47 protein-coding genes, 1 pseudogene and 1 riboswitch are annotated in these 57193 nt (G+C 72.7%); of the genes and pseudogenes, 27 read left to right on the top strand and 21 right to left on the bottom strand.

Annotation, left to right across the window (positions count from 1 at the left end):
- The 4 genes and pseudogenes from AB8A24_RS28380 to AB8A24_RS28395 form a co-directional block, all read left to right on the top strand.
- Positions 1–810: pseudogene (locus AB8A24_RS28380) on the top strand (ABC transporter ATP-binding protein); the annotation flags it as partial.
- Between the two features lie 191 nt (positions 811–1001).
- Entirely contained in the window at positions 1002–1889 is an 888-nt protein-coding gene (locus AB8A24_RS28385; RefSeq protein ID WP_328961359.1) for a FadR/GntR family transcriptional regulator, read from the top strand.
- A gap of 367 nt (positions 1890–2256) precedes the next feature.
- The gene (locus tag AB8A24_RS28390) at positions 2257–3834 is read left to right on the top strand and encodes an RNA polymerase sigma factor (RefSeq protein ID WP_369477962.1); all 1578 of its coding nucleotides are present in this window, start codon (positions 2257–2259) and stop codon (positions 3832–3834) included.
- A gap of 137 nt (positions 3835–3971) precedes the next feature.
- Positions 3972–4898, top strand: a complete 927-nt coding sequence (locus AB8A24_RS28395; protein ID WP_369477963.1) for a serine protease — start codon at positions 3972–3974, stop codon at positions 4896–4898.
- A gap of 109 nt (positions 4899–5007) precedes the next feature.
- Here AB8A24_RS28395 and AB8A24_RS28400 read toward each other — a convergent pair whose 3' ends face one another.
- The gene (locus AB8A24_RS28400; protein ID WP_030016583.1) at positions 5008–5241 is read right to left on the bottom strand and encodes a hypothetical protein; all 234 of its coding nucleotides are present in this window, start codon (positions 5239–5241) and stop codon (positions 5008–5010) included.
- A gap of 449 nt (positions 5242–5690) precedes the next feature.
- On the opposite strand from AB8A24_RS28400, the gene AB8A24_RS28405 reads away from it, so the two are divergent.
- From AB8A24_RS28405 to AB8A24_RS28415, 3 genes are all read left to right on the top strand, one after another.
- Positions 5691–7811 carry a DNA topoisomerase IV subunit B gene (locus AB8A24_RS28405; protein ID WP_328961356.1) on the top strand — a complete coding sequence of 707 codons (2121 nt, stop codon included), beginning with the start codon at positions 5691–5693 and terminating at the stop codon, positions 7809–7811.
- A gap of 175 nt (positions 7812–7986) precedes the next feature.
- Positions 7987–8475 (top strand): DUF485 domain-containing protein, encoded by a 489-nt coding sequence (locus AB8A24_RS28410; RefSeq protein ID WP_328961355.1) that lies wholly within the window; start codon positions 7987–7989, stop codon positions 8473–8475.
- Positions 8472–10064, top strand: a complete 1593-nt coding sequence (locus AB8A24_RS28415) for a cation acetate symporter (RefSeq protein WP_266378828.1) — start codon at positions 8472–8474, stop codon at positions 10062–10064. The genes AB8A24_RS28410 and AB8A24_RS28415 overlap by 4 nt, the downstream gene beginning before the upstream one ends.
- Before the next feature lie 25 nt (positions 10065–10089).
- On the opposite strand, the gene AB8A24_RS28420 is transcribed toward AB8A24_RS28415, so the two are convergent.
- The 5 genes from AB8A24_RS28420 to AB8A24_RS28440 form a co-directional block, all read right to left on the bottom strand.
- On the bottom strand, positions 10090–10791 hold the full coding sequence (locus tag AB8A24_RS28420) for a response regulator (RefSeq protein WP_328961354.1): 702 nt from the start codon (positions 10789–10791) through the stop codon (positions 10090–10092).
- A complete protein-coding gene (locus AB8A24_RS28425) occupies positions 10788–12404 on the bottom strand; it encodes an ATP-binding protein (RefSeq protein ID WP_369477964.1) in 1617 nt (538 codons plus the stop codon). Before AB8A24_RS28425 ends, AB8A24_RS28420 begins: the two co-directional genes overlap by 4 nt.
- 72 nt (positions 12405–12476) lie before the next feature.
- Entirely contained in the window at positions 12477–12971 is a 495-nt protein-coding gene (locus AB8A24_RS28430) for a cupin domain-containing protein (protein WP_369477965.1), read from the bottom strand.
- Positions 12972–13015: 44 nt separating this feature from the next.
- Positions 13016–13438, bottom strand: a complete 423-nt coding sequence (locus AB8A24_RS28435; protein WP_328961351.1) for a DUF4267 domain-containing protein — start codon at positions 13436–13438, stop codon at positions 13016–13018.
- 51 nt (positions 13439–13489) lie between these two features.
- Complete coding sequence (locus AB8A24_RS28440) at positions 13490–14197, bottom strand: hemerythrin domain-containing protein (protein WP_328961350.1); 708 nt, start codon at positions 14195–14197, stop codon at positions 13490–13492.
- 127 nt (positions 14198–14324) lie between these two features.
- On the opposite strand from AB8A24_RS28440, the gene AB8A24_RS28445 reads away from it, so the two are divergent.
- Positions 14325–17660 (top strand): BTAD domain-containing putative transcriptional regulator, encoded by a 3336-nt coding sequence (locus AB8A24_RS28445; RefSeq protein ID WP_369477966.1) that lies wholly within the window; start codon positions 14325–14327, stop codon positions 17658–17660.
- Between the two features lie 100 nt (positions 17661–17760).
- Here AB8A24_RS28445 and AB8A24_RS28450 read toward each other — a convergent pair whose 3' ends face one another.
- Positions 17761–18996, bottom strand: a complete 1236-nt coding sequence (locus tag AB8A24_RS28450) for a citrate synthase (RefSeq protein ID WP_328961348.1) — start codon at positions 18994–18996, stop codon at positions 17761–17763.
- A gap of 65 nt (positions 18997–19061) precedes the next feature.
- Between AB8A24_RS28450 and AB8A24_RS28455 the strand changes: the two genes are divergently transcribed.
- Both AB8A24_RS28455 and AB8A24_RS28460 read left to right on the top strand, forming a co-directional pair.
- The gene (locus AB8A24_RS28455; RefSeq protein ID WP_328961347.1) at positions 19062–20228 is read left to right on the top strand and encodes a citrate synthase; all 1167 of its coding nucleotides are present in this window, start codon (positions 19062–19064) and stop codon (positions 20226–20228) included.
- A gap of 24 nt (positions 20229–20252) precedes the next feature.
- Positions 20253–21350 (top strand): GTP-binding protein, encoded by a 1098-nt coding sequence (locus AB8A24_RS28460; protein ID WP_328961346.1) that lies wholly within the window; start codon positions 20253–20255, stop codon positions 21348–21350.
- A gap of 212 nt (positions 21351–21562) precedes the next feature.
- Here the strand turns inward: AB8A24_RS28460 and AB8A24_RS28465 are convergent, their stop codons facing one another.
- Together AB8A24_RS28465 and AB8A24_RS28470 are read right to left on the bottom strand one after the other, a co-directional pair.
- Positions 21563–23644 carry a restriction endonuclease gene (locus tag AB8A24_RS28465; protein WP_369477967.1) on the bottom strand — a complete coding sequence of 694 codons (2082 nt, stop codon included), beginning with the start codon at positions 23642–23644 and terminating at the stop codon, positions 21563–21565.
- Positions 23645–23743: 99 nt separating this feature from the next.
- Complete coding sequence (locus tag AB8A24_RS28470) at positions 23744–26200, bottom strand: DNA topoisomerase IV subunit A (RefSeq protein ID WP_328961344.1); 2457 nt, start codon at positions 26198–26200, stop codon at positions 23744–23746.
- Positions 26201–26475: 275 nt separating this feature from the next.
- Here AB8A24_RS28470 and AB8A24_RS28475 point away from each other — a divergent pair, with 275 nt between their 5' ends.
- The 4 genes from AB8A24_RS28475 to AB8A24_RS28490 all read left to right on the top strand — a co-directional run bounded on the left by AB8A24_RS28475 (position 26476) and on the right by AB8A24_RS28490 (position 31282).
- Positions 26476–27828, top strand: coding sequence for a pitrilysin family protein (locus AB8A24_RS28475; protein WP_328961343.1), 1353 nt, complete (start codon positions 26476–26478; stop codon positions 27826–27828).
- A 20-nt stretch (positions 27829–27848) separates the two neighbouring features.
- Positions 27849–29216 carry a M16 family metallopeptidase gene (locus AB8A24_RS28480; protein ID WP_369477981.1) on the top strand — a complete coding sequence of 456 codons (1368 nt, stop codon included), beginning with the start codon at positions 27849–27851 and terminating at the stop codon, positions 29214–29216.
- A gap of 217 nt (positions 29217–29433) precedes the next feature.
- Positions 29434–29593: riboswitch (cyclic di-AMP (ydaO/yuaA leader) on the top strand.
- Between the two features lie 12 nt (positions 29594–29605).
- On the top strand, positions 29606–30409 hold the full coding sequence (locus AB8A24_RS28485; protein WP_328961342.1) for a M23 family metallopeptidase: 804 nt from the start codon (positions 29606–29608) through the stop codon (positions 30407–30409).
- Positions 30410–30604: 195 nt separating this feature from the next.
- Positions 30605–31282 carry a GntR family transcriptional regulator gene (locus tag AB8A24_RS28490; RefSeq protein WP_030713236.1) on the top strand — a complete coding sequence of 226 codons (678 nt, stop codon included), beginning with the start codon at positions 30605–30607 and terminating at the stop codon, positions 31280–31282.
- Positions 31283–31612: 330 nt separating this feature from the next.
- On the opposite strand, the gene AB8A24_RS28495 is transcribed toward AB8A24_RS28490, so the two are convergent.
- The gene (locus AB8A24_RS28495) at positions 31613–31894 is read right to left on the bottom strand and encodes an HPr family phosphocarrier protein (protein WP_030012489.1); all 282 of its coding nucleotides are present in this window, start codon (positions 31892–31894) and stop codon (positions 31613–31615) included.
- Between the two features lie 184 nt (positions 31895–32078).
- On the opposite strand from AB8A24_RS28495, the gene AB8A24_RS28500 reads away from it, so the two are divergent.
- The 4 genes from AB8A24_RS28500 to AB8A24_RS28515 all read left to right on the top strand — a co-directional run bounded on the left by AB8A24_RS28500 (position 32079) and on the right by AB8A24_RS28515 (position 37438).
- Positions 32079–34868 (top strand): GNAT family N-acetyltransferase, encoded by a 2790-nt coding sequence (locus AB8A24_RS28500; RefSeq protein ID WP_369477968.1) that lies wholly within the window; start codon positions 32079–32081, stop codon positions 34866–34868.
- A 50-nt stretch (positions 34869–34918) separates the two neighbouring features.
- A complete protein-coding gene (locus tag AB8A24_RS28505) occupies positions 34919–35518 on the top strand; it encodes a DUF5998 family protein (RefSeq protein WP_030713230.1) in 600 nt (199 codons plus the stop codon).
- Positions 35518–36720, top strand: a complete 1203-nt coding sequence (locus tag AB8A24_RS28510; protein ID WP_328961340.1) for a nucleotide pyrophosphatase/phosphodiesterase family protein — start codon at positions 35518–35520, stop codon at positions 36718–36720. Before AB8A24_RS28505 ends, AB8A24_RS28510 begins: the two co-directional genes overlap by 1 nt.
- Before the next feature lie 67 nt (positions 36721–36787).
- A complete protein-coding gene (locus AB8A24_RS28515) occupies positions 36788–37438 on the top strand; it encodes a thymidine kinase (protein ID WP_033217496.1) in 651 nt (216 codons plus the stop codon).
- Here the strand turns inward: AB8A24_RS28515 and AB8A24_RS28520 are convergent.
- Positions 37425–39170, bottom strand: a complete 1746-nt coding sequence (locus tag AB8A24_RS28520; protein ID WP_369477970.1) for an FAD-dependent monooxygenase — start codon at positions 39168–39170, stop codon at positions 37425–37427. The genes AB8A24_RS28515 and AB8A24_RS28520 overlap by 14 nt on opposite strands.
- A gap of 108 nt (positions 39171–39278) precedes the next feature.
- Between AB8A24_RS28520 and AB8A24_RS28525 the strand changes: the two genes are divergently transcribed.
- The 5 genes from AB8A24_RS28525 (at position 39279) to AB8A24_RS28545 (ending at position 43658) form a co-directional block, all read left to right on the top strand.
- Positions 39279–39992: a TetR/AcrR family transcriptional regulator C-terminal domain-containing protein gene (locus AB8A24_RS28525; protein ID WP_328961337.1), complete on the top strand. Its 714-nt coding sequence runs from the start codon at positions 39279–39281 to the stop codon at positions 39990–39992.
- Between the two features lie 229 nt (positions 39993–40221).
- Entirely contained in the window at positions 40222–40554 is a 333-nt protein-coding gene (locus AB8A24_RS28530; protein ID WP_369477971.1) for a hypothetical protein, read from the top strand.
- Positions 40555–40722: 168 nt separating this feature from the next.
- Entirely contained in the window at positions 40723–40875 is a 153-nt protein-coding gene (locus AB8A24_RS28535; protein ID WP_369477972.1) for a hypothetical protein, read from the top strand.
- Positions 40876–40994: 119 nt separating this feature from the next.
- Positions 40995–42476: a UDP-N-acetylmuramoyl-L-alanyl-D-glutamate--2,6-diaminopimelate ligase gene (locus AB8A24_RS28540; protein ID WP_369477973.1), complete on the top strand. Its 1482-nt coding sequence runs from the start codon at positions 40995–40997 to the stop codon at positions 42474–42476.
- 72 nt (positions 42477–42548) lie between these two features.
- A complete protein-coding gene (locus tag AB8A24_RS28545; protein WP_369477974.1) occupies positions 42549–43658 on the top strand; it encodes a M20 family metallopeptidase in 1110 nt (369 codons plus the stop codon).
- 61 nt (positions 43659–43719) lie between these two features.
- Here AB8A24_RS28545 and AB8A24_RS28550 read toward each other — a convergent pair whose 3' ends face one another.
- Together AB8A24_RS28550 and AB8A24_RS28555 are read right to left on the bottom strand one after the other, a co-directional pair.
- The gene (locus AB8A24_RS28550) at positions 43720–44019 is read right to left on the bottom strand and encodes a DUF3817 domain-containing protein (protein WP_328961332.1); all 300 of its coding nucleotides are present in this window, start codon (positions 44017–44019) and stop codon (positions 43720–43722) included.
- Position 44020: 1 nt separating this feature from the next.
- Complete coding sequence (locus AB8A24_RS28555; protein ID WP_369477975.1) at positions 44021–44500, bottom strand: hypothetical protein; 480 nt, start codon at positions 44498–44500, stop codon at positions 44021–44023.
- 235 nt (positions 44501–44735) lie between these two features.
- On the opposite strand from AB8A24_RS28555, the gene AB8A24_RS28560 reads away from it, so the two are divergent.
- On the top strand, positions 44736–45725 hold the full coding sequence (locus tag AB8A24_RS28560; RefSeq protein ID WP_369477976.1) for a GlxA family transcriptional regulator: 990 nt from the start codon (positions 44736–44738) through the stop codon (positions 45723–45725).
- 85 nt (positions 45726–45810) lie between these two features.
- On the opposite strand, the gene AB8A24_RS28565 is transcribed toward AB8A24_RS28560, so the two are convergent.
- From AB8A24_RS28565 to AB8A24_RS28590, 6 genes are read right to left on the bottom strand one after another with little or no spacing between them, the layout of a single operon-like run.
- The gene (locus AB8A24_RS28565; protein WP_369477977.1) at positions 45811–46824 is read right to left on the bottom strand and encodes a pyridoxal-phosphate dependent enzyme; all 1014 of its coding nucleotides are present in this window, start codon (positions 46822–46824) and stop codon (positions 45811–45813) included.
- A complete protein-coding gene (locus AB8A24_RS28570; RefSeq protein ID WP_328961328.1) occupies positions 46745–47767 on the bottom strand; it encodes a GHMP kinase in 1023 nt (340 codons plus the stop codon). The genes AB8A24_RS28565 and AB8A24_RS28570 overlap by 80 nt, the downstream gene beginning before the upstream one ends.
- Complete coding sequence (locus AB8A24_RS28575; protein WP_369477978.1) at positions 47764–48597, bottom strand: DUF364 domain-containing protein; 834 nt, start codon at positions 48595–48597, stop codon at positions 47764–47766. Before AB8A24_RS28575 ends, AB8A24_RS28570 begins: the two co-directional genes overlap by 4 nt.
- Positions 48594–49430 carry an ABC transporter ATP-binding protein gene (locus AB8A24_RS28580; protein ID WP_328961326.1) on the bottom strand — a complete coding sequence of 279 codons (837 nt, stop codon included), beginning with the start codon at positions 49428–49430 and terminating at the stop codon, positions 48594–48596. The genes AB8A24_RS28575 and AB8A24_RS28580 overlap by 4 nt, the downstream gene beginning before the upstream one ends.
- Positions 49427–50536 (bottom strand): iron ABC transporter permease, encoded by a 1110-nt coding sequence (locus tag AB8A24_RS28585; protein WP_328961325.1) that lies wholly within the window; start codon positions 50534–50536, stop codon positions 49427–49429. Before AB8A24_RS28585 ends, AB8A24_RS28580 begins: the two co-directional genes overlap by 4 nt.
- The gene (locus AB8A24_RS28590; RefSeq protein ID WP_328961324.1) at positions 50526–51560 is read right to left on the bottom strand and encodes an ABC transporter substrate-binding protein; all 1035 of its coding nucleotides are present in this window, start codon (positions 51558–51560) and stop codon (positions 50526–50528) included. The genes AB8A24_RS28585 and AB8A24_RS28590 overlap by 11 nt, the downstream gene beginning before the upstream one ends.
- Before the next feature lie 160 nt (positions 51561–51720).
- Between AB8A24_RS28590 and AB8A24_RS28595 the strand changes: the two genes are divergently transcribed.
- Positions 51721–53004, top strand: coding sequence for an MFS transporter (locus tag AB8A24_RS28595; RefSeq protein ID WP_328961323.1), 1284 nt, complete (start codon positions 51721–51723; stop codon positions 53002–53004).
- Between the two features lie 2 nt (positions 53005–53006).
- Here AB8A24_RS28595 and AB8A24_RS28600 read toward each other — a convergent pair whose 3' ends face one another.
- Positions 53007–53792 carry a VOC family protein gene (locus tag AB8A24_RS28600; protein WP_328961322.1) on the bottom strand — a complete coding sequence of 262 codons (786 nt, stop codon included), beginning with the start codon at positions 53790–53792 and terminating at the stop codon, positions 53007–53009.
- A 176-nt stretch (positions 53793–53968) separates the two neighbouring features.
- Between AB8A24_RS28600 and AB8A24_RS28605 the strand changes: the two genes are divergently transcribed.
- A complete protein-coding gene (locus AB8A24_RS28605) occupies positions 53969–54814 on the top strand; it encodes a sulfurtransferase (protein ID WP_369477979.1) in 846 nt (281 codons plus the stop codon).
- Between the two features lie 47 nt (positions 54815–54861).
- Here the strand turns inward: AB8A24_RS28605 and sepH are convergent, their stop codons facing one another.
- On the bottom strand, positions 54862–55890 hold the full coding sequence (gene sepH / locus AB8A24_RS28610) for a septation protein SepH (protein WP_328961320.1): 1029 nt from the start codon (positions 55888–55890) through the stop codon (positions 54862–54864).
- Positions 55891–56412: 522 nt separating this feature from the next.
- Here sepH and AB8A24_RS28615 point away from each other — a divergent pair.
- Positions 56413–57193, top strand: a 781-nt coding sequence (locus AB8A24_RS28615) for a hypothetical protein (protein ID WP_369477980.1), incomplete at its 3' end; no start/stop codon positions are given.

Raw genomic sequence — 57193 nt, forward strand, 5'->3', positions numbered from 1 at the left:
ATCCGCTCCGGGCGCCCGGCCTCGGCCGTGCGCCGCGTGGGTGGCCCGCTGCGACCCCTGCGCTACGAGTTGCTCCGGGTCTTCGGGACCGCCACCCCCGTCCTCACCGCCGCCCTCGTCGTCGCCACCTCCGTCCTCACCGCCCTGGTCCTGGCCCGGGTCGGGCAGACCCCGCAGAACCGGCTGCTCGCCGCCTGGCCCGAACTGCTGCCGCTGCCGCCCGCCGCCCTGGGTGCGGGACTGCTCGGCGCGCTGGCCTTCGGCGAGGAGTACCGCTACCCCGCACTCGCCGCCGACCGGGGCACCGTGCCCCGGCGGATGGGACTCCTCACCGCCAAGCTGGGTATCTGTGCCGCTCTCGCCCTGCTGCTGGGCGCCCTGACGGTGGCCGCCGACGCCGCCGCCCTCGCGCTGGTCTTCGACAGCGGCCCACTGCGCACCCCGGTGGAGTGGCTCTCCCCGGCCGTGAGTTGGGCCGGGCTGCTCATCGGCTGCGCGTGGGCCGGCGTACTGGCCTCCGGCGTCTTCCGGTCCGCCACCGCGGGACTGGCCGCGGTGCTCGCCGTACCGGTGATGGTGGTTCCGCTGGTGCGCAAGGCGCTGGAGGGTTCGTCCGCGTACCCGTCGACCGGACTCGCGGCCCGCCTGCGCGGCCTGACCTGGGGGCAGTGGCCGCCGGAGGTCGACCGCCTGCTGGTGGGGGCCCTCCGGGTGATGGCCCAACCCGTCGGGACCGCACTGGTGTTGTCGCTGATGGTCCTGTTGTGCGCCTATGGGTTCACCGGACTGCGCAGCCGGGTCCGTTGGTGATCGTTCGGGTTCGGGAGAAGTCGCGGAGAGGACCATTGCGGTCCGTGTCACGTCAAGCGGACCGCAACTCCCCGCAAAAGGTCCGATTCTTTACGATAAGTCGTCAATTGCGTGAGTGGCACCGATCACCCTTTCGTGTGCTTTTCACCAAAGACCTCAAGGGTCGTGGAGGCACGGCCGACAAAGGATTCGTGAGTACCCTTGCGCACACCATGATGACCGCCGCCCGCCACGCCGACTCCGGCCTCGCCGGCCCGGGCGAACTCGACCGCTACCCCTACGCGGAGACCCCCGGGTCCGACCGCGTCGGAGTGCCCCACTGGGACGGTGCCGACATCGAGTTGAGCCGCGTGGGCCGCCGAGCGGCAGGTAGCCGCGGACGCGGACTGCACGGCCAACTCGTCCAGCAGCTCGGCCAGATGATCGTTTCCGGTGACCTCGGCGCGGACCGTCCGCTCGTCCCCGAGGAGATCGGCCAGCGTTTCGAGGTCTCTCGTACGGTGGTCCGCGAATCGCTGCGGGTCCTGGAGGCCAAGGGCCTCGTCAGCGCCCGCCCCAACGTCGGCACCCGGGTCCGTCCCGTCGCCGACTGGAACCTGCTCGACCCCGACATCATCGAATGGCGCGCCTTCGGCCCGCAGCGCGACGACCAGCGCCGCGAGCTCGGTGAGCTCCGCTGGACCATCGAGCCGCTCGCCGCCCGCCTCGCCGCCGGCCACGGCCGCCCGGACATCCAGCAGCGCCTCGCGGACATGGTCGAGATCATGGGCCACGCCCTCGGTCAGGGCGACGCGATCACCTTCGCGCGCGCCGACAACGAATTCCACGCGCTCCTCATCCAGGTCGCCGGAAACCGCATGCTGGAGCACCTCTCCGGCATCGTCTCCGCCGCCCTCCAGGTCTCCGGCAGCCCGATCACCGCCTGCGACCGCCCGAGCGAGACCTCCGTCGCGCACCACGCGCGGATGGTCGAGGCCCTGGCCGCGGGTGACGCGACGGGTGCCGAGAACGCCATGCGCCAGCTTCTGACGGTTCATCCGGAGGTCGAGCGCGTGGTCCCCGCCCCGCGCGAGCACTGACGGGCGGACGCGCGGGGGCGCGGGGGTGCAGAACATGTCGCCGGGCCCGGTCGGGTCCGGCGACACCGGCGTGAGGCCCCGTTTCGTGGCGGTTCGGCACCCGCGACACGCCAGGTTCGACCACAGGAGCGGCACTCCTGAGTACGGGGTGTGACTCGGGCCACGAAGATTGGGCGTAACGCTCTGCGAGGTCACGCGATGACGTAAGAGGTGATGGCCGACGGAGGGAAGACAGCAGCCCTTGGGGGTGCTGTGCAGCTCCCCGGCCCCTGCCCGCGCCGCCGGCCCAACCCCGGTCGGTGGTCGTCGGCTCCGGTCCAGCACCACCAGGTCCGGGGTCGGAAGCCGTTCCCATCGTTCCGAGAGGTTGTTCGTGTCGGCCAGCACATCCCGTACGCTCCCGCCGGAGATCGCCGATTCCGAGTCTGTGATGGCGCTCATCGAGCGGGGCAAGGCCGAGGGGCAGATCGCCGGCGATGACGTGCGTCGGGCCTTCGAGGCTGACCAGATTCCTGCGACCCAGTGGAAGAATGTTCTGCGCAGCCTCAACCAGATCCTCGAGGAAGAGGGTGTGACGCTGATGGTCAGTGCCGCGGAGTCGCCCAAGCGCGCCACCCGCAAGAGCGTCGCAGCCAAGAGCCCGGCCAAGCGGACGGCCACCGAGACCGTCAAGAAGACGGCGGCCGGGACGACGGCAGCGCAGCCCGCGGCCACCCCCGTCCCGGCGGACGCGGAGATCGCGGAAGCTCTCGCGGGAGAGCCCGGAACGGAGCCCGCCGCCAAGAAGACGGCGGCGAAGAAGACGGCGGCCAAGAAGGCCGCGCCGGCCAAGAAGACGGCGGCGAAGAAGACGGCGGCGAAGAAGACCGCCTCCAAGAAGGACGCGGACGAGGGCGCCGAGGACGAGACCCCTGACGAGGGTCCCGACGCCGCCAAGGCCGAGGCCGAGGAAGAGGAGGAGGGCGGGGAGAACAAGGGCTTCGTCATCTCCGACGACGAGGACGACGCCCCCGCCCAGCAGGTCGTGGTCGCCGGAGCCACCGCCGACCCGGTCAAGGACTACCTCAAGCAGATCGGCAAGGTCCCCCTCCTCAACGCCGAGCAGGAGGTCGAGCTCGCCAAGCGCATCGAGGCGGGTCTGTTCGCCGAGGACAAGCTGGCGAACTCCGACAAGCTGGCGCCCAAGCTCAAGCGCGAGCTGGAGATCATCGCCGAGGACGGCCGCCGCGCGAAGAACCACCTGCTGGAGGCCAACCTCCGCCTCGTGGTCTCCCTCGCCAAGCGCTACACCGGCCGCGGCATGCTCTTCCTGGACCTGATCCAGGAGGGCAACCTGGGTCTGATCCGCGCGGTCGAGAAGTTCGACTACACCAAGGGCTACAAGTTCTCGACCTATGCCACGTGGTGGATCCGCCAGGCGATCACGCGCGCCATGGCCGACCAGGCACGCACCATCCGCATCCCGGTGCACATGGTCGAGGTCATCAACAAGCTCGCCCGCGTCCAGCGCCAGATGCTCCAGGACCTGGGCCGCGAGCCCACCCCGGAGGAGCTGGCCAAGGAACTCGACATGACCCCCGAGAAGGTCATCGAGGTCCAGAAGTACGGCCGCGAGCCGATCTCCCTCCACACGCCGCTCGGCGAGGACGGCGACAGCGAGTTCGGTGACCTGATCGAGGACTCCGAGGCGGTCGTCCCGGCCGATGCGGTGAGCTTCACGCTGCTGCAGGAGCAGCTGCACTCGGTGCTCGACACCCTGAGTGAGCGCGAGGCGGGCGTGGTCTCGATGCGCTTCGGCCTCACGGACGGCCAGCCCAAGACCCTGGACGAGATCGGCAAGGTCTACGGGGTCACCCGTGAGCGGATCCGCCAGATCGAGTCGAAGACGATGTCGAAGCTCCGGCACCCGTCCCGCTCCCAGGTGCTGCGCGACTACCTGGACTGATCGGGCGGCTTTCGGTGGCGCCGGCCGCCGCCGAAAGCCGATGGGGAGGACAGGGCGAGGGTGGCCGCGCGGGTGCGCTCGGCCACCGGGCGTCCCACTCTGGGTGGAGTCATGCACACTCGGAGTCAGGAGGCCTCATGCGTCGTCCCTTTGCCCGTGCTCTGGCGGGAGCGCTGACCCTGGCGGCGGGAGCGGCCGCGGCGCCGTTCGCCCAGGTGCCGCAGGCGGCCGCGGACAGCGTGGTGATCGGCGGGAAGCCGGTGAAGGTGGCCGACAGCCCCTGGGTCGTCGCCCTCGCCAGCCGTGACCGGTTCGGGGGTACGCGGGGCGGGCAGTTCTGCGGAGGGGTGGTCGTCGCCCCGACCAGGGTGCTGACGGCCGCGCACTGCCTCGGCAGCCAGGTGCTGGGTGGACCGGTCGAATCCGTGGCCGACTTCCGGGTGATCGCCGGGCGTACGGAGCTCAGGGCGGCCGACGGCCGCGAGATCGCGGTGCTAGGCGCGAGGGTGAACCCGGCCTACGACCCGGCGAGCAACGCCGGAGACCTCGCCGTTCTGGAGCTGGCCGAGTCGGTGCCGGTCGACCACGTGCTGCCCATGGCCGGGGCGGGGCATCCCGCCTACGCGGCCGGGACCGAGGCCGCGGTGTACGGCTGGGGCGACACGAGCGGCTTTGGCGACTACGCGTACGCGCTGCGTGCCGCCGGGGTGACGGTGCTGGCGGACGAGATCTGCGTCCGCGCCTACCCCGGGGACGCGGACGGGCAGTACCGCGCGGAGTCCATGGTGTGCGCGGGGGACGACGCCGGGGGCAAGGACGCCTGCCAGGGCGACAGCGGCGGGCCGCTGGTGGCGCAGGGGCGGCTCATCGGGCTGGTCTCGTGGGGCCGGGGCTGCGGGCGCGCCGACAGCCCGGGGGTCTACACGCGTATCGCCCCGTTGGTCGACTTCGTACTGGCCCCGGAGACGGCCGCGCAGCCCGGGAAGGTCCGGGACATCCGGTGGGACGCCCGCGGGGCCTCCGGGCCGCACTCAGGGCCCGTACAGGGGCATCGCACGCCTTAGCCACAGGGTCGCGGACGTGAGGACGGGCGGCACCCCTGGGTCTCAGGGGTGCCGCCCGTCGAGCGGCCTGGCCGGTCCTGGCTCGTCGGATGCGAGGTGCAGGCCTGTGTCAGCGGTCCTCGGGTTCGGCATTGGCAGCCGGAGCGGACGTGAGCCGCTCGGTCTCATCCTGTATTTCCGCGGCGATCTTCTTGAGTTCCGGCTCGAACTTGCGCCCGTGGTGGGCGCAGAAGAGCAGTTCACCGCCGCTCAGCAGGACGACGCGCAGATATGCCTGGGCGCCGCAACGGTCGCATCGGTCAGCGGCCGTCAGCGGGGTCGCGGGTGTCAGAACAGTAGTCACGTCGCCTCTTCTCTAGCTCGACGAGCTGTCGTACCAGGGTCAACATCCAACCAGGCCGAAAACGTTCCCGCTCGCGGCTTTTCCTCGAAACTTCCTTCCGAAGCTGGCCGGCTGTTGCCGGTTGGCGGCGAAGGAGCCGTATTGCGTTGCTTTACGGTTTCGCGTTGTCAGTCGTGCGCTTGTTGCAGTTCCATCCTCCCCCGGCGAGAGTGCCAGGGTTGTTCATGAGGACGTGCCCGAACCCTAAATGGTTCATGCGCGGAAGGGAACGTGATGTTTCCTTCACCCGCACGGGGGATCGAACACTCGTGCGGATCTGGACTAGGCTGAAGAATGGGCGAGGGTGGCGTTGCATCGGCTCTACCTGGCCTCGGTACCCTTCGAGCGGCACCCGAGCCACCCCTGCGCCTGACCGGGCCAGAAAAGAAATTCAGCGAGGAGCGAACTGCGTGACCGCCGACACGTCCGTGCCTTCCAGCGCGCTGCTGTCCGGAGCAGACCGGGACGGTTCCAACTACACCGCGCGGCACCTGCTCGTCCTCGAAGGGCTGGAGGCCGTCCGCAAGCGCCCCGGCATGTATATCGGCTCCACCGACAGCCGGGGCCTCATGCACTGCCTGTGGGAGATCATCGACAACTCCGTCGACGAGGCCCTGGGCGGGTACTGCGACCACATCGAGGTGATCCTCCACGAGGACGCCTCCGTCGAGGTCCGGGACAACGGCCGCGGCATCCCCGTGGACGTCGAGCCCAAGACCGGCCTGTCCGGCATCGAGGTCGTCATGACCAAGCTGCACGCCGGCGGCAAGTTCGGCGGTGGCTCGTACGCGGCCTCCGGCGGTCTGCACGGCGTCGGCGCCTCCGTGGTCAACGCCCTCTCCGCCCGCCTCGACGTCGAGGTCGACCGCAACAGCGCGACCCACGCCATCAGCTTCCGCCGCGGCGTGCCGGGAATGTTCACCGAGCAGGGCCCCGAGAGCCCCTTCGACCCGGCCAACGGCCTCCGCAAGGTCAAGCGGGTCGCCAAGGGCAGGACGGGCACCCGGGTCCGCTACTGGGCCGACCGACAGATCTTCCTCAAGGACGCCCGGCTCAATCTGGAGACGCTCTACCAGCGCGCCCGCCAGACCGCCTTCCTCGTCCCCGGCCTGACCCTGGTCGTCCGCGACGAGCGCGGCATCGACGGGGCCGGCAAGACCGAGGAGACCTTCCGCTTCGACGGCGGCATCAGCGAATTCTGCGAGTACCTCGCCCAGGACAAGGCCGTCTGCGACGTCCAGCGCCTGAGCGGCACGGGCACCTTCAAGGAGACCGTCCCGGTCCTCGACGACCGCGGCCACATGACCCCCACCGAGGTCACCCGTGAGCTCGGCGTGGACATCGCCCTGCGCTGGGGCACGGGGTACGAGACCAACGTCAAGTCCTTCGTGAACATCATCGCCACCCCCAAGGGCGGCACCCACGTCTCCGGCTTCGAGCGCTCGGTCGCCAAGACCGTGAACGAGGTCCTGCGCTCGGCCAAGCTGCTGCGCGTGGCGGAGGACGACGTGGTCAAGGACGACGCGATGGAGGGCATGACGGCGGTCGTGACCGTCCGGCTCGCCGAGCCGCAGTTCGAGGGCCAGACCAAGGAGGTCCTCGGCACCTCGGCGGCCACCCGGATCGTCGCCGCCGTGGTCGCCAAGGAGCTCAAGGCCTTCCTGACCTCCACCAAGCGTGACGACAAGCAGCAGGCCCGCGCCGTGATGGAGAAGATCGTCGCGGCCGCCAGGACCCGGATCGCGGCCCGTCAGCACAAGGAGGCGCAGCGTCGCAAGACCGCGCTGGAGACCTCCTCGCTCCCCGCGAAGCTCGCGGACTGCCGCAGTGACGACGTGGAGCGCAGCGAGCTCTTCATCGTCGAGGGCGACTCCGCCCTCGGTACGGCGAAGCTCGCGCGGAACTCGGAGTTCCAGGCGCTCCTGCCGATCCGCGGCAAGATCCTCAATGTCCAGAAGTCCTCGATCTCGGACATGCTCAAGAACGCCGAGTGCGGGGCGATCATCCAGGTCATAGGAGCCGGCTCGGGCCGGACCTTCGACATCGACGCCGCCCGGTACGGCAAGATCGTGCTGCTCGTCGACGCCGACGTCGACGGCGCGCACATCCGCTGCCTGTTGCTCACGCTCTTCCAGCGGTACATGCGGCCGATGGTCGAGGCGGGCCGGGTCTTCGCGGCCGTGCCCCCGCTGCACCGGATCGAGCTGGTCCAGCCGAAGAAGGGCCAGGACAAGTACGTCTACACGTACTCGGACAACGAGCTGCGCCAGACCCTGCTGGAGTACCAGCGCAAGAACATCCGGTACAAGGACTCGATCCAGCGCTACAAGGGCCTCGGCGAGATGGACGCGGACCAGCTGGCGGAGACCACCATGGACCCCCGCCACCGCACCCTGCGCCGGATCAACATCGGCGACCTGGACTCGGCCGAGCAGGTGTTCGACCTGCTCATGGGCAACGAGGTGGCGCCCCGCAAGGAGTTCATCACGAGCTCCGCGGCGACCCTGGACCGCTCCCGCATCGACGCCTGATCCGGGTGCCGCCGGAGCCCGGCGGCACCCGACACCGAACGCGCCACGGCAGACCGGCGCTCTTCACTCCATCACCTGTTGGAGTGAAGAGCGCCGGTACACCAGTCCGGAAAGCGCCCATTCCACACATCCTTGTGGACACGCGGCCAATGCGGCAGCGGACAAGGAGAGTTCGGTGGACAAGCACGAAGGTCGTGATACCGGAACGATCCGGCTGGACGACCCCTGGTACGACGCACTGGCCGTCGGGTGGGGCGAGGGTGAGGAAACGTCCCAGCCGACCCCGGTCCCCGGTGGCGGACGCCCCGCGCCCGGCGCATCCGACATCTACCTCGAAGTGCAGCGCAGTGCCGCCTTCCAGGAGGTGCGCGCCCGCTACCGCAGGTTCGTCGTCCCCGCCACCGCCGGGTTCTTCCTCTGGTACGTCGCCTATGTGGTCGCCGCCACCGCCGCGCCCGGCCTCATGGCCCGGCCCGTGGTGGGCGCGGTCAACGTGGCCATGCTGGCGGGGCTCGGCCAGTTCCTCAGCACCTTCCTGCTGACCTGGGCGTACGCCCGTCACGCGCGGCTGCGGCGGGACCGGGCCGCGCTCGATCTGCGCTGGACCGTCTTCGAGCAGGAACGCGGTCAGGACCGGACCCGGGCGAGGAGGGCGGGCCGGTGACCACCGAACACCAGACCCTCGCGCTGATCCTGTTCAGCGTCTTCATCGCCGTGACCCTCGGCATCACCACCTGGGTCAGCCGGAACCGGCACGGGTCGGCCGAGGAGTTCTATGCCGGCGGGCGACTGTTCTCCCCGATGGAGAACGGTTTCGCCATCGCGGGCGACTACATGTCCGCCGCCTCCTTCCTCGGCATCTCCGGCCTGATCGCCCTCTTCGGCTACGACGGCCTGCTGTACTCGGTGGGCTTCCTAGTGGCCTGGCTCGTGGTGCTGTTCCTCGTCGCCGAACTGGTCCGCAACTGCGGGCGTTTCACCCTCGCCGACGTGGTCGCCGCCCGGATGAGCGAGCGTCCGGTGCGGATCGCGGCCGGCACCTCCTCGGTCGTCGTCTCCGTCCTGTACCTCATCGCGCAGATGGTCGGCGCGGGCAGTCTGGTCGGCCTGCTGCTGGGGAATTCGAGCGCCGTCGCCCGGACCCTCACCGTGGTGGGGGTGGGCGCGCTGATGGTGGTCTACGTGTCCTTCGGCGGGATGCGGGCCACCACCTGGATCCAGATCGTGAAGGCCGTGCTGCTGATGGGCGGCGCGATCACCCTGACCGTGCTCGTGCTGCTGCGCTTCCACGGGAACTTCGACCAGTTGCTCACCAGCGCCGCCGACCGCAGCGGGCACGGCCGGGCGTTCCTGAGCCCCGGCCTCAAGTACGGCGGGGACTGGACCGCCCGTATCGACTTCATGAGCCTCGGTCTCGCGCTGGTCCTCGGGACCGCCGGGCTGCCGCACATCCTGTCGCGGTTCTACACCGTGCCCACCGCGCGGTCGGCCCGTCGCTCGGTGGTGTGGGCGATCGGGCTGATCGGTGGCTTCTACCTGATGACCATCGTGCTCGGCTTCGGGGCGGCCGCGCTGGTGGGACCGGACGAGGTGCGGGCGTCCAACGCCTCCGGGAACACGGCCGTTCCGCTGCTGGCGGCCTTCCTCGGCGGGGGCGCCGGTACCACCGGGGGCGCGGTGCTGTTCGCCTTCGTCGCCGCCATCGCCTTCGCCACCATTCTGGCGGTGGTGGCCGGCATCACCCTTGCCTCCTCGGCATCCGTGGCGCACGACCTGTACGCCTCGCTCAAGCGCCGGCACGCCCGGCAGCGCAGCGAGGTCGCGGTGGCCCGGGTCGCGGCCGTCGGCATCGGGGCGGTCGCGATCGCCCTCGGACTGCTCGCCCAGGACCTCAACGTGGCGTTCCTGGTGGGGCTGGCCTTCGCGGTGGCGGCCTCGGCCAATCTGCCGGTGCTGCTGTACTCACTCTTCTGGCGCGGCTTCACCACGCGCGGAGCCGTCTGGTCGGTGTACGGCGGCCTGATTCCGGCGGTGCTGCTGGTGCTGGTCTCGCCGGTGGTGTCGGGCAGCGCCGAATCCCTCTTCCCCGGAGTGGACTTCCAGTACTTCCCGCTCCAGAACCCGGGGATCGTCTCCATCCCCCTGGGCTTCCTGGCGGGCTGGCTGGGCACCGTCACCTCGGGCGAGGAGGCGGACGAGGCGAAGCACGCCGAGACGGAGGTCCGCTCCCTGACCGGAGCCGGAGCGGTCTGAGCGGCCGGGCGGCGTCCGGCTCCCGTCAGGCCGGTCCCTCCGACGGGAGCCAGGTGTAACGGTGTTCCGGGCGGCCGGTCTCGCCGTAGCGCAGGGCGAGGCTGACACGGGCGGAGCGTTCGAGGAGTTTGACGTAGCGCTGGGCGGTCTGTCGGCTGATGCCCGCGCGGTCGGCGATCTGTTGGGTGGACAAGGGGCCTTCGGCGGACCGCAGCACCTGGCGGACGAGCTCCGCGGTGCTGGCGGAGTGGCCCTTGGGGAGCTCGTTCGGGGATCCCGCGGCGGCGAGGGCTCCGAAGATCCGGTCCACCTCGGCCTGTTCGGCCTCGCCGCCCGTGTCCAGGGTGCGGCGCAGGGCTCCGTACGCCTCCAGACGGCTGCGCAGTCCGGCGAAGGTGAAGGGTTTGACCAGGTACTGCAGGGCGCCGAGGCGCATGGCGGCCTGCACGGTGGCGAGATCGCGGGCGGCGGTGACCATGATCACATCGGTGCGGTGGCCGAGTTGGCGCAGGCGCCGCACCAGGTCCAGGCCGTTCTCGTCGGGGAGGTAGTGGTCCAGGAGGACGAGGTCCACGGGATGCGAGCTGAGGAACTCCAGGGCCTCGGCGGCCGAATGGGCCTGCGCCGTCACCTGGAAACCGGGAACCTTCGCCACGTACGCCGCGTTGATCAGGGCAACACGCACGTCGTCGTCGACGACCAATACGTGGATCGGGGTCTCGTTCACCGCAGGGCCTCCGGGAGTACGACGGAGAATTCCGCCCCTCCGTCCGCTGCTTCACCGGCCCGGGCGCTGCCGCCCTGCCGCTCCGCGAGGCGGCGTACGAGGGCGAGGCCCAGCCCGCGCTCGCGGTGGGCCTTGGGCTGCTTGGTCGACCAGCCCTCCGTGAAGATCTCCTCGCGGCGCGCGGCGGGCACCCCGGGGCCGCTGTCGCGCACCCGCAGCACGGCGGTACGGCCCTCCGCGCGCAGCTCCACCTCGACCAGGGGCGCCGCCGAACCGGCGGCCGCGTCCAGGGCGTTGTCCACGAGGTTGCCGAGGATCGTGACGAGGCCGCCCGGGTCCACCAGGCGGTCGGGGAGGAGGCTGGTGCCGGCCAGACGCAGCGGGACGCCGCGTTCGGCGGCGACGGTCGCCTTGCCCACCAGAAGGGCGGCCAGCAGGGGGTCGTGGACCTTCTCGGTGACCTGCTCGGCCGTCGTGCGGTGCACGCCGGCGACCTCGGTCACGAACTCCACCGCCTCCTCGTTCAGGCCCAGCTCCAGCAGGCCGAGGAGGGTGTGGAGGCGGTTGGCGTGCTCGTGGTCCTGGGCGCGGAGGGCATCGATCAGGCCCCGGGTGGAGTCGATCTCGCGGCCCAGGTGCTCCAGCTCGGTGCGGTCGCGGAGGGTGGCTACGGCGCCGCCGTCCTCGGTGGGCATCCGGTTGGCCACCAGCACGCGGGAGCCCTGGACGGTGAGCAGGTCCCGGCCGGTGACGCGGCCCGACAGGACGTCGGCGGTGCGGCCCACGCCCAGTACGTCCTCCAGTGGACGCCCCGCGCAGCCGTCGGCGGCGTCCGGGGCGAGGCCCAGCAGGCGGGCGGCCTCGTCGTTGACCAGCCGGACCCTGCCGTCGGGGGCCAGGGCGATCACGCCCTCGCGGATGGAGTGCAGCATGGCCTCGCGCTCGGCGAGCAGGCCGGCGATGTCGGAGAAGGCCAGATCACGGGTCTGCCGCTGGATCCGACGGGAGAGCAGATAGGCGGCGAGCGCGCCGGCCGCCAGAGCGCCGCCCGCGTAGGCGAGCAGACCGGGGATCGCGCCGAGCAGCCGGTCGCGGACGCTGTCGTAGGCGATGCCGACCGAGACGGCGCCGACGATCTCGCCGTCGGCCGCGAGGAGCGGGACCTTGCCGCGGGCGGAGCGGCCCAGGGTGCCCTCGTCGATCTCCATGACCTCGCGTCCCGCCAGGGCATCGCTCGGGTCGGTGGAGACGGGCAGCCCGATCCGGTCGGCGCTCGGGTGCGAGCGGCGGATGCCGTCCAGGTCGAGCACGACCACGTACTCGGCTCCGGTGGCCCGGCGGATCCGCTCGGCCGAGGACTGTACGGGGCTGTCGGCCGAGGCCCCGGAGGACAGGACCCCGGCGGCCAGCGCGGGGTCGGCCGCGGCGCTCTGCGCGATGGCCAGGGCGCGCCGCATGGCCTGGTCGTCGAGCTGGGCGCTGAGCGGCGCCAGGAACAGTCCGGTCGCCAGTACGGCGACCCCGGCGGCGATGGCCAGCTGGGTCAGCAGGATCTGGGAGACGGCCCGTCTGGGCAGCCCGAGGCGCCGAGCGCTCAAGAGGGGGAACCGCATGGGCAGCAACGGTAGGTCGGCTCCGGTACAAGCGGAATGCTTACGCCCGACTTGTCGGGTACCCCACTCCCGTCATGCCCGGATCGTGTTCCAGGCCTCACTGCGGGTGAAGTAGGTGTCGTAGAGCTCCTGGACGTCCAGCAGGGACTCCGGGGGCACCTTCCCGTAGGCGATCCGCTCCAGGTGGCGGAAGTATTCGAACCGTTCGATGCCGGGTGTGATGACGATGAGGATGTCGGCGTTCTCACCGGGCGCGGCGGCGAACGCGTGATCGAGGCCGGGCGGCACGATGACGAGGTCTCCGCGTTCCGCGGTCACCACCTGGTCGCCCGACAGGAGCTGCGCGGTGCCGTCGAGCAGGTAGAACAGCTCGGCGGACCGGGAGTGGTGGTGGGGCGCGGCCCCGTTCGCGCCGTCCAGCAGGCTGACCCGCTGGGTCGACAGGGCGCCGCCGGTGGACGTGCTGTCGGCGAGGAGCCGGATGGTGGTCGGGGCGGCGCCGATCGTCTCGGCCTCGGCCGCGCGCACGATCACCGATTCGTCGAAGGAGGGCATGATCAGGGACATGTCGTCTTTTCCTGGGAGAGGGGGGCGGGAGGTGGGGCGGGTGGTCAGGCCTGGGCCGGGTAGGCGGCGGTGCGGACCGCCGGGGCCGGGCGCTCGCGCAGCAGCAGGACCGAGGTCAGGGCGACGGCGAGAGCGGTGGCCCCGTGAACCCCGTAGGCATGACTTGCGGGCCCGCCTTCGGCCAGGACGATCACCATGTCGCCGGCCGGGACGAAGGTGATCGCCGCCATCGCCCAGCCGAGCGCCCGGCGCTGCCCGGTGAGCAGGAGCGCGAGGATGACCAGGCCGGTCGCGATATCGCGTACGCCCTTGACGGCGAGGAAGCCGGCGCCGTCGTGCTGCGGCCAGGTCGGCAGCCCGAAGCCGGCGGCGGTGGCCTGCGGTGCGAACAGGTAGCTGAGGCCGACGTACACGATGAACGCGGCGCCGACGGCGGCCAGGGCGGTGGCGAGGTGCTTGAGGGACATGGCAGTTCTCCTGAAGGTGGGTGGGGGGAGGGGCGGCGGAGAGGAGGAGGTTCAGCGCGGAGCGGCGGTGCGGCGGACGGCCCGTACCCGGCGGGCGTAGGCGGGGCGCCCGACGGTGCGCCACAGCAGGCGCCCGGCGAGGGGCAGCCCGGCGAGCATCGCCGCGCGCTCGGCCCGGTCGGCCTCCTCCAGGACCATCCCGAGGAAGAACAGCAGCTTGGGCTTGGGCGTGCTGGTCAGGAAGTGCTCGCCCAGCCGGTCCCACTCGTCCGCGGACAGGTGGCGCGCGGCGAGCGGCAGGAGCGATTCCTCCTCGTCGGCCAGGTGCTCCAGCAGCACGGTCCGGTGCTCGGCGAGCAGCGAGACCAGCGTGTCGCGTTCCGCCTCCCCGGCCCGGCGCTCCCAGGCGGGCAGAGCCTCGTCGGCGGCGGCGAGACTCGCAGCCACCCGCTCGTGCCGGCCCTCCATGCGCAGGACGAGATCCGCTTCGAGGTCGACCCGGGCCATCAACGGCGGCCACAGGTAGGCGTCCTCGCCGTGGTGGTGGCCCGTCAGGCCGAGCCGGTAGTCGCGGAAGTGGTCCCCGAGGACCCGTGCCCGCGCCGTGTCGCCGGGGGCGACCGTGGCGATCAGCTCGACCAGCAGCCGAGCCTCGCGGCGCAGACCGCGATGGATGACCACCATCTCGTGGGTGTTCGGCCGCGCCGTGCTCCGCCCTGATCGCGGTGCCCGTGCCGTTCCTGGCTGCTTCGTCTTCATGGAAAGAGACTCGACGCCGGTACATGGAGGGTTCTTGGAAGGCACTTGGAAGGATCGGAAGGATCCCTGACGTCGTTCGGCCTTGTACGGGCCGGAGTTGGCCGAATCCGCGTAGGTTGGTGCGGTCATGGTCCACATACGCGTACTCGGTTCCTTCGCGGCCGAGCGGGACGGCGAGGTGATCCCGCTCGGCGGCCACCGTCAGCGTTCCGTACTGGCCCTGCTCGTGGCGGCGCGCGGCCGGGTCGTGTCCGTCGACCGGATGATCGAGGAACTCTGGCAGGGGGCGCCGCCCGCCCGGTCCGTGGCCTCGCTCCAGGCCTACGTCTCCAACCTGCGCCGCCTCCTCGAACCGGGCCGGGCCCCGCGCACCCCCGCCCGGCTGCTGGTGAGCGCGCCGCCCGGGTACGCGCTGCGGCTGCCCGAGGACGCCGTCGACGCCTGGCGCTTCGAGCGGCTGCTCGGCCGGGCCCGCGAGGCCCTGCCCACCGAGCCGGAGACCGCCGGAGTCCTGCTCCGCGAGGCGCTGGCGCTGTGGCAGGGGCCGGCGTACGCGGAGACCGCCGACGAGCCGTGGGCCCACGCGGAGATCATGCGGCTCGGCGAGCTGAGGCTGGCCGCCCGCGAACTCGGCGTCGCCGCCGGGCTGCGGGGCGGCGCCGACCTGGCGGCGGCGGTCGCCGAGGCCGCGCTGCTGACCCGGGAGGAGCCGCTACGGGAGGAGGGCTGGCGACTGCACGCCCTCGCGCTGTGGGCGGCGGGCCGACAGGCCGACGCGCTCGCGGCGCTGCGCCGGGCCAGGTCGGTACTGGCCGACGAGGTGGGACTGGATCCCGGCGCCGCCCTGGTCGAGCTGGAGAAGGCGGTCCTCGCGCAGGACGGCCGTGTGCTGCGCGAGGCCACGCGGCCACCGGAGCCCGTGGCGCCCGCCCCGTCGGAACAGACGCTGCTGCCCGCGGAGCCGGCCGCCGGCGGGGCCGAGCGGTTCGTCGGGCGCGAGGAGGAACTGGCGCGGCTGACGGCGCAGGCGCATCGGGCCCGCGCGGCCGGCCCCGGCGTCGCGCTGGTCACCGGCGAGGCCGGGCTGGGCAAGTCGGCGCTGCTGCACGCGCTCGACGACCGGCTCCGCGCCGAGGGCTGGCTCGTCGCCTTCGGGCGCACCACCGATGCCGAGGGCGCGCCACCCGCCTGGGCCTGGGTCGAAGCACTGCGCGCCGTCGCCGAGGCCGCCCCGCCCGAGCCCGCGGCGCCCGCCGCGCTGGCGCCCCTCCTGGCCGAGGACGCTCCCGCCACCGCCCACGCCGCCAGCGGCGAGGATGTCGCCGCCGGGCGGTTCCGACTGCACCGCGCCGTCGGTCGGTGGCTGGCGCAGGCCGCGCGCGGGCGGCCCGTCGCCGTCCTCCTGGACGATCTGCACTGGGCCGACACCGAGACGCTGGCGCTGCTGTCGGGTGCGGCCGACCTCCCCGCGGGTACCGCCCTGCTCCTCGTGGGCGCGTACCGGCCGGAGGACGTGGAGGGCCGGCTCGGCGACACCCTGGCCGGACTCGCCCGGCGTGCACCGGCCCGGATCGCGCTGCGCGGCCTCGCCGAGGAGGCCGTGGCCGAGCTGGTTCGTGCGGTGGGCGGTCCGCGGGTGGACGCGGAGGTGATGGCCGCGTTGGCCGAACGTACGGGAGGGAACCCCTTCTACGTCCGGGAGAGCGCCAGGCTGTTGGGCAGCGAGGGCTCGCTCGTGGCGCTGTCCGAAGTTCCCGAAGGCGTACGCGACGTGCTGCGGCGCCGGCTCGGACGCCTCCCCGAGCCGGTGGTGTCCGTCCTGCGCCTGGCCGCGGTCGCCGGACGGGAATCCGACGTCGAGGTCCTGGTCGGGGCGGCTGACACCGGCGAGGACGGCGTACTGGGCGCGCTGGAGGCCGGTCTACTCGCCGGTCTGTTGGTCGAACCCGAGCCGGGGCGGGTCCGGTTCGCCCACGCACTGGTACGCGACACCCTGCTGGCGGACCTCAGCCGGTTGAGGTCCTCGCGGATGCACGGCCGGATCGCGGTCTGCCTGGAGCGGCTCGCCCCCCACGACGTCTCCGCGTTGGCCCACCACCACGTACGCGCGGCCTCCTCGGCGACGGCGGCGAAGGCCGTCGCGTACTGCCTGCGGGCCGCCAGGCTGGCCGAGGGCCGCTTCGCCCACGACGTGGCCGCCGCGCTGCTCGCCGAGGCGGTGGAGTGCTTCGAGCGGGTCCCCGCGGAGTCCGGCGGCGACCGGGACGCCGAGCGCGTCGAGCTGCTGGGCCTGCTGGTACGGGCCCAGGTGCGGGCGGGAGCGGTCATGGCCGCGCGGACGACCCGGCGTACGGCGATCGACCATGCGGTCGGCGCGGGCCGGGACGACCTGCTGATCGCGGCGTTCACGGCATGGACCGAGCCGACGCCGTGGCAGACGCGCCCCTACGGCGTGGTCGACCGACCGGTGGTGGAGCTGCTGGAACGGCTGCTGGCGCGGCCCGGTCACGAACCCGCCGTAAGGTGCCTGCTGCTGGGCGCGTACGCCGCCGAGCTGTCCGACGCCAAGGTGGCGGGCGTACGGGCGGGCGCGCGCGAGGCGCTCGCCCTCGCGGAGGGCACCGGGGACCCCGTGCTGCGGGCGGGGGCGCTCGCGGCGCTGGTCAAGGAACTCGACGCCGACCTCGAATGGCCCGAACGCGCCGCCCTGGGAGGCGAACTCGAACGGATCGGCGCCGCCCACGAGCTGCCGGGCCACCAGTGGTACGGGATGTTCATCCGCTTCACGGCGTCGGCCGCGGAGGGGGATGTGGCCGGTGCCCGTCGACTCGTGGGCCGGTGGACGCAGTTCGCGCGGACCTACCGGATGCCGGGGCCGGCCGCCGTCGGCGAGACCGTCGAGGCGACCTGGGCCCATGTCGAGGGGCGGTTCGAGGAGGCGGAGCGTCTCTACCGGCAGGCGGCCGCGCGGATGGCCCGGCAGGGGTCCCCGCACGCGGAGGGGATCCTCGCGGTCGCGATCGCGACCCTGCGGGCGAGCCAGGGTCGGCTCGCGGAGCACCTGCCGCGGCTGCGGCAGGTGTACGCGGCCTTCGGACCGCCGGCCGGGGACCTGCTCGCGGTGGCGCTGGCCGCCGCGGGCGAGGAGCGGGAGGCACGCGAAGTCCTCGACCGGGCGGGTCCGCTGCGGACGGACTACTTCTTCAAGGTCTTCGCGACCTTCCGGGCGATGACCTTGGTCACGCTAGGGGAGCGGGCGGGCGCCGAGGAGTTGTACGCGGCCCTGCTGCCGTACCGCGACGCCCCGCCGGTCTCCTCCGGGTTCACCGTGGCACTCCGGCCGGTCGCCCGCACCCTGGGGGAACTGGCCGTGCTGCTGGGTCGCGAGGTCGAGGCCGCCGACCACTTCGCGCGCGCGGTGTCCATCGCCGAGCGGTGGCACAGCCCGTGGGGGGCCGGCTGAGGTCAGGGCTCGCCTGATGCCGGCGCCGTCCGACGTCCGGGCTGCCTGCCGTCCGGCGCCCTGGGACGTCCGGCGCCGGGGCCCGGGCGGGCCTGACCCGTTACGGCATCGGCTGGGGCGGGCGGGGCCCGTGGTACTGCCCGCTCGGCCGCATCCGCAGCGGCCGCTCCTGGTACTCCTCCAGCGCGTGCGCCATCCAGCCCGCCGTACGGGCCACCGCGAAGACGGTCTCCCCGGCCTCCGCCGGCATCCCGCACGAGACCGTCAGCACCGCCAGCGCCAGATCCACATTGGCGTGCAGCCCGCCCTGCCGAGCCATCACCGCGGCCACCTCGCGCGCCGCACCCAGCGCCGGACCGGCCTGCTCCAGCCCTTCCAGCCGGGCGAAGAGCGCCCGCGCCCGCGGGTCCTCGCCCTGGTACAGCCGGTGGCCGAGTCCGGGAACCCGGCGTCCCGCCCGGAGGTACTCCGCCACCACCGGCGCGGCCCCGCCCTGTTCCAGCACCTCCACCAGCATCCGGTGCGCCAGCCGTCCGGCCGCGCCGTGCAGCGGGCCCTCCAGAGCGCCGAGCCCGGCGGACACCGCCGCGTACGGATGGGCCCGCGCCGAGGCGGCCACCCGTACGGCCAAGGTCGAGGCGGCCAGGTCGTGGTCGACCAGGAGGGCCAGCGCGAGGTCCAGCACGGCCAGCGCGTCCGGGTCCGGCTCCCGCGCCGTCAGCCGCGACCACAACTGCCGGGCGATCCGGCCGTCCCCGGACCACCGGGTCGGACCCGCCTCGGGGAGCGCGCCGACCAGTGTGGGGATCAGGGCGCGCGCGGAGCCGAGCACCGCCTCCTCCGACAGGTCGAAGCGCAGCGGATCCGCCACCGCGGCGGCGGCGACCGCCACCCGCAACCGGTCGATGGGGCCGCCGTGTTCCGGCAGGGCGGCCACCGCCCGCCGGGCCGCCTCCAGGGCCTGCGGGGGAGCGGTGAACCGGGCCCCGGGCGTGAGGGTGCCCGTCCACAGCCACTCGGCGACCTCCTCGTAGCGGTACCGGGAGGCCAGCTCCACGGCGTCCACGCCGCGGAAGTAGTACCGGTCGGGCTCGATGAGGGTGAGTGCCGTACGGACGGAGAGTTCCCCGGTGGGAGCCGCCGCCTCGCGCCGGCTGCGCCGGGCCAGCGCCTCGACCTCGGCGGCGTCGAAGCTGCTGCCCCGCCCGGCGGGATCGCGGCGGCTCGTGAGCTGGCCCCGGCTGACGTACGCGTACACCGTCGCCGGTTTCACCCCGAGTGCGCGGGCCGCCTCCTGTGTGTTGAGCCTGCGCCCGCTGTCCGTCTGGTCGCTCATGACGCACACCCTACAGATGGACAGTAATGTTGATTCAATCAATATTGACAGCGATTGAATCCATCATGGATGGTCAATCCATGAACACCACCATGGAAGTACCCCGCGGCCTCGCGGGGGTCGTGGTCACCGAAACCGGTCTGGGCGACGTCCGGGGCCGGGAGGGCTTCTACCACTACCGCCAGTACTCGGCCGTCGACCTCGCCGCCGCCCGCACCTTCGAGGACGTGTGGCACCTGATGTTCCGCGGCACGCTCCCGGCCGACGCCGCCGGGCGCGCCGCCTTCGCCGCCGAGATCGTCCCCCTGCGCCGACTGCCCGCGGAGGTGCGGGACGCCCTGCCCGCCCTGGCCCGGGCCACCCGGCTCTCCGGCCCCCTCGCCGGGCTGCGCACCGCGCTCTCGCTGCTCGGGGCCTGCGCCGACTTCCGCCCGGTCTACGACCTCGACCCCGACCGCCGGGCCGCCGACGCGCTGGCCGCCTGCGCCGCCGTACCGACCCTGCTGACCGCCCTGCACCGACTGGGGCAGGGCCTGGAGCCGGTGGAGCCGCGGGACGACCTCCCGTACGCCGCCAACTACCTCTACATGCTGACCGGCCGGGAACCCGACCCGGTCCGGGCCCGCGCGGTCGAGCGGTACCTGATATCCACCGTGGACCACGGCTTCAACGCCTCGACCTTCACCGCCCGGGTGATCGCCTCCACCGGCGCCGATGTCGCGGCCTGTCTGACCGGGGCGATCGGCGCGCTCTCGGGCCCCCTGCACGGTGGCGCCCCCAGCCGGGCCCTGGACACCCTCGACGCCATCGGGACCGTGGACCGGATCGGGCCGTGGATCCGGGAGCGCGTCCTGGCGGGTGACCGGATCATGGGCTTCGGCCACCCCGTCTACCGCACCGAGGACCCCCGGTCCCGCATGCTGCGCGAGATCGCCCTCCAGTTCGGCGGTCCCCTCGTGGACTTCGCCGTCGAGGTCGAGCGCCAGGTCGAGGAGATCCTCGCCGAACTGAAGCCGGGCCGCGAACTGCACACCAACGTGGAGTTCTACGCGGGCGTGGTCATGGAGCTCTGCGGACTTCCGCGCGAGATGTTCACGCCCACCTTCTGCGCGGCCCGCGTGGTCGGCTGGAGCGCGAACATCCTCGAACAGGCCACCGATTCGAAGATCATCCGTCCGGCCGCCCGGTACACCGGCCCCACCCCTCCCCACCCCGTGCCGCCCCTGCGCTGACGGAGCCTGGCTACGATCGACCGGGTGAACAGCAGGCAGCCCATCCCCGTCGTCGTCCTCGCCGGTTTCCTCGGATCCGGCAAGACCACCGTGCTGAACCACCTCCTCGCCGGTCGCGGCGGCACCCGCATCGGGGTGGTGGTCAACGACTTCGGATCGATCGAGGTCGACGCGATGTCGGTGGCCGGCCAGGTCGGTGACTCGATGATCTCCCTCGGCGGCGGCTGCCTGTGCTGCGCCGTCGACGGCAGCGAACTCGACGCCTACCTGGAGAAGCTCTCCGCACCCGTCCACCGGATCGACGTGATCGTCATCGAGGCGAGCGGGCTGGCCGAGCCCCAGGAGATGATCCGGATGCTCATGGCCAGCGAGAACCCGGACATCCGGTACGGCGGCATGGTGGAGGTCGTGGACGCCGCCGAATTCGACGCGACCCGGGCCAGGCACCCGGAGACCGACCGCCACCTCGCCGTCGCCGACCTGGTGGTGCTCAACAAGACCGACCGGGTGGACGCGGCGGAACGGGCCCGGATCGAGCGGGAGCTCGCCGTGCTCTGCGCCCCGGGCACCCCGGTCGTGGGCGCCGACCACGGGCGGATCGACCCGGAACTGCTCTTCGACCGCAGGCCCTGGACCGAGACCCGGGGGCAGCTCTCCTTCGAGGACCTGCTCGCGGAGGCCGACGGCCACGGCCACGAGGGCTGCGGCCACGCGCACGCCGCGTACGAGAGCACGGAGTTCACCACCGAGCAGGCCCTGTCCCCGCGCCGGTTCGTCGACTTCCTCGACCGCCGCCCGGCCGGGCTCTACCGGATCAAGGGCTTCGTCCACTTCGGCGTGCCCGGGCACGACGAACGCTACGAGGTCCACGCGGTCGGCCGCTTCCTCCGCTTCGCCCCGGGGCCCTGGGGGCGGGGCGAAGCGCGCGTGAGCCGGCTGGTCCTGATCGGCTCCGGCACCGACGGACCCGGACTGCTGCGCGAACTGGAGGCCTGCCGCGAACCGGCCCCGCACGAGGCACGCCCCGAGAGCATGTGGTGCGTACTGCGGTACGTGGCCAGGCCCGAGCCCGGGGCCGAGCCGGAGGCCGAGCCCGAGCCCGAACCCTCGGACGAGGGCTGAGGGCCCAGGGCCGAGGGCACCGCGAGCCCGGCCTGATCGGCAGGACAGCCGCTAGTGCTGTGACCGGAAAGGTCCACCGGGTCACGGCGCCCGGTACGGCACCTCGCCGCGTTGTCGGACCACGGAAGTACGTCCGGTACGGCCCGCGGCCCTCCGCCTTGCGATGCACCGCACCGGACACCGCGACCCGGCAAACCTTTCCGGCCACAGCACTAGGCGACCTCGACGCCGAACTCGCCCAGCAGGTCCTCCAGGCCGCCGCGGTAGCCCTTGCCGCCGATCACGAAGTCCCAGTCGCCGTTGGCGCGGTGCCGGAACGAGCCGAGGACCAGGGCGGTCTCCCCGGCGCGCCCGTCGGAGACGTCCAGCCGGCCCAGTTCCTCACCGCCGGCGGACAGCAGCCGGATGTGGGCGTCGGTGAACCCGGCGAGATCGGCGTGCGGATCGACCTCCGGGTCGATCGCGGCCACGAGGACCAGCCGGTCCGCCCGCGACGGCAGGGCGTCGAAGGAGACCTCCAGCGCCGCCTTGTCGGGAGCCGCGTGCTCGCGGGCCCGTACCGAACCGTCAGGGGTGCGCGGGTTGTTGAAGAAGACGAAGTGCTCCTCGCTCAGCACCCGGTTGCCCGTGCAGACGAGCGCGCACACGTCGAGGGCGACCGAACCCGACCAGGACATGCCGAGCACGTTGTGGTCGGCCGGCGGAGCCGGTGCGGGTTCGGGCGCTCGCCGGGCCGGGACCGGGGCCGGGGCGCCGCCGCCGAGCCGGCCGCGCAGTCCGTACTGGTGGAGCAGCTCGACCAGGTCCGTCCCGGGAACCAACTCCAGCGGCTTGCCGTTGGCGAAGGTGTACGACCCGGGCCCGAAGGACGCGGTGGTGACCAGCACCCCCTTGTTCGCCCCCTTGTCCTGGACCGTGCCGTACAGATCACGCACGGCCGTCGGAGGCACCGTGTTCCGGTAGCGCTTGACCTGCACCACGATCCGCCCGCCCCGGATCGGCGCCGGGTCCACCGCCTCCACGTCGACCCCGCCGTCACCCGACCGTTGCGTGGTCACCGCCTCCATGCCCATCGCCCGGAACAGCTCGGCGACCAGGTTCTCGAAGGCGATCGGGTCCATCGCGAAGAGATCCGGCTCGTCCTCGTCCGCGTCTCCCGTGTGCCCACCGTGGCTGACGACATCCCCGCCGACCTCGTCGGGCCGGCGCCCGGGGCGTACCGCCGTCAGCTGGTCGGGCCGTGCCGACAGCAGCCCGCCCAGCCCCGAGACCAGACAGTCCACCGCGCTGACCTGCTCCAGCCGCAGCCCGGCGAAGGCGCTGCGCGCCGCCGGTACCGTGGCGAGCACGAACCGCGCCTCCTGGCCGGTCACCGGATCGTGGCAGTCCACGAAGCCGTTGACCACGACCGAGTCCAGTACGTCGAACTCGTCCGCCGCGTACAGCTCGCGCACCACCAGCAGCACGCACTGGGCCAGCAGGTCCCGGTACAGGGCACGTCGTTCCGTGACCGGGCGGGGCTTCACCTTGTCCTGGTCCGTGCTCGGCAGGTACTGAACCGCCCGGGCCTCCGGCACCACCGCGTACCCGGGCAGCTCCCAGTCCAGCACCAGCTGGCGCGCGGCCGGGTCGTACGCCGCCGTCACCTGCCTCGGCAGCCTCTCGGGCCAGGCCGTCGAGGCGTACAGGGCCGCCGAGAAGTACTCCACCGCCGCTTCGGCGTCACCCGCGCGCAGCGCTTCGGTCAGCTCCGTGAGCCCGCCGTTGTGTGCCAGCGCCCCCGCCATCTGCTCCGCCGCCCACCGGTCGTACTGCTGGCGGTACGCGGCCAGTTGCTGTCGGCGTTGCGCCTCCGCGGCGTTCGCGGCCTGCCAGGCCTGGGTGTAGCGGGCGTGCGCCTCCCGCTCCGCCTGCGCCCGGTGGTTCGAGCCGAGCGTCCAGCCGCTGCTCTGCCGCTGGAAGTCCTCGATGCGGGGCATCGGTACCGGGTGCGCCAGGGCACCGGGGTCGAAGGGCTGCAGCCCGTCGGGCCGGGCCAGGGCGGATATCCGAAACGCCGGTGCCCGGCAGCCCGCGGCCAACAGGCCCTTGAGGGCTTCGACCTCGGCGTCGAACTGCGCGGTGCGCCGCAGGGCCTCGGCCTCGCGGTACTGCCGGTGGCTCCGGTTCGCGTCCCGTTCGTGGGCCCGCTGCCGGCGCTCGGCCTCCCGCTGCTGGACCAGCTGCGTCTGTTGCTGCCGGCGCTGTGCCTCCGCCCAGCTCCCGATCAGTCCGCTGCCCGCTCGACGGCTCATCAGCTGCGTTCTCCCCCCACCGCGTCCACGGGGAAAACACTAGTCGGCATTCGGGTGGTACGTCCCCCCGGTCGTACCACCCGAATGCCCTCCCGCGCCCTACAGCGCGGCCCCCGCCAGTGCCGCGACCACCGACGGCAGCGCGGCCCCGGAGCCGTCCCGGCGCGGGTCCACGGTCGGCAGTTCGGCCGGCGTTCCGTTCGCCGCCGCCGCGCGGACGGGGGCACCGCCCGCCCAGGCCAGCACCAGTACGTCCTCGCCCTTCAGGAACCGCTGGCAGCGCACGCCACCCGTGGCGCGACCCTTGCGCGGGTACTGGTCGAAGGGGGTCAGCTTCCCGGAGGTCACCGAGTCGTCCAGGGTGCCGTGCGAGCCCGCCACCGTGAAGACCACCGCGTCCCGCGCCGGGTCCACGGCCGAGAAGTGGATCACCTTGGCGTTCTCGGCGAGCTTGATGCCCGCCATACCGCCCGCCGGGCGGCCCTGCGGGCGGACCTGGGCCGCCGGGTAACGCAGCAGCTGGGCGTCGTCGGTGATGAAGACCAGGTCCTCCTCACCCGTGCGCAGCTCGACCGCGCCGACGATCCGGTCGCCCTCCTTGAGGGTGATGACCTCCAGCTCGTCCTTGTTCGCCGGGTAGTCCGGCACGACGCGCTTGACCACGCCCTGCTCGGTGCCCAGCGCGAGGCCCTGCGAGGACTCGTCCAGCGAGGTCAGGCAGACCACCTTCTCGTCCGCCTCCAGCCCGGAGAGGAACTCCGAGACCGGGGCGCCGCCCGCCAGGTTCGGCGCGGCGTGCGTGTCCGGCAGCTGCGGCAGGTCGATCACCGACAGCCGCAGCAGCCGCCCGTACGAGGTGACCGCGCCGACATCGGCCCGGGCCGTCGCCGCGACCTGCGAGACGATCAGGTCGTGCTTGGCACGGGCGCCGCCCTCCTCCTCCGGCAGCGCCTCGCCGTTCGCCGTACGCGCCAGCAGGCCCGTCGAGGACAGCAGCACCCGGCACGGGTCGTCCGCGACCTCCAGCGGAACGGCCGCCACCGCGGTGCCCGCGGACTCCAGCAGCACCGTACGGCGCTCGGTGCCGAACTTCTTCGCGACGGCCGCCAGTTCCGCGGAGACCAGCTTGCGCAGCTCGCTGTCCGACTCCAGGATCCCGGTCAGCTCGTCGATCTCGCCGGTCAGTCGGTCGCGCTCGGACTCCAGCTCGATCCGGTCGAAGCGGGTGAGCCGGCGCAGCGGGGTGTCCAGGATGTACTGGGTCTGGATCTCGCTCAGCGAGAACCGCTCGATCAGCCGGGTCTTGGCCTGCGCCGAGTTGTCGCTGTCCCGGATGAGCCGGATGACCTCGTCGATGTCGAGGAGCGCCACCAGCAGGCCCTCGACCAGGTGCAGCCGGTCGCGGCGCTTGGTGCGGCGGAACTCGCTGCGTCGCCGGACGACCTCGAAGCGGTGGTCGAGATAGACCTCCAGCAGCTCCTTGAGGCCCAGCGTCAGGGGCTGCCCGTCCACCAGCGCCACGTTGTTGATGCCGAAGGACTCCTCCATCGGCGTCAGCTTGTAGAGCTGCTCCAGCACGGCCTCCGGGTGGAAGCCGTTCTTGATCTCGATGACCAGGCGCAGGCCGTGCGAGCGGTCGGTGAGGTCCTTGACGTCGGCGATGCCCTGGAGCTTCTTCGAGCCGACCAGGTCCTTGATCTTCGCGATGACCTTCTCGGGGCCGACCGTGAAGGGCAGTTCGGTGACGACCAGGCCCTTGCGGCGCGCCGTCACGTCCTCCACGGTCACCGTCGCGCGGATCTTGAAGGTGCCGCGCCCGTTCTCGTAGGCGTCCTTGATGCCCGAGAGCCCGACGATCCGGCCGCCCGTGGGCAGGTCGGGGCCCGGCACGAAGCGCATCAGCGCCTCCAGGTCCGCCTGCGGGTACCGGATCAGGTGGCGGGCGGCCGCGATGACCTCGCCGAGGTTGTGCGGGGGCATGTTGGTGGCCATGCCGACGGCGATTCCGGACGCGCCGTTGACCAGGAGGTTCGGGTACGCGGCGGGCAGGGCGACCGGCTCCCGCTCCTGGCCGTCGTAGTTGGCGGTGAAGTCGACGGTGTCCTCGTCGATCGACTCCGTCATCAGCGACGTGGCGTCGGCCATCTTGCACTCGGTGTAACGCATCGCGGCCGGCGGGTCGTCGTTGCCGAGCGAGCCGAAGTTGCCGTGGCCGTCGACCAGCGGCAGCCGCATGGAGAAGGGCTGCGCCATGCGCACGAGGGCGTCGTAGATGGACGCGTCACCGTGCGGGTGGAGCTTGCCCATGACCTCGCCGACGACACGGGCGCACTTCACGTACCCGCGGTCGGGACGCAGGCCCATCTCGTTCATCTGGTACACGATGCGTCGGTGCACCGGCTTCATGCCGTCCCGGGCGTCGGGCAGGGCACGGGAGTAGATCACCGAGTACGCGTACTCGAGGAAGGAGCCCTGCATTTCGTCGACGACGTCGATGTCGAGGATCTTCTCCTCGAAATCCTCCGGCGGCGGGGTCTTCGTGCTGCGGCGGGCCATCGCTGCGCGGCTCCTTAACCAAAATGGGGTGTGCTGGCTGTCGGGTGGGGTGTCTGGTCGGGTCTGGCGGGGTCTGGCGGTCTTGTGGTGTCCGGCGAGGGTACGACGCGGACCATTGTGGCCCGACGCACCGACAACGCCGACTCCGACCCCGGGGGTCCCTCGGACGGAGTGCGGGGGAGTGACCCGGGAACTTATCCGGCGGTCGGCGCGCTTGCATACAGTGGCAGGTCGATAAGAAATCTCTACATCGCGATCGAAGGGACCACATGCCCATGGGTCACACGGCCACAGCCCAGGCCGGCTCCGGCGGCCTGACAGCGACCGAGCACCGGCTGGCCAACGGCCTGCGCGTGGTGCTCTCCGAGGACCACCTGACCCCGGTCGCCGCGGTCTGCCTCTGGTACGACGTCGGCTCGCGCCATGAGGTCAAGGGACGCACCGGCCTGGCTCACCTCTTCGAGCACCTGATGTTCCAGGGGTCGGCGAGCGTACCCGGCAACGGGCACTTCGAACTGGTCCAGGGGGCCGGCGGTTCCCTCAACGGCACCACCAGCTTCGAGCGCACCAACTACTTCGAGACGATGCCGACGCACCAGCTGGAGCTCGCGCTCTGGCTGGAAGCGGACCGGATGGGGTCCCTGCTGGCCGCCCTGGACGACGAGTCCATGGAGAACCAGCGCGACGTCGTCAAGAACGAGCGCCGCCAGCGGTACGACAACGTCCCGTACGGCACGGCCTTCGAGCGGCTCACCGCCCTGGCCTACCCCGAGGGTCACCCGTACCACCACACCCCCATCGGCTCCATGGCCGACCTGGACGCCGCCTCCCTGGAGGACGCGCGCACCTTCTTCCGCACGTACTACGCGCCCAACAACGCGGTGCTGTCGGTCGTCGGGGACATCGACCCCGAGAAGACGCTCGCCTGGGTCGAGAAGTACTTCGGCACCATCCCCGCGCACGACGGCAAGCAGCCGCCCCGCGACGGCTCGCTGCCCGACATCATCGGGGAGCAGCTGCGCGAGGAGATCGTCGAGGAGGTCCCGGCGCGTGCGCTGATGGCCGCCTACCGGCTGCCGCACGACGGCACCCGGGAGTGCGACGCCGCCGACGTGGCGCTGACCATCCTGGGCGGCGGCGAGTCCTCGCTGCTGCACAACCGGCTGGTACGCCGCGACCAGACGGCTGTCGCGGCCGGCTTCGGCATGCTGCGGCTGGCCGGGGCGCCCTCCCTGGGCTGGCTGGACGTCAAGACCTCCAGCGGCGTCGAGATCCCCGCCATCGAGGCGGCCGTGGACGAGGAGCTCGCGCGGTTCGCCGCCGAGGGCCCGACGGCCGAGGAGATGGAGCGCGCCCAGGCGCAGCTGGAGCGCGAGTGGCTGGACCGGCTGAGCACGGTGGCCGGCCGCGCCGACGAACTGTGCCGCTTCGCGGTGCTGTTCGGCGACCCGCAGCTGGCGCTGACCGCCGTCCGGCGCGTCCTCGACGTCACCGCCGAGGAGGTGCAGGCCGTGGCCGCGGCCCGACTGCGCCCGGACAACCGCGCGGTGCTCGTCTACGAGCCGCTCGCGGCCGACGAGTCCGACCAGCACGACGACTCCGACGAGAACGAGGGGGCGGAGCAGTGAGCGACACGGCAGCCGTCACGATGACCTTCCACCCGCAGCCGCAGGCCGGCGAGCCGCAGCCGTGGGCCTTCCCGGCCCCCGACCGCGGGCAGCTGTCCAACGGGCTGACCCTGCTGCGCTGCCACCGGCCGGGCCAGCAGGTCGTCGCGGTCGAGGTCAACCTCGCCGCCCCGCTGGACGCCGAGCCCGAGGGCCTGGACGGCGTGGCGACCATCATGGCGCGGGCGTTCTCCGAGGGCACCGACAAGCACTCCGCCGAGGAGTTCGCGGCCGAGCTGGAGCGCTGCGGCGCCACCCTGGACGCGCACGCCGACCACCCGGGCCTGCGGGTCTCGCTGGAGGTCCCGGCCTCCCGGCTGCCCAAGGCGCTCGGCCTGCTCGCCGAGGCGCTGCGCGCCCCGGCCTTCGCCGACGCCGAGGTCGACCGGCTGGTGCGCAACCGGCTCGACGAGATCCCGCACGAGCTGGCCAGCCCGCAGCGCCGCGCCGCCAAGCAGCTCTCCAAGGAACTCTTCCCGGCCACCCTGCGGATGTCCCGGCCGCGCCAGGGCACCGAGGAGACGGTCGCCCGGATCGACTCCGCCGCCGTACGCGCCTTCTACGAGGCCCACGTACGCCCCGCCACCGCCACCGCGGTGGTCGTCGGCGACCTGACCGGCATCGACCTGGACGCCGTGCTCGCGGACACCCTGGGCACCTGGACGGGCAACACCGCCGCCGCCCTCCCGGTGCCGCCGGTGACCGCCGACGACACCGGACGCGTGGTCATCGTGGACCGGCCCGGCGCGGTCCAGACGCAGCTGCTGATCGGCCGGATCGGGGCGGACCGCCACGACCGGGTGTGGGCGGCCCAGGTGCTGGGCACGTACTGCCTGGGCGGCACCCTCACCTCGCGCCTGGACAAGGTGCTGCGCGAGGAGAAGGGGTACACCTACGGCGTGCGCGCCTTCGGCCAGGTGCTGCGCTCCACCGCGGACGGCAAGGGCGCCTCGATGCTCGCCATCAGCGGCTCGGTGGACACCCCGAACACCGGACCGGCGCTGGAGGACCTCTGGAAGGTGCTGCGCACCCTCGCCGAGGGCGGTCTGACCGACGCCGAACGCGATGTCGCCGTGCAGAACTTGGTGGGCGTGGCCCCGCTGAAGTTCGAGACGGCCGCCTCGGTCGCGGGCACCCTCGCCGACCAGGTCGAGCAGGAACTGCCGGACGACTACCAGGCGCAGTTGTACGCCCAGCTCGCCGAGACGGGCACGGTGGAGGCCACCACGGCGGTCGTCAAGGCCTTCCCCGCGGACCGGCTGGTCACCGTCCTCGTGGGCGACGCGGCGCTGATCGAGGAGCCCGTGCGGGCCCTTGGCATCGGCGAGGTCACGGTCGTTTCCAACTGACGGTCGGATGACGGCCCATTGGGGGCCGGCCGAGGGTTTCGGCAAGGGGTTCTGGTGACTTGGTCACCAGAACCCCTTTTGTCCGTTTAGTGGTGAGGTTGCTTGTATGCGGTGTGGCGTACGCAACAAAAAGCCGTGTCTGTTTGGCGATTGACTGATGATCCGCCTAGCGTCGGCCGTGCTGTTCGTCAGTTGTGCCCGCCGCACCCGCGGCACCGGACAGCGATCGCCGAGTCCCCGTCAGGCGCGAGCCTGGGGAGCCGGGGACCCACATGAGTCCCTGGGGTGAATCGGACCCCCTCGCAAGAGGAGGCCCGTAGGAGACCTTCCTGCTCCGAACCCGTCAGCTAACCCGGTAGGCGAGAAGGAAGGAAAGGATCAAACCCTTCATGGCGTTTGGCAGTCGTCCCGCTGGTACCGGTAAGCACCGTGGCTCCAGCCGTCTGAGCAAGAAGACCGCCGGTTACGCCGGTATCGCCGCGATCGCCACCACGGGTGTCGTCGGCTCCCTCGCCGCCCCGGCCTTCGCCGCGGACAACCACAGCAGCACCATCGGCCAGGACAACGGCCTCGGTGCCGTCGTCGTCGCCGAGGACCTTGCGGGTGACATCGCCGACCAGGCCGAGTCCCAGCACCGCGTCGCCGAGCAGGACGCCGTCAAGGCGCAGGCCGAGGCCGACGCGAAGCAGCGGGCCGCCGAGGCCAAGCGCATGGCCGAGGCCAAGGCGAAGGCCGAGCGCGAGGCCGCCGAGCGCGCCGCCCGCGAGGAGGAGCGCAAGCGCCTCAACACCTTCGTCGCCCCGGTGGACGGCTCGTACGTCAGCACGCAGTACCACGCGGGCGGCGGCATGTGGTCCTCCGGCAGCCACACGGGCATCGACTTCCACGCCGCCTCCGGCACCTCGGTCCACGCGGTGGGCCTGGGTACCGTCGTCGAGGCCGGCTGGGGTGGCGCGTACGGCAACAACGTCGTCATCAAGCACAACGACGGCACCTACACCCAGTACGGTCACATGACCTCGCTGAACGTCTCCGTCGGCGAGCAGGTCACCCCGGGTCAGCAGATCGGCCTGTCGGGCTCCACCGGCAACTCCAGCGGCCCGCACCTGCACTTCGAGGCCCGCACCGGCTCGCAGTACGGCTCGGACATCGACCCGATCGCGTACCTGCGCTCGCACGGCGTCAGCCTCTGACCTCGCGCCTCACGCATCGCACCGCTTCACCGAGGACCATGGCTCTCCGAGCCGGGGTCTTTGTATGTTGCGCCTTCGCGCAAATGTTTCGTATTTCCGGCCGCTCTCGGAAATTATCGTGTGTTGCAATAGAGTCGCAGCACGCGCATGTGCGTGCAATGACGCTGGCAGTCGGAAATAGGCGGAGGTTCGGTCTTGCGTATTCCTGCGCACGCGGTATGCACAGCAATCCGCGACGACATCGTCTCCGGGGTGTTCGAGCCGGGCGGCCGGTTGACCGAGGAGGTGCTGGCCCGCCGGTACGGGGTCTCGCGCGTCCCGGTGCGTGAGGCCCTGCGGACCCTGGAGTCCGAGGGGTTCGTGACCACGCGGCGCCACGCGGGGGCGTGCGTGGCCGAGCCGACCGAGCAGGAGGCCGCGGACCTGCTGGAGCTGCGGATGCTCCTGGAGCCGCTGGCCGCCGCGCGGGCCGCCCGGCGGCGCACCGACGCGCACCTCAAGGTGCTGCGCGGACTGGTCAGACTGGGGCAGGAGCGAGCCAGGCGGGGCCAGGGGGAGGATCTGCGGTCCCTGGGCGGCTGGTTCCACGAGACGCTCGCCCAGGCCTCCGGCAGCCCCGGGCTGATCTCGCTGCTCACGCAGATGCGGCACAAGATCGCGTGGATGTACGTGGTGGAGGCGCCGGCCCGGCCCGTGGAGTCCTGGGCGGAGCACGGGGCGGTCGTGGACGCGGTGGCGCGCGGCGACGCCGAACGGGCGCGGGCGCTGACCGCGATCCACGCCGACCGGGCGGCGGGGGCGCACCGGCTGCGGCTCCGCCCGGCGGTGAGCACTTCGCAACCTGCCGTAAACATGTCGAGTGGTCGGCATTAACAGGAGCCGTATACAAAGGGTGGGATCGCGTGAATTCGCTGCGCGGTGGCCGATCCCTTTCGAATCGGCCCGAGGTGTCGTGCGCAATTCCGGAGAGGATTAATTCGGCGTGCGCCGGATCGGGGCGGGGTCTTTTCTTCGTCGCGCGGGATCTTCTCGGCATTCGCCGCCCTCGGGTCCGCCGGGGATCCGACGCTCCGCGGGGTGACCGCGTCGGGCGGCCCCGCCCGGCTTCTCGTCACGCGGCGGGGCCCCGTGGACGGAACGACGAAGCCGCGACCCCCGGATCACGGGGGCCGCGGCTTCGCGCGTGGAGTCGAACCCGAAGGGTCAGACGGTCTCGGGGAGCTCCTCGAGACCCTCGGCGACCAGCTTCGCGAGGCGGTCGAGCGCGGCGTCCGCACCCTCGGCCTCGGAGGCGAGGACGATCTCCTCGCCGCCCTGGGCGCCCAGGCCCAGGACCGCCAGCATGGAGGCGGCGTTGACGGGGTCGCCGCCGGACTTCGCGATGGTCACCGGGACGCCGGAAGCGGTCGTCGCGCGGACGAAGATCGAGGCGGGACGAGCGTGCAGGCCCTCGGCCCAGCCGACGTTGACGCGGCGCTCTGCCATGGTGATGCCCTTCAGGTTCTTACGGTTGTCTAGACCAGTCTCTCACGACGCCCGGAATGCTCGGGCCTACCATCGGCCTGAATTTTCCGCCGTTCGACCTTCCCCAGCTTGCCCTGATATGTACCGTCCTGCCTCATCCGCCGCGCGAGGGCTCCACGGCCCGATCCGGCCGTAAGGTAGGCCCATGACCATCGAGTCGGACCCCTCCTACCCGGCCCACTGGGAAGCCGATGTCGTCCTCCGCGACGGCGGCACGGCCCGGATCCGGCCCATCACCACCGAAGACGCGGGCCGGCTCGTCAGCTTCTACGAGCAGGTCTCGGACGAGTCGAAGTACTACCGGTTCTTCGCCCCCTACCCCCGGCTCTCCGACCGCGACGTGCACCGCTTCACGCACCACGACTACGTGGACCGGGTCGGCCTCGCCGCGACCATCGGCGGGGAGTTCATCGCCACCGTCCGCTACGACCGCATCGACGCCGCCGGCCGGCCCGCCTCCGGACCCGCCGACGAGGCCGAGGTCGCCTTCCTCGTCCAGGACGCCCACCAGGGCCGCGGGGTCGCCTCCACGCTCCTCGAACACATCGGCGCGGTGGCCCGGGAGCGCGGCATCCGGCGGTTCGCCGCCGAGGTGCTGCCCGCCAACACCAAGATGATCAAAGTCTTCACGGACGCCGGCTACCAGCAGAAGCGCAGCTTCGAGGACGGCTCCGTCCACCTCACCCTCGACCTCGAACCCACCGCCGAGTCCCTCGCCGTGCAGCGCGCCCGCGAACAGCGCGCCGAGGCCCACTCGGTGCAGCGGCTGCTGGCCCCCGGTTCGGTGGCCGTCGTCGGAGTCAGCCGCTCCGGCGGGGGCGTGGGCGCGGCGGCACTGCGCAACCTGCGCGACAGCGGCTTCCACGGCCACCTCTACGCGGTCAACGAGGCCGTCACCCGCGACCTCCTCGACGGAGTGCGGGCCTACCGCACCATCGAGGCCATCGGCGCCCCGGTCGACCTCGCGGTGATCGCGGTCCCGGCCGACCGGGTCCCGGACGCGGTGGCGGCCTGCGGCGAGCACGGGGTGCAGGGGCTCGTCGTCCTGTCCGCCGGATACGGGGAGAGCGGCCCGGCCGGACTCGCCCGCCAGCGCGAACTGGTGCGGCAGGTGCGCTCGTACGGGATGCGGCTGATCGGGCCGAACGCCTACGGGGTGATCAACACCGCGCCCGAGGTGGAACTCAACGCCTCCCTCACGCCCGCACCGATGCCGACGCGCGGCCGGATCGGCCTGTTCACGCAGTCCGGGGCGATCGGCATCGCCCTGCTCTCCGCGCTGCTCCGACGCGGCGAGGGCCTGTCCTCCTTCGTCTCCGCGGGCAACCGCGCCGACGTGTCCGGGAACGACATCCTCCAGTACTGGTACGACGACGAGGCGACCGACGTCGCCCTGCTCTACCTCGAAACCCTGGGCAACCCGCGGAAGTTCACCCGGCTCGCCCGCCGCACGGCGGCCGTCAAGCCGGTGGTCGTCGCCAAGGGCGGCCGGCACAGCCCGGCCGGACACGTGGTCCCCGACACCCGGCTGCCGGAGGCCACCGTCTCCGCCCTGCTGCGCCAGGCCGGCGTCATCCGCGTCGACACGGTCACCGAGCTGGTGGACGTCGGCCTCCTGCTGGCGGCGCAGCCGCTGCCCGCCGGGCCCCGCATCGCGATCCTCGGCAACTCCGAATCCCTCGGGATCCTCACCTACGACGCCTGCCTCACCCAGGGCCTGAGCCCCCTGCCACCGCTGGACCTGACGACGGCGGCCGCACCGGCGGACTTCCGCACCGCCCTGACCGACGCGCTCCGCTCCGAGGACTGCGACGCGGTGGTGGTCACGGCCATCCCGTGGGTGAGCGAGGACGCACCGGAGGACGACCTGGCCGGCGCCCTGCGCGAAGCGGTGGCCGCGTACCCGGGCAAGCCGGTCGCGGTGGTGCACGTCGAGCTCGGCGAGCTCGCCGAGGCCCTGTCCGCCGTGCGCGGCGTCCCGCACACCACGTCGCCGCGGAGCTGGGGCCCCGTGGCGGACCAGGCGCCCCAGGCCCCGGCCGGGCCGCTGTCCGCGGCCGGGGACAGCATCCCCAGCTACCCCGCCGCCGAACGCGCGGTCAAGGCGGTCGCCGAGGCCGTCCGGTACGGGCAGTGGCGCCGGGCCACCGCCGAAGACGACGGGCGGGTCCCCGAGTACGAGGACATCGACGAGGCCGGGACCGCGGAGCGGCTGGCCGGGCTGCTGACCGACGTCGACCCCGGCGCCGTGCTGACGCTGACCGACCGGGACGCCCGCGAGCTGCTCGCGGCCTACGGGATCCGGGTCCTGCCCACCCTGCCCGCGCCGAGCGCCGACGCGGCGGTCCGCGCCGCCGGGGTGCTGGGATACCCGGTGGCGCTCAAGACCACCGCCCCGCACCTGCGCCACCGCGCGGACCTGGGCGGCGTACGTCTCGACCTCACGAACGAGGTCGAGCTGCGGCGCTCGTACGAGGAGCTCACCGACGCGCTGGGCAAGCCGGCCGAGCTCCAGCCCGTGGTGCAGGCCATGGTGCCGCGCGGGGTAGACACCGTCGTCCGCTCCGTCATCGACCCCGCCGCGGGCGCCGTCCTCTCCTTCGGGCTCGCCGGCGTCGCCTCCGAGCTGCTCGGCGACACCGCGCACCGGCTCGTCCCGGCCACCGACCGGGACGCCGCCGGACTGATCCGGTCCATCCGGACCGCGCCCCTCCTGTTCGGCTGGCGGGGCAGCGACCCCGTGGACACCCCCGCCCTGGAGGCACTGCTGCTGAGGCTTTCCCGCCTCGTGGACGACCACCCCGAGGTGATCGACGTCTCGCTGGAGCCCGTCGTGGTCGCCGCCGAGGGCGTATCCGTACTCAGCGCCACCGTCCGCCTGGCCCACCCGCCGGCCCGCGGCGATCTCGGCCCGCGGACCCTCCCCAGTTACTGACCGGGTACGGCGCGGCCTGAGGGCCCCGCACGGGCCTTAGGATGGACCTCATGGCGAAATCCGGTACGACGACCCAGGGGCTGCGCACGGCGATCGAGCGCAGCGGCTACTACCCGGCCCTCGTGGCCGAGGCCGTGGAGGCCGCGGTGGGCGGCGAGCCGATTTCGTCGTACCTGGTCCACCAGGAGACGACCTTCGACTCCAACGAGGTGCGCCGTCACGTCACCGTGCTGGTGCTGACGGGCAACCGCTTCATCGTCAGCCACACCGACGAGCAGGCCGCCGACGCCGGGTCCCCCTCCCCGTACGCGACCACCTCCACCGAGTCGGTCAAGCTGTCCAGCATCTCCTCCGTGGTGCTCAGCCGCGTCGTCGCCAACCCGGAGTCCTACACCCCCGGCACGCTGCCCCGCGAGGTCGTCCTGACCATCGGCTGGGGCGCGGTCTCCCGGATCGACCTGGAGCCGGCCGCCTGCGGCGACCCGAACTGCGACTCCGACCACGGCTACACCGGCAACTCCACCGCCGACGACCTCAGCCTGCGGGTCAGCGAGGCCGGCGACGGCCCGGAGGCGGTGCGCCAGACCCTGGTCTTCGCGCAGGCACTCTCCGAAGCCACAGCGGCGACCTCCGCCACCCCCGCCCGTTGATGGCGTACTCCGCGGCACAGGAGTGGCCCGAGCCGGAGCTGCTGGACCTGGCGGGCGCCCCCGTCCCGGAGTACGGTGCCGGTTCGCTCGCCGACCTGCTGCCCACGCTCGTGGCCGGCCAGGGCGTCCCCGGTTTCACCGCCGTGATCCCCGAGCTGACCCCGGCCGACCGGAACTGCGTGTTCCTGGTCGACGGCATGGGCTGGGAGCAGATCAAGGCCCACCCGGACGAGGCCCCGTACCTCACCTCCCTGCTCGGCAGCTCGCGCGGCGGCACCGGCCGCCCGATCACCGCGGGCTTCCCGGCGACCACCGCCACCTCGCTCGCCTCGGTGGGCACCGGCCTGCCGCCGGCCCGCCACGGCCTGCCCGGCTACGCCGTCCGCAACCCCGCCACCGGGGAGCTGATGAACCAGCTCCGCTGGTACCCGTGGACCGCGCCGAAGCCCTGGCAGCCGTATCCGACCGTCTTCCAGCAGGCGGACAAGGCAGGGGTGGCGACCGCCCAGGTGTCCTCGCCTGCCTTCCAGACCACCCCGCTCACCAAGATCGCGCTGAGCGGCGGCACCTTCCTCGGCCGGATGACCGGCGAGGAACGGATGGACCTGGCGGCCGAGCGCCTCGCGTCCGGTGACCGCTCGCTCGTCTACACGTACTACAGCGAACTCGACGGGGCCGGCCACCGGCACGGCGTGGACTCCGACGCCTGGCGCGGCCAGCTGATGTACGTGGACCGGCTCGTCCAGCGGCTCGCCGAGCAGCTGCCGCCGCGCACCGCCCTGTACGTGACCGCGGATCACGGCATGGTCGACGTCCCCTTCGACGAGGACTCGCGGATCGACTTCGACGAGGACTGGGAGCTCGGCGCCGGCGTCGCCCTGCTCGGCGGCGAGGGGCGGGCCCGGCACGTGTACGCGGTGCCGGGTGCGCAGGCCGACGTACTGACCGTGTGGCGCGAGGTGCTCGGCGACCGGTTCTGGGTCGCGAGCCGCGAAGAGGCCCTGGAACTGGGCTGGTTCGGCGCGCCGGGGGAGTGCGACGAGCGCGTGCTCGGGCGCATCGGCGACGTGGTGGCGGCCGCCCAGGCCGATGTCGCGATCACCGCCTCGCGCAACGAGCCGAACGAATCCGCCCTCACCGGAATGCACGGCTCCATGACCGCGGCGGAGCAGCTCGTCCCGCTGCTCGAAATCCGCACCTGACCCTCGCCCCTCACCCCGTACGCACCGCCCCACCACCTGCCCACGACCCGAAAGGTCCGTACTTCCCATGCCCGAGCTGGTGTTCTTCTCCGGAACGATGGACTGCGGAAAGAGCACGTTGGCGCTCCAGATCGCGCACAACCGCGATGCGCGGGGGCTGCAGGGTGTGATCTTCACGCGGGACGACCGGGCGGGTGAGGGCAAGCTGTCCTCCCGGCTCGGCCTGGTGACGGAGGCGATCGAGGCGCCGGAGGGCATGGACCTGTACGCGTACCTGGTGGCTCAGCTCTCCCAGGGCGGCAAGGCCGATTACGTGATCGTGGACGAGGCCCAGTTCCTGGCGCCCGAGCAGATCGACCAGTTGGCCCGCATCGTCGACGACCTCGACATGGACGTCTTCGCCTTCGGCATCACGACGGACTTCCGCACGAAGCTCTTCCCCGGCTCGCAGCGGCTGATCGAGCTGGCGGACCGCCTGGAGCAGCTTCAGGTCGAGGCCCTGTGCTGGTGCGGAGCGCGCGCGACGCACAACGCCCGTACGGTGGGCGGGGAGATGGTGGTGGAAGGCGCCCAGGTGGTCGTCGGTGACGTGAACCGCCCGGCGGAGGAGATCGGCTACGAGGTCCTGTGCCGCCGCCACCACCGCCGCCGCATGACCTCGGCCGCGGCCCAGGCCGGCGCCCTCTCCCCGGACGTCCTCCCGGTCAACCACGCCTGACGTCGACCGCGGCGGTGGCGTGCTGATCGGCTCCCGTGCGCGGCGGAGCGGAGGTCGCTTCGGTCTCCAGGCCCAGCAGTTGGATCAGCGCCTGCTCCAGGTCGCGCTGTGGGTGTGCCGGGTCGGCGGCCCGCCAGGCGACGAATCCGTCGGGGCGGATCAGAAGCGCGCCGCCAGGGACGATCCCGGCGGCGGCAGGCCACTGGCCCTCGGGGTCCAGGACGGCGTCCCGGCCGGCCTCCGGGTCCGCTGTGATCAGTTCGGCGCCCAGCTCCAGTCCGAGCCGGTCGGCAGCCCCGGTGGCTGCCTGGATCCACGCGGCGCCACGCGGTCCGGCGAGCACCGTGAAGCGCGACCGCACGAGGTCCAGCGTCGAGATCTTGGCGCCGTCCCGGGTCACCCACAGATGCGGCACCCTGGAGCCCGGTGCGCCGTCCAGGTCGAGGGTGATGTCCTCGCGTGACGGCAGGTCGGCGACAGGGTCGATGATCGCCGTCGAGTCGTACCGGTAACCCAGGTGCACGACCGGCGAATTGACGACACCCGCTCGGGCTCGCTCGGCGGCCAGAGCCGGGCTCGCGTCCCAGTGCAGGCGAGGGTCGGCCAGCCGGAGCCGGGCCTGCTCGACGGCGAGCGCTCCGACCGGGCGCCGCTCGGCATCGTAGGTGTCCAGAAGGTCCGGCGCGGCCTGATCGCGTAGAACCAGCGCCAATTTCCATGCCAGGTTGTGGGCGTCGGCGATCCCGGTGTTCATGCCGAACGCGCCCAGAGGCGGTACGGCGTGTGCGGCGTCACCGGCGAGGAACACCCGTCCGTCCGAGAAGCGGGAGGCGACCGACGCACGGATCCGCCACGGCAGGACGGAGACGATCTCCACCTCCGGGGCCGGGCTGCCGAGGGCCGAGTGGACCAGTTCGCGACAGCGCTCGGGAGTGAAGTCCCGCGCCGACTCCCCGGCGTCCGGGTCGTAGCCGAAGTGGAGGACCCACTCCCGATCGCCGTCGATCGTCATCAGCATGCCGTGGAAGTCCGGGCGGGTGATCTCGCAGGCGACGAAGGAGTGTCCCCTGGTCAGGCTGCTGAGATCGGCGCGGAACAGGATGTTCACTTTCGGCCCGTCGAGCGGGCCGGGGCCCGTGGTGGGAATCCCGAGTGCGGCCCGGGCCGGGCTCTTCACGCCGTCCGCGGCGACCAGGTAGTCCGCTCGCACCGATCGCCTGCCGTCCGGGCCGTCGAGGATCGCTGTGACGCCTTCGTCGTCCTGGCTGAACGAGACCAGCTCGGTTCCGTACAGCACGGTGGCGCCGTGCCGGCGGGCGGCCGGCAGCAGCACCGCGTCCAGCCGGTTCTGCGGGCAGGTGCCGCGGATCCTGCCGGGGCCGATCTCCTGCGGCGGCTCGACCGTCCGCCGTGCGCCCGGCACGGGGGCCCGGCGGGTCGGCGGGGCGGGACGGGTGAGTGCGTCGGCGCTTGCGAGGGTCTCGCCTTCGATCTTGCCCAGGCTGCCCTTGGCCATGTCGACGGCCACTTCGTCGATCGCCTCGGCCAGGCCCGCCTCGCGGAGGATCTCCAGGGTGCGCGGACCGACACCGGTGGCCCTGGGGTGCTCCGAGAGTCCGGGCTGACGTTCCACTGCCAGAACGTCGACCCCGTGGCGGGCGAGGAACAGCGCGGCGGCCAGGCCGACCGTGCCGGCGCCGGCGACCAGGACCTGTACGCGGGCATCGTGCATGACGATTCCTCCTCAGTTCCAAGATGGGAACACTGTTCCCGGTTTCTGGGAACACTGTATCCATGGGAGTACGATGTGCCCACCGAAATGATTCGAGGAGTTGTCGCGATGTCCGAGGAACCGCCCCCCGCACTGGTCTGGGCACGGGAGCCGCGCGCTCCGCGCCGCCAGAGCCTCAGCGTCGACCGGATCGTTTCGGTGGCCGTCGGCATCGCCGATGCCGAGGGCCTGGAGGCCCTGTCCATGCGCCGGCTCGCCGCGGACCTCGGCTCCGGGACGACGTCGCTCTACCGCCATGTCGCCGGCCGGGACGAGCTCTTGGACCTCATGGTCGACGCGGTCCGCGGGGAGCACCCGGCGCAGCCGCCGACCGGCGACTGGCGCGCCGACCTGGGCGGCGTCGCCCGCCTGATGCGCGCCGACCTGTTGCGGCACCCCTGGCTCGGCAGCGCGCTGATGTCCCGCCTGGCGCTCGGGCCGAACTCCCTGCGCCGGGTGGACTTCGCGCTGGCCGCCGCCGGCTCGCTGACCGCCGACGCCTCTCTCGCCATCACGCTCATCCGCTCGCTGCACCACTACGTTCTCGGTGCGGTGGCGGACCAGCTCGCCGAACAGGACGCGCAGCGTCGCACCGGTCTGACCGAGGAGCAGTGGCGGGCGAGCGTCGGTCCGTACGTGCGCGACATCGTCAACAGCGGCGTGTACCCGCACTTCTCCCGCTCGGTGATCGAGGCGGAAGACCTCGATGCCGACCGTCAATTCGAGTTCGGACTCGACTGCCTACTTGCCGGGATCGCCGCGCAAGTGACCGCTTCCCGATAGCCGGCGCCGCGACGTTCCATCCGGCCGATCCGGTCGCCTCGCAGGTGGCGGATGCCCCGGTAAAAGAGGGTTACGCCTATGACATCGAGGTGTGGCAGCTGTCGGACGACCCGAAGGCGACCGTGACCTATCGCCCGTTCGGTAGATCCGGTGGAGCGACCATCGACTACATGATGTGGACGGCCTCGATAGGAAGCGATTCCACATTCCGCAGCATGGGGACTGAGCCATGGTGAACCAGGAAGCGTATCGCCGAGCGCTCGAATATCTGATCCGGTACGCGCACGACGACTGGCTCGGGTTCTCTGTCGTCAGCGGGGCGGTGGGCGGTCTCCTCGGGCGCGGCGCTTCATTCGAGGTGCAACTGGGGCTGCTCCTGCGGATCGTCGGCGATCTGCATGACGCCGGAGCGCGACCGGGCGATCTGACGGAGTCGGCAAGAGAGCCGTTCCTGCCGTGGAGGGCGGACAAAGCCGAGGCCTTGACCCGGATCGCCGCGGAGGTCGAGCCGCATTCCCGATTGCCCGACTCGGGTGATGTCTGCTGGTTCGCGGTGCCGTGAGCCGGAGACGGGTCTCCCACGGCACGACATCGATCCGCGGGAGCGGAAACCGGGTGCGGCCGAGCGGATGGGCGGCTGTATGCCCTGACCGGATCGGCGTACACCATCGCGATCGCCGTCCCATGTGACCCGGACGGCGGGCCGTCGGGTGGGCCGTACACTCGGCCCATGGGTCGCACACGTTCCTCGAGGCAGTGCCTGCAGCAGGCCGCCTTCGGGATGCGCCCGGCCGCCGGGGTCGCGACCGTCGTCGACCCGGCCCGCGAGGTCCTCGCCGTAGCGCCCAAGACGCGCCGTACGGCCCTGCACGGCCACGGCTAGCGCTTCGCGCCTCCGTTTCCTCCGCTCCACATCACCACAGCAGCTTCCCGGCATGCCGCCGGCGCTGCCGCCTGGCTACGGCCGCACGCCCGGGCCCGAGCCCCCTCGAAGGGATCATTGTGAAGCTGAGCGAATTGCTGGCCGGGCAGGAGCACCACGTCCTCCAGGGTGATCCGGACACGACGCTGATCACCGCGGGAACCACCTTCGACGCCGACCGGGTGATGCCGGGCTCGCTCTTCATCGCCGTACCCGGACACCGGGAGGGCGGCCCCGCCTCCGTCCCGCCCGCCCTGGCCCGGGGCGCCGCCGCCGTACTCGTCGACGGCAGCGAGACCGCCCTGCCGGCCGCGGTATGGCCCCCGGGCACCTGTGCCGTCCGGGTCCCCGACACGCGGACGGCCGCCGCGGTGGTGACCTCCCGCTACTTCGGCGAGCCCGGAAGCCAGATGGACATGGTGGCGATCACCGGCACCAACGGGAAGACCTCCGTCTCGTACATGGTCGAGTCCGTCCTGCGGATCGCCGAGGGCGCCAGGGTGGGGGTGATCGGAACGGCCGGCAGCAGGATCGGCGATGAGCCGATCCCCATGCCGCCCTCGGTGCTGACCACGCCGGAATCTCCCGACCTGCAGTACCTGTTGGGGTACATGCGCGACCGCGGGGCCACCGGCGTGGTGCTGGAGGCCACCTCGATGGCGCTGCTGACGCACCGGGTGGACCGTACGTTCATCGACGTCGGGGTCTTCACCAACCTCACGCAGGACCATCTGGACGATCACGGGACGATGGCGGACTACCGGGACGCCAAGCTGCGGCTCTTCCAGGGCCTGTGCCGGCGTGCGGTGGTCAACGCCGACGATCCGGTGGGCGCGTCCATCGTGTCGATGATGCCGGGTGCGGTGACCACGTACGCCCTGGACCGCCCGGCCGACTACCGGGCCACCGACCTCGAGGTGAGTGCCTCGGGCACGCGGTTCACCCTCCACCACGCCGGACGCGCCTACCCGGCCTCGATCCCCGTCCCCGGCCGGTTCTCGGTGGCCAACGCGCTGGCCACGGTGGCGGCCTGCCACCTGCTGGGGCACGAGCTGGGCCCCCTGGTCGACGCGCTCGACCGGATGCCGCCGGTCCCGGGCCGGCTGGAACGCTTCCGGACCCCGCTGGGCACCTCCGTGATCGTGGACTACGCCCACTCGCCGGACTCCCTGGAGAAGGTCCTGACCACCATCCGGGGCTTCGCCCGTGGCCGGGTGATCACGGTCTTCGGCTGCGGCGGGGACCGCGACACCACCAAACGGGCCGAGATGGGCCAGATCGCCGGGACCCATTCCGACCTCTGTGTCCTGACCTCGGACAACCCCCGCAACGAGGACCCCGAGGCCATCCTGGACCAGGTCTCCCACGGACTCACGGCCACCGGCACCTCCTTCCGGCGCTACGCCGACCGCCGCCGGGCGATCGCCTTCGCCCTGTCCGCGGCGGGCCCCGACGACACGGTCCTGATCGCCGGCAAGGGCAGCGAACCGCACCAGATCGTCGGCGAGGAGCTGCTCCCCTTCAGCGACATGGCCACCGTGCGCGAACTGGCCCAGACCTAGGCCCGCCGCGCGCGCAGCCCGTAGGGTTCTGCGCTTCCGGGGCCCGCCGGGCGTGCCCCGTATCGTGAGGGCATGAGGATGTACCAGAGCACTGCTGTGCGTGTTGACGCGATGCTCGAAGACTTGCGCACGCTCGTCGAGGTCGAGTCCCCGTCGCGTGACCTCGACGCGCTGAACGCGTCGGCCCGCGCGGTGGCGGCGGTCATCGAGAGCCGGCTGGGTGGGCAGGCCGTCCTGGTGGAGAGTCAGGCCGGGCCGCACGTGCACTGGTCGGGCGGAGGCGAGCCCCGGGTGCTGATCCTCGGTCACCACGACACGGTCTTCCCCCTGGGGACGCTGGCGCGCCGCCCCTTCCGGGTGGAGGGCGGGCGCGCGACGGGTCCTGGGGTCTTCGACATGCTCGGTGGTCTGGTCCAGGCCGTGCACGGCCTGGCGGCGCTGGACGACCTGTCGGGCGTGGAGGTTCTGGTGACCGCCGACGAGGAGGTCGGTTCCGGTTCCTCCCGGGCCCTGATCGAGGAGCGGGCCCGTGCCTGCGGCGCGGTGCTGGTGTTCGAGGGCGCGGCCGATGGTGGCGGCCTGAAGACGGGTCGCAAGGGGTGCGGCACGTTCGAGGTGGTCATCAAGGGTCGGGCGGCGCACGCGGGGCTGGAGCCGGAGGCCGGGGTGAACGCGCTGGTCGAGGCGGCGTACCAGGTGCTGGACATCGCGGCGCTGAGCCGGCCGGAGATCGGGACGACGGTGACGCCGACCGTGGCGTCGGCGGGAACCTCGGACAACGTCGTTCCGGCGGAGGCGACGGTGCTGGTCGACGTCCGGGTCGAGTCGGCCGGGAAGAAGGAGCGTGTGGAGTCGGCGATGGCGGCACTGGGTCCGCGCCTGGACGAGGCGGAGATCGTGGTCCGGGGCGCCGTGGGCCGGCCCCCGATGCCCGAGTCGGCGTCGGCGCAACTGTTCGAGATCGCGCGGCGACTGCTGCCGGGTATCGAGGGCAAGGCGGTGGGTGGCGGCAGCGACGGCAACTTCACGGGTGCGTTGGGGGTGCCGACGCTCGACGGCCTGGGAGCCGTCGGCGGCGGGGCTCATGCCGACCACGAGTACCTGGTGGTCGACGCGATGGCGGAGCGGGCGCATCTCGTCACCGGACTGGTGAACGCGATCCGCGACGGACGGACCTTCTGACCCTCTCGTCGGGTACCGCGCCGGTGGCCGTGAACGCGGCACCGGCCGGCGATCCGTACCGTCACATCCGGCCGACCGGTGGGCGGGCCGGTGAGCGGGCCGGTGGGCGGGCCGCGGCCAGGCGGCGCCGGGCGAGGAGGCCGCCGATGCCGGGGACGGCCGACAGCGCGACGGCCGTGCGGTCCGCGTGCGGCTCGCGGACGGTGGCGATCAGGACGATCAGGTAGGCGCAGCCGTGCAGGGGGCCGACGGCCGAGGCGACGGCTTGCAGGTGAAACGTTCCGAGGTTGCTCAACAGGACGGCCATGGTGCCGAGTTCCAGGAGGGCGGCGGTCCGCAGGAGGCGGCCGGGGCGGTGCATGTCAGGCTCCTGTGGTGGATCCGGGGCGGACGATCATCAGGACGGTCACCGTCGCCCACAGCAGGTTGAACAGTCCGGTGTGCATGCTCAGTCGACCCACCGTCCGCCGGGTGGTCGCGGCCACCTGCGGATCGACGGCGCCGTCGAGGACGGTCAGCGTCGTGGACTGGCGGGGGAGTACCAGGATGCCGAGCACGGCCGCGGCCGCCGCGGTCAGCGCGATCGAGGTGAGCAGCCAGGGGCTGCTCAGTACGTGGAGGCTGTTGGCGGTCGCCAGGCCGAACACCGGTACCACGACCGCGATCACGGCGTAGACCCGGCAGATGCGGTGCAGCGTACGGGCCTCGGCGAGGGTCGCCGCGTTGCCGGGTTCGGCCAGGGCGCGGCGGGCCGTCGGGGGGAACATACTCGCGGCGACGGTGACCGGGCCGATGGTGATGACCGCCGCCAGGACGTGGACGGCGAGCAGGAATTTCGTCACGGGGTGATCCAGGTGGTCAGGAGCGGGCGGGCGCCGGAAGGCCGATCGGAGGGGCGCCGTGGACACCGACGCTAGGTGCGGGTGTGCGATCGGCGGAAGTGGCTGGAATGCCAGTCATCAACGGATTGTGGCCAACCGCGATCTGTGGCGGCCGGACAGCTGTGACCTGCCGGAACCGGTGCCGGTGTCGATGGTCCGGCGTGGGGCCCGGGCCGCGTCCGGCTAAGGTCTGGCCATGCATACCGTGGTCGTGCTCGCCCTGGACGGCGTTATTCCGTTCGACCTGTCCACCCCGATCGAGGTGTTCGCGCGGACCCGGCTTCCCGACGGCCGCCCGGCCTACCGGGTCCGTGTCTGCGCACCCGCCGAGGAGGTCGACGCCGGGGCGTTCGTGCTGCGCGCACCGTGGCCGCTGGCGGAGCTGGCCGAGGCGGACACGATCATCGTGCCGGGCGTGGCCGACCCCGCGGCGCCCGTACCCGAGGAGGCCCTCGACGCGCTGCGGCAGGCCGCCGCACGGGGAACCAGGATCGCCTCCATCTGTGTGGGGGCCTTCGTCCTGGCCGCGACCGGACTCCTGGACGGCCTGCGCGTCACCACCCACTGGTCGGCCGCCGGGCTGCTCGCCGCGCTCCACCCCGCCGTCGAGGTGGACCCGGAGGTGCTCTACGTGGACAACGGGCAGCTGCTCACCTCGGCCGGCGCCGCCGCCGGGCTGGACCTGTGCCTGCACATGATCCGGCGCGACCTCGGCTCGGCGGTGGCCGCGGACGCCGCCCGGCTGTCCGTCATGCCGTTGGAACGCGAGGGCGGGCAGGCCCAGTTCATCGTCCACGACCAGCCGCCGGCCCCGCGCGGATCGGTGCTGGAGCCGCTCCTGCGGTGGATGGAGGACAACGCCCGCCGCGACCTCACGCTCGACGAGGTCGCCACCCGGGGCGGCATGAGCGTGCGGACCCTCAACCGGCGCTTTCGCGAACAGACCGGCACCTCGCCGCTGCAGTGGCTGCACCGGGCCCGGATCCGGCAGGCGCAGTATCTGCTGGAGACCACCGCGCACCCCGTCGAACGGATCGCCGCGCAGGTCGGCTTCGGCTCTCCCACCGCGTTCCGGGAACGCTTCAAGCGCCTCACCGGAACCAGTCCGCACGCCTACCGGCGCACCTTTCAGGTGCGGGATCGGACTGCACAGAATTCTGCGAGAACGGTGCCACCGTGGCCCTGATCCGCTTCCTGCCGGCGTCGCCGGGCACGCGGACCACGAGCCGGAAGGCCGGCGGAACGGGGCGCTCCGCCGGCCTTCCGGGGTGTCACCGCAGCGGCCGTACGCCCGGGGCCCGGTTCCAGCGCATCCGGGACCAGGGCAGCGCGAGCTCGGCCCGGTCCGTGATCCGGCGCGGGGCCAGGGAGTCGACGGCGGCCGCCTCGCGGTGGCGGGCGTACACGCTGTCCACGTATCGGTGGCCGGTGTCGGCGGCGATGAACACCACCGTGCGGTCCGGGGCCCGGGACCGTTCCCAACGGGCGGCGAGGTAGCCGGCCCCGGTGGACAGGCCGGCGAACACCGCGTGCCTACGCAGCAGGTCGACGCTGCCGGCCAGGGCGGCGTCGAAGGAGATCCAGTGGAGCGTGTCGTACGACGCGTGGCCGACGTTCCCGAACGGGATGGAACTGCCGATCCCGGCGATGATGATCTCGGGATCGGCGATGTGCTCGGCGCCGAAGGTGACACTGCCGAAGGGCTGCACGCCGACGAGTTCGACGTCGGGGGAGTCCTCCCGCAGATAGCGGGCGAGGGCGCCGGTGGAGGCGCCCGAGCCGACGCCGCCGACCAGGGTCAGGCCGCCCCCGTCCCCGCCCGTCGATCGCCGGATCCGCTCCGCCACCGCCCGGTAGCCCAGGTAGTGGATGTCGTCGTGGTACTGCCGCATCCAGTGGTACTCCGGGTGCACCGCGAGGATCTCGTGGATGCGCGCGACCCGCCGCTTCTGGTCCAGCTTCAGGTCGTCGCAGGGCTCCATCCGCTCCAGCGTCGCCCCGAGCACGGCCAGTTGGGCGCACAGAGTGCCGTCGACGGTCGTCGAACCGACGATGTGACAGCGCATGCCGTGGCGGTGGCAGGCCAGCGCGAGGGCGTACGCGTAGATCCCGCTGGAGCTGTCCAGCAAGGTGTCCCCGCGCCGCACCTTCCCCGTGTCGAGCAGATGGCGGACCGCGGCGAGGGCGGAGACGACCTTCATGGTCTCAAAGCGCAGGCAGACGAGCCGGTCGTCGAGGCGTATCAGGTCGGGCCGGCCGATGGCCTCCGCGATGTGCTGGTCCACTCGGGAACTCCTTGGTCGGGAGGGAAGGGAAGGTCGTGAAGACGCGGGTCGCGGCGATGCCGTTGCTGTCCAGGGCCCGTACGCAGCCGCGGATCCGGTCGCGCAGGCCCGGGGCCGCCGGGTCGAGGAGCAGGCCGGCCACCGCGCCGCTGTGCGCGATCTGGACCCCCAGGGTCCCGAGCCGCCGTCCGATATCGGTGAGCGTGTCGAACTCCGGGTGGCGCAGGAGCTGTTGACCCTGCCGGGCGCTGGCGCTCGCGACCTGGCCCAGCAGGGCCGCGTCACCCGTGGCCACGGCCCGCCGCAGCAGGGTGCGCAGCCGCTCGAAGGCGCGTACCTCACTCCCGCCGTACGTGGGGACCGGCAGGGCGAGGGTGTCCACGGGCGCGCCCCCGCCCAGGGCGCAGCCCACGACGACCAGCGGCGGCAGGCGGGGGCCGAGGACTTCCAGCACCCGCCCCTCGCGCTGGGCGAAGAGCACCGGGCGGGCGTCGAGCATCAGCGGGTCGCAGGCCCGTTCGGCGCGCACCGCCAGCCGGGCGACGGTGTCGGGCGCCAACCGCACCCCGTAGGCGTCCGCGACCGCGCGGACGACGGCGATGACGTCGCTGGTGGAGCTGCCCATGCCGAGGCCCACCGGGATGTCGCCGGTGATCCGCAACTCCCCTCCGCAGGGCGGCTCCCGGCGCAGCCGCGCGCATTCCTCGACGGCGAGGGCCGCGGCCCGGGCGGCCTTCGTACGCTCGCCCGGTCGGACGGTGAGCCGCTCCGGCGGGGTGCCGGGACGCCGGGTGAACTCGGCCCGGCTGCCCATTCCGGTCATCGGCAGGGTGACCAGGCCGGCGCACCGGCGCCCGGTGGCGTCGAGGAAGACGCCCTGGAGGATTTCGCCGTGGTGGCACGAGGCGTACCCGGTGCCGCGGCGGGCGGGGGGCACGCTCACGGCCGCCCCGCCGTGCGGTAGCGGTACAGGGTCGTCGGGTCGGCGCTGAACTGGGAGAAGGGGAAGGGCTCGGCGGACAGCGCGGTCACCCCGGAGCCGAGGAAGGCCCGGGCCACCGCGCTGCCGCTCTGCGCGTAGACGACCAGCGGGACGCCCCGGGCGCGGCAGCGGGCGAGGACGGTGTCGAAGGAGCCGTTGCCGAGGGTCATACCGGTGGCGACCACGGCGTCGGCGTGCTCCAGCACCGCGTGCATGTCGGTGGTGACGGGATCGCCCCACTGGGTGGCTCCGAGGTTGAAGTCGCACGGCAGCGGTACGCCGCCCCGCTCGCGGATCGCCGCGACCAGCGGGTTCACCACGCCGATGAGGCCGACCCGGGCTCCCGCGTCGATGTCCAGCAGCCCGGCGACGGCCGCGTCGCGGGCCCGGGCGCGTACCTCGGGGGTGCCGGCGGGGAGGGTGACCGGCTCGGCTCCGGCGTCGCGGTGCGGGAGTTGCCCGGCCAGGTACGCGTCGAGGGCGGCGATCCGCAGCGGGCGCGGAGCCTCGCGCAGCAGGACGTCGAGCCGGGCGCCCGAGGCGTCGCGGCAGATCGACGGGTCGATCTCGCCGGCCTCGAAGGCGCAGCCGCCGAAGGCGCCGCCGAGACGGACCAGGACGTACTGGTTGAGGTAGGTGGTGTCGCCGCCGGCCAGCCGGGTGCCGTGGTGGATCCAGAACACGCTGGTCGCCACGAGTTCGCTGGGCAACGGGCCGTGTCCACCGGCCAGTACGGACGTGATCAGGGCGTCGACGGTCGGTGCGGGCGCGGTGGTCGGGAGGCTCGTCATGACGTTCCTTGTCGAAGTGCGGGTGCGGGTACGTGTGCGGGTACGTGTGCGTGTGCCTGTGAGGTGGCGCGGAGCGGGCCCCGGTAGGAGACGGCGGGCCGGCCCAGGCCGTCGGTGGCCAGTTCGGCGTCGACCTCGAAGATCCCGGCGAGGTGCTCGGCCGTGAGGACGGCGGCGGGCGTGCCGGAGGCGACCGGCCGGCCCTGGTGCATGAGCAGCAGCCGGTCGCAGTGGCGGGCGGCCAGGGTGAGGTCGTGCAGGGCGACCAGGACCGTCTGCCCGGTGCCGGCGAGCAGTTCCATGAGTTCCCACTGGTGTTTGACGTCCAGGTGGTTGGTGGGTTCGTCGAGGAGCAGGCCGTAGGGCTGCTGGGCGAACGCGCGGGCGATGTGGGCGCGCTGCCGTTCGCCGCCCGACAGGCCCTTCCAGGGGCGCCCGGCGAGCGCGGTCAGGCCGACACGGTCCAGCGCGGCGGCGACGACCGCCCGGTCGGTGGCGTCCGGGCCGTGCCACCGGTCGCGGAAGGGGGTCCGCCCCAGCCCCACGACGTCGGCGACGCGCAGGTCGGTGTCGAATCCGGAGTCCTGCTCGACGAAGGCGATCCGGCGGGCGATCCGGCGGGCGCTCCAGTCCCGGATCGACCGGCCGTCGTAGCGCACCGTGCCCGCGTCGGGCACGCGCAGGCCGGCCAGGCAGCGCAGCAGCGAGGACTTGCCCGAGCCGTTGGGGCCGAGCAGCCCGACCGTCTCGCCCGGCGCGATGTCCAGGTCGACCCCGCGGACGACGTGCCTGCCCGCGACCGACCAGCTCAGTCCTTCGGCGGTGATCCTCACAACTCACCCCTCCTGCGCAGGACGAGGAGGAACAGCGGCACGCCGAGCAGTGCGGTGATCACGCCGACCGGGATCTCACGCGGCGCGAAGGCGACCCGCGCCAGGGCGTCGGTCCACACCAGGAACACCGCGCCCGCGAGCGCCGCGTGGGGGAGCAGCACCCGGTGCAGCGGACCGGCCAGCAGGCGTACCCCGTGCGGGACGATCAGCCCGACGAAGCCGATGGCGCCGACGGTGGCCACCGCCACCGAGGTCAGCACGGCCGTCACCACCAGCAGCAGCATCCGGGTGCGCCGTACGCCGATCCCCAGCGAGGCGGCGGTGTCCGCGCCGAACGCGAGGCCGTCGAGGGCGTTCGCGCACAGCCGGGCGACCACCAGCCCGAGCGGGGTGACGATCGCGCAGACCACGACGGCGTCCCAGCGGGCCGGGGCCATCGAGCCCAGCAGCCAGTGGGTGAGGGCCCGCGTGGTGTCGGCGTCGGCCGAGGCCATCAGGACGAGCGAGGTCAGGGCCGTGAAGAGCTGCCCGACGACCACACCGGTCAGGACGATGCGCCCCGAGTCCAGGCCGGTCCGGTGCAGCAGCGCCAGCAGCAGGCCGAAGGAGAGCAGGGCGCCGACGAGGGCGCCGCCGGTGATCCCGAGGGTTCCGGCGGCCGGCCCGGACAGCGGCAGGACGGCCACGGCGACGGCCCCGGCCGAGGCACCCGAGGACACGCCGAGCAGGTACGGGTCGGCCAGTGCGTTGCGGGTGACGGCCTGCAGTACGGTGCCGCACACCGCGAGCGAGGCGCCGACCAGGGCCGCCATCAGCACCCGGGGCAGTCGTAGGTCCCAGACGAGCGAGTCCAGCAGCGGCGGCAGCGGTTCGACGGCCAGGCCCAGCCGGGCCCCGAGCACCCGGCCGAGGTCGCTCCATCCCACCTCGGCGCTGCCGATACGGGTGCCCGCCGCCACCGAGGCGACCAGGACGAGCACCCCGGCGAGGAACAGCCCCGCGCGCGCGGGCACGCCGGGCCGCCCGGACCTGGGGGGCGTCGTGCTCACCCGGAGCTCGCGGGCGGCGGGAAGCAGCAGGTCCACCGCCCCCGGGTCAGCGGACATATCCGAGGTCCTTCATCCCCGCCGCCAGCAGCCCCAGGGCGTGCACGGAGCGTACGGAGGGGTCCAGTTCGATCCCCGGTACCTCGACGATCCTGTTCTCGCGGACCGCCGCCAGCTTGGAGACCACCGGGTCCCCGGCCATCGCGTGGCGCTTCTCGGCGGCGCTGTCGCCCGGTCGGCCGCGCTCGCTCAGATCGCCGATCACGATGAAGTCCGGGTCGCGTTCGGCGACTTCCTCCCAGGAGACCTCCGGCCAGTCCTCGGCCACGTCGTCGAAGGCGTTCTTCGCGCCGACGATCCGGCTCATCTCACCGGGCAGGCCGGTCCCGCCCGCCACGTAGGGCATGCCGTTGAAGACCGAGTAGAGGTAGACGACGGTGGGCTGCCGTCCGTCCCGGGCGGTGGCCCCGCGGGCCTTCTCGCCCGCCTCGGCGACGGCGGCCCGCTGCTCCTGGGCGAGCCGGCCGGCCCGCTCCTCGGCGCCGAAGACCTTGCCGAGCTGCTCGTAGTCGGAGAAGAGCAGTTCGAAGGGGGACTTTCCGGGCGCGCCGTGCTGCGGGCAGTCCACCGCGCTGACGAAGGTGGGGACCCCCAGGGCGGCCAGTTCCTCGCGGGTGCCGGCGCGGTCCTTCGTGTAGAGGTCGGTGGAGCCCGCCACCACGAAGTCGGGCGTGGCCGAGCGCAGTTGCTCGGCGGTGGCGATCTTGGGGGTGATGACCGGGACCTTGGCGTAGGCCTCCTGGTACCGCGCCGGGATCTGCGTCTTGAGGTTGGCCGTTCCGGCCATCCGGTCCTGGAGCCCCAGTTCGAGCAGGGTCTCGGTCGAGGCCTGGTCCAGGGCGACGGCGCGTCGCGGTGGCCGGTCGAAGGCGAGCCGGCGCCCGCAACTGTCGAAGGCCGCCGTCCGGGCGGCGGGTTCGCCCCTCGGCGCGTGGTCGCCGGCGGGGGCCGAGCAGCCCGTGGTGGCGAGGGCCAGGGTCAGTGCGAGGGCGAGGGGGATGCCGATCCGGGCGCGGTGGCGCATGGGTTCTCCGGTCTGGGAAGTGCGTGGGTGTGGTCGTGCACCGGGCAGGAGTGCCGCGTTCGAAGGGTACTGTAATGGTTATCGTTTTCATTAACACCCCCGGGTCGAGGTTCGCCGAACCGCGCCCCGGCACCTGCCGACGAATGAGGAGCACCCCACCGTGGCGACCACACCCGTGCCCGCGACGACCGAGATCGGTCCGCCGCCCGCCCGTTCCGTCCTGCGCGACACCGCCTTCCTGCGACTGTGGGCGGGTACCACCGCATCCGGGCTCGCGACCTGGGCGCTGCCGTTCGTCCTGGGCCTCGCCGTCCTGCACCGCGAACTCGGCGCGGCCGGGCTGGGCCTGGTGCTCGCGGCCCGCACCGCAGGCTTCCTCGCCGCCGTCGCCGTCGGCGGGGTGCTGGCCGACCGTCACTCGCGCCGGGCCGTCGTGCTCTGGTCCGCCCTCGCGGCCGCGGCCGCGGCCCCGCTCCTCGCCCTCGGACTCGGCCGCTCCCTGCTGGTGATGACCCTGGCCGCCGCCCTCGCGGGCGCGGGCCAGGGGGCCTGCCGCCCCGCCTTCCAGGCGCTCACCGCCGAGGTCGTCGTCGCCGACCACCGGCAGCAGGCCAATGCCGCCATGACCATGGCGGTTCGGACCTCCACGTTGGCGGGCCCCACCCTGACGGCGCTGCTCGCGGCGTTCGTCGACGTGGGAACGCTGCTGCTGGGCATCGGCCTGCTCTGGCTGGTCGCCGCCCTCCTGCCGGGCCGCGGCGCACCGGTCGCCGGATCGGTCGCCGGATCGGTCGCCGGATCGGCGGCCCCCGCACCGCGCGCCTCCCTGCGTGCCGAGTTCGTCGACGGCATACGCGAGGCCCGCCGGCATCCCTGGTTCCTCGCCGGACTCGGCGCCCTGACCGCGGTGATCGCGCTCGGCTACTCCGCCACCGGCGTCGCCCTGCCCCTGATCAGCCGCGACCGCTACGGCACCGGGTGGGTCATGGCCGCGGCCATGACCGCGTACACCGTGGGCGCGCTCGGCGGGGCGCTGGTCACCGCCCGCCGGCGGCCCCGCTCCCAGGGCTGGTGCGCCTTCGCCGGCCTCGCCCTCTACGGCTTCGCGCCGCTGAGCCTGATGCTGCCCGTCCACCCGGCCGTGGTGATCGCCGCCTACGTCGTGGCCGGCGTCGGGATCGAGCTGTTCAACGTGCCCTGGTTCACGGCCACCCAGCGCGAGGTCGCCCCGGACAAGCTCGCCCGCGTCTCCTCGCTGGACTTCCTCCTGTCCTACGGCCTCGCCCCGGTGGGTCTCGCCCTCATCGCCCCGGCCATCGGAGCCTTCGGCGTCACCCCGGTCCTCGCCGTGTGCGCCGCGGCCTGCTTCCTCGTACCCGCCGCGGCCGCCCTCGCGCCCACCGCCCGGCACTTCGGGCGGACCCCGGGGTCGAGGGCGCACTGAGTTCAGCCTTGCGGGTGCACCAGGGCGAAGACCGCGCCCTCCGGGTCCGCGACCGTGGCCTGCCGCCCGCGCGGCCCCTCCCGGGGCGGGTCGACGACGCGCCCGCCGAGCTCGACGACCCGGGCGGCCGCCATGTCGGTGTCCTCCACCTCGAAGTACGCCATCCAGTGCGGCCCCCGGTCGTGCGGCAGTGAGCGGCCGACACCGTGCACGGCGGCCACCGGGCGCCCCTCCAGCTGCAAGGTCAGGTAGTCGAAGTCGTCGGAGGCCGTGGCGTGCGTCTGCGCCTCGTGGCCGAAGACGTGCTCGTAGAACTTCCCGACCGTCGAGGTGTCCTGGGTGACCAGCTCGTTCCACACGGGGGTGCCCGGCCCGCGGTACGGCCGGGTGCCCATGCGGCTCTGCGCCTGCCACAGCCCGAAGATCGCACCCAGCGGGTCGGAGCAGATCGCCACCCGCCCCGCGATACCGGCGTCCAGCGGCCCCACCGCGACCGTGCCCCCGCAGGCGCGGACCGACTCGGCGGTCGCGTCGGCGTCGTCCGTGGCGAGGTACGTCGTCCAGGCCACCGGAAGGTGCCGGTCCGGAGGCATCTCGCCGATCCCGGCCACCTCGTGGCCGTTCAGCACGGCGCGGACGTACGGGCCGAGCTGCTCGGGTCCGGGTTCGTACTCCCAGCCGAACAGGTCGGCGTAGAAGTCCTCGGTGGTCCCGAGGCCGTGCACCATGAGGCTCACCCAGCACGGGGTACCGGGCGTGCGCCGGGTTGGTTCCGCTGCCTCGGTCATGTCAGCCGTCTCCTCCGTCGTGGCGCTTACCGGTGCTGATGCTTCCACTCCCGGCGGCTCGGCGCGCCCCGACCGGGCCGCATAAATGCGGCCCGGCGCGGAGTTGACCGGATCGGTTCGGCCCACCGATGACGGCCCTGTTACGCCGGTGGCGGGCGGGGAGGAAGATGGCCGGCATGACTGCGAAATCTGTGATCCTCGCCGCCGCCGAACTGAGGAACGAGCTGGCGGGCCCCCGCCCGCCGGTGCTGCTGGACGTCCGCTGGCAGTTCGGCGGCCCTGATCAGCGGCCCGCCTACGAGGCAGGACACCTGCCCGGAGCGGTGTACGTCGACCTCGACCGCGAACTGGCAGGTCCGCCCGGGGCGGGCGGTCGCCACCCGCTGCCGGACCCGGAGGCCTTCGGGGAGGCGATGCGGCGGGCGGGCGTTCCGGCGGACGGGCCCGTCGTTGTGTACGACGGCGGACTGGGCTGGGCGGCGGCCCGGGCGTGGTGGTTGCTGCGCTGGACGGGTCACCCGAACGTGCGGGTCCTCGACGGCGGCTTGGCCGCCTGGACGGCGGCCGGCGGCGCGGTGACGGCCGATCGGGTGACTCCCGTCGAGGGCGATTTCAAGCCAACTCCGGGGGCGATCGGAGTGCTGGACGCCGACGCGGCGGCCCTGCGCGCGCGTGCGGGGGTGCTCCTGGACGCCCGCGCGGGGGAGCGCTACCGGGGCGAGGTCGAACCGATCGACCCGGTCGGCGGCCACATCCCGGGCGCGCTGTCGGCGCCGACCACGGAGAACGTCGGTCCGGACGGACGGTTCCTGCCGGCGGACGTCCTGCGCGCCCGGTTCGAGGCGCTCGGCGCGTCCGAGGGGACCGCAGTGGGCGTGTACTGCGGCTCGGGGGTCTCCGGGGCGCACGAGGTACTGGCTCTGGAAGTGGCCGGCATCGAGTCCGACCTCTACGCGGGCAGTTGGTCCGAATGGTCCGGCGACCCGGCCCGCCCGGTGGCCACGGGCCCGGACCCCCAGTAGGCCGAGCCGCTGCCGGGCAGGACCCGGCGGCGGCTCTCCCGCTGCTCCTACTCCTGCTTCTTGCGGCGGGTGCCGAAGACGATCTCGTCCCAGCTCGGTACCGCCGCCCGGCGCCCGGGGCGGACCCCGTCGGCCTCGGCCTGGCGGTCGGTGGTCCCCGTCAGGCGGTCCCGGTGGCCCGCCACCGTGCGCGGCATCAGGACATCGGCGTACGCGGCGCCCGCGCCCGCCGAGGCGGCGGGGGCCGGCGGCTCCTCCGCCTCCGGTTCGGTGTCGTCCGGGGTCTCGGTGCGGTCCGGGACCACCATGTCGCCGCGGAAGCTGGGAACCGCCTCCAGCAGGCTGGTGAGGGTGTCCCGTTCCTCCTCCGGCTCCGGTACGGGCGCAGGCCGGGGCTCGACCCGCTCCAGCTGCCGGTCCAGGGCGCGGTCCAGCGGCCGGTCGCGCGGCAGCCGGGCGATCCTCGGTACGAACGGGAAGCTCGGCTCCGGCGTCGCCGGCAGGTCCTCCGACTCACCGATCAGGGAGCGGGCCTCGTCGTCCACGGCCACGACCAGCCGGCGCGGCGGGTCGTAGGTCCAGCTCGCCGAGTGCGGCTCGCCCGCGACCCGGTAGACGAGCAGGACCTCCCAGGTGCCGTCGTCGCGGCGCCAGGAGTCCCACTGGACGGACTCCTTCTCGGCCCCGCGCAGGCTCAGGCGCTCCTGCACGGCCTCGCCGAGCTGCGGACCGGTGTTCTCGCCGGGGCGGCGTACGGGGGTCTTGCGGGCGCGCTCGGCCATGAACGCACGCTCGGCGAGCACCGGGCCCTCGAAGCGACGTACCCGGTCGACGGGGATGCCGGCGAGTTGAGCGACCTCCTCCGCGGAGGCACCGGCCCGTATGCGGGCCTGGATGTCGCGGGGGCGGAGGTGGCTCTCCACCTCGATCTCGATCTGGTTCAGACGCGCGCGATCGTTGCGGACGGCGGCCCGGAGTCGCTCGTCGATCGGAAGCGTGTACTCCGTGCTGTCCGCAGCCTTGAGCACCAGTCGTGTGCCGTCATTGGAGACGGCCACGACACGCAGTTCGGGCATGGGGACCTCCCGGGTGGTGCCTGCCGACGTCACGTGCGTCGCTGCTTCCGCTAGTCGAGTGTGGCCTGCCCGGGTGCAGCCTGCCACAACCTTGCCGAGTTAAACCGGCGTGTCGGGCATGCGCCCTTGATCGCCGTTATGGCACGGTTACCTGTTGGGCACGCACAGTGACCAAACGGTTACTGTGCGCAGCAGGCGCCCGTGCAATACCGCGGCATCACCGGTCTTTGAGTGCCGTGTTCCATCCGTCGGCCCCCTCTCCCGAGTCCGGACATCCGAAAGGAAGGACGGCCCCAGGGCTCGCCACAGTACTCCATTCGGGCCACCTGGGTGGACCGCCGCGCCGCCGAACTTTCCCCGGACGGCGGGAGTTGGCCTGCCCTCGATCGGGTCCGACCTGCACCCGTGGTCCGTTTTCGGGTGTCTTGCTTCACATAATCACCAGAAACGGAACTATCTGCTTCGCTCAGCGGTCGGTAACTCCTGAAAGAGGAGAAGCGCGAGAGGCAGGACACACCGGGTATGGCGAGGGGTCAGGAAGCGACGCGGGACGTCGAGGACGAGCCGGAGACGAAGAAGCTCGACCTGAGCGCGGCCCAGGTCGCCGGTTCCTCCCTCGCCACCGTCGCGGCGGCCCTGCTCGCCTCGAAGATGGGCGTCTACGGAACCATCCTCGGGGCCGGCGTGGTCAGCGTCGTCGCCACCGCGGGCGGGCCGGTCATCCAGCACCTCTTCCGGCGGACCGGCGACCAGCTGCGCGCCGGCGCCCGCCCCAGGGGCCGTCAGGTACCCCCGCCCCGCGAGGAGTCGAAGGCGGCGGACACCGCGGCCACGGGCGCCGCCACCGGGGAGTTCGGCGAGGCCACCGTGCACGGCACCCGGGTGCGCGGTTGGAAGCGGACCGCGGTCGCCTCCGGCGCGGCCTTCGCCATCGCCATCGGCGGCCTCGGCACCTACGAGGCCATGGCCGGCACCTCCGTCAGCGACGGCGGCGGCACGCTCTTCTCCGGCGGCACCCGCAAGGTGGGCCAGGACCGGCCGACCCCACCCCACCCGGAGCCGGGCGCCGAGGAGAAGAGCGGCGAGGAGAAGAGCGGCGAGGAGAGGGGCGGGCGGACGCCCGGGGCGGGAACCTCCCCGAGCCCCTCGTCCTCGTCCGGAGGCCGCAGCCCGAGCCCCGGACCGAGCCCCTCCGGCTCCGGGAAGCCCGATGCCTCCACGGATCCGACGCCCGGCGCCTCCCCGTCGCAGGAGGCCCCGAGTTCGTCACCGCCCCCCGCGCCGCCGGCCCCGACGCCCAGCC

Source organism: Streptomyces sp. BF23-19 (assembly GCF_041106355.1).
GTDB lineage: Bacteria > Actinomycetota > Actinomycetes > Streptomycetales > Streptomycetaceae > Streptomyces > Streptomyces virginiae_A.

Excerpts from the sequence above, each read along its gene's own strand:
- AB8A24_RS28500 (WP_369477968.1), top strand. The coding sequence starts at position 32,079 with ATGACCATCGAGTCGGACCCCTCCTACCCGGCCCACTGGGAAGCCGAT.
- AB8A24_RS28545 (WP_369477974.1), top strand. The coding sequence starts at position 42,549 with ATGAGGATGTACCAGAGCACTGCTGTGCGTGTTGACGCGATGCTCGAA.
- AB8A24_RS28470 (WP_328961344.1), bottom strand. The coding sequence starts at position 26,200 with ATGGCCCGCCGCAGCACGAAGACCCCGCCGCCGGAGGATTTCGAGGAG.
- AB8A24_RS28590 (WP_328961324.1), bottom strand. The coding sequence starts at position 51,560 with ATGCGCCACCGCGCCCGGATCGGCATCCCCCTCGCCCTCGCACTGACC.
- AB8A24_RS28450 (WP_328961348.1), bottom strand. The coding sequence starts at position 18,996 with ATGAGCGACCAGACGGACAGCGGGCGCAGGCTCAACACACAGGAGGCG.
- AB8A24_RS28475 (WP_328961343.1), top strand. The coding sequence starts at position 26,476 with ATGGGTCACACGGCCACAGCCCAGGCCGGCTCCGGCGGCCTGACAGCG.
- AB8A24_RS28455 (WP_328961347.1), top strand. The coding sequence starts at position 19,062 with ATGGATGGTCAATCCATGAACACCACCATGGAAGTACCCCGCGGCCTC.
- AB8A24_RS28435 (WP_328961351.1), bottom strand. The coding sequence starts at position 13,438 with ATGTCCCTCAAGCACCTCGCCACCGCCCTGGCCGCCGTCGGCGCCGCG.
- AB8A24_RS28585 (WP_328961325.1), bottom strand. The coding sequence starts at position 50,536 with ATGTCCGCTGACCCGGGGGCGGTGGACCTGCTGCTTCCCGCCGCCCGC.
- AB8A24_RS28445 (WP_369477966.1), top strand. The coding sequence starts at position 14,325 with ATGGTCCACATACGCGTACTCGGTTCCTTCGCGGCCGAGCGGGACGGC.
- AB8A24_RS28520 (WP_369477970.1), bottom strand. The coding sequence starts at position 39,170 with ATGCACGATGCCCGCGTACAGGTCCTGGTCGCCGGCGCCGGCACGGTC.
- AB8A24_RS28600 (WP_328961322.1), bottom strand. The coding sequence starts at position 53,792 with ATGACCGAGGCAGCGGAACCAACCCGGCGCACGCCCGGTACCCCGTGC.
- AB8A24_RS28395 (WP_369477963.1), top strand. The coding sequence starts at position 3,972 with ATGCGTCGTCCCTTTGCCCGTGCTCTGGCGGGAGCGCTGACCCTGGCG.
- AB8A24_RS28505 (WP_030713230.1), top strand. The coding sequence starts at position 34,919 with ATGGCGAAATCCGGTACGACGACCCAGGGGCTGCGCACGGCGATCGAG.
- AB8A24_RS28480 (WP_369477981.1), top strand. The coding sequence starts at position 27,849 with ATGACCTTCCACCCGCAGCCGCAGGCCGGCGAGCCGCAGCCGTGGGCC.
- AB8A24_RS28440 (WP_328961350.1), bottom strand. The coding sequence starts at position 14,197 with ATGAAGACGAAGCAGCCAGGAACGGCACGGGCACCGCGATCAGGGCGG.
- AB8A24_RS28530 (WP_369477971.1), top strand. The coding sequence starts at position 40,222 with ATGGTGAACCAGGAAGCGTATCGCCGAGCGCTCGAATATCTGATCCGG.
- AB8A24_RS28525 (WP_328961337.1), top strand. The coding sequence starts at position 39,279 with ATGTCCGAGGAACCGCCCCCCGCACTGGTCTGGGCACGGGAGCCGCGC.
- AB8A24_RS28560 (WP_369477976.1), top strand. The coding sequence starts at position 44,736 with ATGCATACCGTGGTCGTGCTCGCCCTGGACGGCGTTATTCCGTTCGAC.
- AB8A24_RS28430 (WP_369477965.1), bottom strand. The coding sequence starts at position 12,971 with ATGTCCCTGATCATGCCCTCCTTCGACGAATCGGTGATCGTGCGCGCG.
- AB8A24_RS28485 (WP_328961342.1), top strand. The coding sequence starts at position 29,606 with ATGGCGTTTGGCAGTCGTCCCGCTGGTACCGGTAAGCACCGTGGCTCC.
- AB8A24_RS28515 (WP_033217496.1), top strand. The coding sequence starts at position 36,788 with ATGCCCGAGCTGGTGTTCTTCTCCGGAACGATGGACTGCGGAAAGAGC.
- AB8A24_RS28495 (WP_030012489.1), bottom strand. The coding sequence starts at position 31,894 with ATGGCAGAGCGCCGCGTCAACGTCGGCTGGGCCGAGGGCCTGCACGCT.
- AB8A24_RS28425 (WP_369477964.1), bottom strand. The coding sequence starts at position 12,404 with ATGCGGTTCCCCCTCTTGAGCGCTCGGCGCCTCGGGCTGCCCAGACGG.
- AB8A24_RS28510 (WP_328961340.1), top strand. The coding sequence starts at position 35,518 with ATGGCGTACTCCGCGGCACAGGAGTGGCCCGAGCCGGAGCTGCTGGAC.
- AB8A24_RS28465 (WP_369477967.1), bottom strand. The coding sequence starts at position 23,644 with ATGAGCCGTCGAGCGGGCAGCGGACTGATCGGGAGCTGGGCGGAGGCA.
- AB8A24_RS28550 (WP_328961332.1), bottom strand. The coding sequence starts at position 44,019 with ATGCACCGCCCCGGCCGCCTCCTGCGGACCGCCGCCCTCCTGGAACTC.
- AB8A24_RS28605 (WP_369477979.1), top strand. The coding sequence starts at position 53,969 with ATGACTGCGAAATCTGTGATCCTCGCCGCCGCCGAACTGAGGAACGAG.
- AB8A24_RS28535 (WP_369477972.1), top strand. The coding sequence starts at position 40,723 with ATGGGTCGCACACGTTCCTCGAGGCAGTGCCTGCAGCAGGCCGCCTTC.
- sepH (WP_328961320.1), bottom strand. The coding sequence starts at position 55,890 with ATGCCCGAACTGCGTGTCGTGGCCGTCTCCAATGACGGCACACGACTG.
- AB8A24_RS28575 (WP_369477978.1), bottom strand. The coding sequence starts at position 48,597 with ATGACGAGCCTCCCGACCACCGCGCCCGCACCGACCGTCGACGCCCTG.